Source organism: Sphingomonas sp. SKA58, from assembly GCF_000153545.1.
In the GTDB taxonomy this organism is placed as follows: domain Bacteria; phylum Pseudomonadota; class Alphaproteobacteria; order Sphingomonadales; family Sphingomonadaceae; genus Sphingobium; species Sphingobium soli.
This window is the reverse complement of sequence record NZ_AAQG01000020.1, coordinates 1-57,671: the sequence shown is the minus strand read 5'-3', so window position 1 is coordinate 57,671 and position 57,671 is coordinate 1. Positions and strand designations below refer to the sequence as shown.

The 57,671-nt window shown below is 60.4% G+C and carries 57 protein-coding genes; 30 read left to right on the top strand and 27 right to left on the bottom strand.

Features of this window, described 5'->3' with window-relative positions:
- Positions 1–694: 694 nt before the first annotated feature.
- On the top strand, positions 695–886 hold the full coding sequence (locus SKA58_RS00280; protein WP_009820324.1) for a hypothetical protein: 192 nt from the start codon (positions 695–697) through the stop codon (positions 884–886).
- A 245-nt stretch (positions 887–1,131) separates the two neighbouring features.
- Here the strand turns inward: SKA58_RS00280 and SKA58_RS00275 are convergent, their stop codons facing one another.
- A complete protein-coding gene (locus SKA58_RS00275; protein ID WP_198005913.1) occupies positions 1,132–1,533 on the bottom strand; it encodes a hypothetical protein in 402 nt (133 codons plus the stop codon).
- An 846-nt stretch (positions 1,534–2,379) separates the two neighbouring features.
- Between SKA58_RS00275 and SKA58_RS00265 the strand changes: the two genes are divergently transcribed.
- Entirely contained in the window at positions 2,380–3,339 is a 960-nt protein-coding gene (locus tag SKA58_RS00265; protein ID WP_037541916.1) for a DUF2493 domain-containing protein, read from the top strand.
- Positions 3,340–6,349: 3,010 nt separating this feature from the next.
- On the opposite strand, the gene SKA58_RS00260 is transcribed toward SKA58_RS00265, so the two are convergent.
- Complete coding sequence (locus SKA58_RS00260; protein WP_009820320.1) at positions 6,350–6,568, bottom strand: hypothetical protein; 219 nt, start codon at positions 6,566–6,568, stop codon at positions 6,350–6,352.
- A 497-nt stretch (positions 6,569–7,065) separates the two neighbouring features.
- Between SKA58_RS00260 and SKA58_RS00255 the strand changes: the two genes are divergently transcribed.
- The 21 genes from SKA58_RS00255 to SKA58_RS19715 all read left to right on the top strand — a co-directional run bounded on the left by SKA58_RS00255 (position 7,066) and on the right by SKA58_RS19715 (position 24,009).
- Positions 7,066–7,653, top strand: a complete 588-nt coding sequence (locus SKA58_RS00255) for a hypothetical protein (RefSeq protein ID WP_009820319.1) — start codon at positions 7,066–7,068, stop codon at positions 7,651–7,653.
- 3 nt (positions 7,654–7,656) lie between these two features.
- Positions 7,657–9,945, top strand: a complete 2,289-nt coding sequence (locus tag SKA58_RS00250) for a type IV secretion system DNA-binding domain-containing protein (RefSeq protein ID WP_009820318.1) — start codon at positions 7,657–7,659, stop codon at positions 9,943–9,945.
- A gap of 3 nt (positions 9,946–9,948) precedes the next feature.
- Positions 9,949–13,176 carry a MobF family relaxase gene (gene mobF / locus SKA58_RS00245; RefSeq protein WP_009820317.1) on the top strand — a complete coding sequence of 1,076 codons (3,228 nt, stop codon included), beginning with the start codon at positions 9,949–9,951 and terminating at the stop codon, positions 13,174–13,176.
- A 2-nt stretch (positions 13,177–13,178) separates the two neighbouring features.
- On the top strand, positions 13,179–13,691 hold the full coding sequence (locus SKA58_RS00240; RefSeq protein WP_009820316.1) for a DUF2726 domain-containing protein: 513 nt from the start codon (positions 13,179–13,181) through the stop codon (positions 13,689–13,691).
- Positions 13,688–13,882 (top strand): hypothetical protein, encoded by a 195-nt coding sequence (locus SKA58_RS19725; protein WP_156784113.1) that lies wholly within the window; start codon positions 13,688–13,690, stop codon positions 13,880–13,882. Before SKA58_RS00240 ends, SKA58_RS19725 begins: the two co-directional genes overlap by 4 nt.
- Positions 13,883–13,899: 17 nt before the next feature.
- Positions 13,900–14,478, top strand: coding sequence for a hypothetical protein (locus SKA58_RS00235; RefSeq protein ID WP_009820315.1), 579 nt, complete (start codon positions 13,900–13,902; stop codon positions 14,476–14,478).
- Between the two features lie 54 nt (positions 14,479–14,532).
- Positions 14,533–14,808, top strand: coding sequence for a hypothetical protein (locus tag SKA58_RS00230; protein WP_009820314.1), 276 nt, complete (start codon positions 14,533–14,535; stop codon positions 14,806–14,808).
- A complete protein-coding gene (locus SKA58_RS00225) occupies positions 14,805–15,026 on the top strand; it encodes a hypothetical protein (protein ID WP_009820313.1) in 222 nt (73 codons plus the stop codon). The genes SKA58_RS00230 and SKA58_RS00225 overlap by 4 nt, the downstream gene beginning before the upstream one ends.
- Positions 15,027–15,076: 50 nt before the next feature.
- Positions 15,077–15,475: a hypothetical protein gene (locus SKA58_RS00220; RefSeq protein WP_009820312.1), complete on the top strand. Its 399-nt coding sequence runs from the start codon at positions 15,077–15,079 to the stop codon at positions 15,473–15,475.
- 73 nt (positions 15,476–15,548) lie between these two features.
- The gene (locus tag SKA58_RS00215; protein ID WP_009820311.1) at positions 15,549–15,863 is read left to right on the top strand and encodes a hypothetical protein; all 315 of its coding nucleotides are present in this window, start codon (positions 15,549–15,551) and stop codon (positions 15,861–15,863) included.
- Between the two features lie 13 nt (positions 15,864–15,876).
- Entirely contained in the window at positions 15,877–16,641 is a 765-nt protein-coding gene (locus tag SKA58_RS00210; RefSeq protein ID WP_156784112.1) for a hypothetical protein, read from the top strand.
- A gap of 522 nt (positions 16,642–17,163) precedes the next feature.
- On the top strand, positions 17,164–17,910 hold the full coding sequence (locus SKA58_RS00205) for a CPBP family intramembrane glutamic endopeptidase (protein WP_009820309.1): 747 nt from the start codon (positions 17,164–17,166) through the stop codon (positions 17,908–17,910).
- A gap of 560 nt (positions 17,911–18,470) precedes the next feature.
- Positions 18,471–18,701 carry a hypothetical protein gene (locus SKA58_RS00195; protein WP_009820307.1) on the top strand — a complete coding sequence of 77 codons (231 nt, stop codon included), beginning with the start codon at positions 18,471–18,473 and terminating at the stop codon, positions 18,699–18,701.
- Positions 18,702–18,844: 143 nt separating this feature from the next.
- Positions 18,845–19,387: a hypothetical protein gene (locus SKA58_RS00190; protein ID WP_009820306.1), complete on the top strand. Its 543-nt coding sequence runs from the start codon at positions 18,845–18,847 to the stop codon at positions 19,385–19,387.
- Positions 19,388–19,400: 13 nt separating this feature from the next.
- Entirely contained in the window at positions 19,401–19,688 is a 288-nt protein-coding gene (locus tag SKA58_RS00185) for a hypothetical protein (RefSeq protein ID WP_156784111.1), read from the top strand.
- Between the two features lie 1,258 nt (positions 19,689–20,946).
- On the top strand, positions 20,947–21,195 hold the full coding sequence (locus SKA58_RS00175) for an AbrB/MazE/SpoVT family DNA-binding domain-containing protein (protein ID WP_037541911.1): 249 nt from the start codon (positions 20,947–20,949) through the stop codon (positions 21,193–21,195).
- Positions 21,188–21,580, top strand: coding sequence for a PIN domain-containing protein (locus SKA58_RS00170; RefSeq protein ID WP_037541891.1), 393 nt, complete (start codon positions 21,188–21,190; stop codon positions 21,578–21,580). The genes SKA58_RS00175 and SKA58_RS00170 overlap by 8 nt, the downstream gene beginning before the upstream one ends.
- Before the next feature lie 32 nt (positions 21,581–21,612).
- Entirely contained in the window at positions 21,613–22,344 is a 732-nt protein-coding gene (locus tag SKA58_RS00165) for a hypothetical protein (RefSeq protein WP_009820302.1), read from the top strand.
- Between the two features lie 48 nt (positions 22,345–22,392).
- Positions 22,393–22,698: a hypothetical protein gene (locus SKA58_RS00160; protein ID WP_037541890.1), complete on the top strand. Its 306-nt coding sequence runs from the start codon at positions 22,393–22,395 to the stop codon at positions 22,696–22,698.
- Between the two features lie 9 nt (positions 22,699–22,707).
- Positions 22,708–23,715 (top strand): site-specific integrase, encoded by a 1,008-nt coding sequence (locus SKA58_RS00155; protein WP_009820300.1) that lies wholly within the window; start codon positions 22,708–22,710, stop codon positions 23,713–23,715.
- A gap of 138 nt (positions 23,716–23,853) precedes the next feature.
- The gene (locus SKA58_RS19715; RefSeq protein ID WP_009820299.1) at positions 23,854–24,009 is read left to right on the top strand and encodes a hypothetical protein; all 156 of its coding nucleotides are present in this window, start codon (positions 23,854–23,856) and stop codon (positions 24,007–24,009) included.
- Positions 24,010–24,042: 33 nt separating this feature from the next.
- Here the strand turns inward: SKA58_RS19715 and SKA58_RS00150 are convergent, their stop codons facing one another.
- The 20 genes from SKA58_RS00150 to SKA58_RS00060 form a co-directional block, all read right to left on the bottom strand.
- Complete coding sequence (locus tag SKA58_RS00150) at positions 24,043–27,318, bottom strand: conjugal transfer protein TraG N-terminal domain-containing protein (protein ID WP_009820298.1); 3,276 nt, start codon at positions 27,316–27,318, stop codon at positions 24,043–24,045.
- A 26-nt stretch (positions 27,319–27,344) separates the two neighbouring features.
- Positions 27,345–28,811, bottom strand: coding sequence for a conjugal transfer protein TraH (locus SKA58_RS00145; RefSeq protein ID WP_083784831.1), 1,467 nt, complete (start codon positions 28,809–28,811; stop codon positions 27,345–27,347).
- Positions 28,811–29,632 carry a conjugal transfer protein TraF gene (gene traF, locus SKA58_RS00140; RefSeq protein ID WP_009820296.1) on the bottom strand — a complete coding sequence of 274 codons (822 nt, stop codon included), beginning with the start codon at positions 29,630–29,632 and terminating at the stop codon, positions 28,811–28,813. Before traF ends, SKA58_RS00145 begins: the two co-directional genes overlap by 1 nt.
- Positions 29,629–29,997, bottom strand: coding sequence for a hypothetical protein (locus SKA58_RS00135; protein WP_009820295.1), 369 nt, complete (start codon positions 29,995–29,997; stop codon positions 29,629–29,631). The genes traF and SKA58_RS00135 overlap by 4 nt, the downstream gene beginning before the upstream one ends.
- A gap of 2 nt (positions 29,998–29,999) precedes the next feature.
- On the bottom strand, positions 30,000–32,021 hold the full coding sequence (locus tag SKA58_RS19070; RefSeq protein WP_232209339.1) for a conjugal transfer protein TraN: 2,022 nt from the start codon (positions 32,019–32,021) through the stop codon (positions 30,000–30,002).
- 59 nt (positions 32,022–32,080) lie between these two features.
- On the bottom strand, positions 32,081–32,830 hold the full coding sequence (gene trbC / locus SKA58_RS00125; RefSeq protein ID WP_009820293.1) for a type-F conjugative transfer system pilin assembly protein TrbC: 750 nt from the start codon (positions 32,828–32,830) through the stop codon (positions 32,081–32,083).
- A 10-nt stretch (positions 32,831–32,840) separates the two neighbouring features.
- Positions 32,841–33,857, bottom strand: coding sequence for a conjugal transfer pilus assembly protein TraU (gene traU, locus SKA58_RS00120; protein ID WP_442852449.1), 1,017 nt, complete (start codon positions 33,855–33,857; stop codon positions 32,841–32,843).
- Entirely contained in the window at positions 33,844–34,191 is a 348-nt protein-coding gene (locus tag SKA58_RS00115; RefSeq protein ID WP_009820291.1) for a hypothetical protein, read from the bottom strand. Before SKA58_RS00115 ends, traU begins: the two co-directional genes overlap by 14 nt.
- Entirely contained in the window at positions 34,191–34,829 is a 639-nt protein-coding gene (gene traW / locus SKA58_RS00110) for a type-F conjugative transfer system protein TraW (protein WP_009820290.1), read from the bottom strand. Before traW ends, SKA58_RS00115 begins: the two co-directional genes overlap by 1 nt.
- Entirely contained in the window at positions 34,826–35,377 is a 552-nt protein-coding gene (locus SKA58_RS00105) for a S26 family signal peptidase (protein ID WP_009820289.1), read from the bottom strand. Before SKA58_RS00105 ends, traW begins: the two co-directional genes overlap by 4 nt.
- The gene (locus SKA58_RS00100; RefSeq protein ID WP_156784107.1) at positions 35,377–35,814 is read right to left on the bottom strand and encodes a TrbI F-type domain-containing protein; all 438 of its coding nucleotides are present in this window, start codon (positions 35,812–35,814) and stop codon (positions 35,377–35,379) included. Before SKA58_RS00100 ends, SKA58_RS00105 begins: the two co-directional genes overlap by 1 nt.
- A gap of 14 nt (positions 35,815–35,828) precedes the next feature.
- The gene (traC, locus tag SKA58_RS00095) at positions 35,829–38,417 is read right to left on the bottom strand and encodes a type IV secretion system protein TraC (protein WP_009820287.1); all 2,589 of its coding nucleotides are present in this window, start codon (positions 38,415–38,417) and stop codon (positions 35,829–35,831) included.
- 3 nt (positions 38,418–38,420) lie between these two features.
- Positions 38,421–39,173, bottom strand: coding sequence for a hypothetical protein (locus tag SKA58_RS19065; protein WP_009820286.1), 753 nt, complete (start codon positions 39,171–39,173; stop codon positions 38,421–38,423).
- The gene (locus SKA58_RS00085) at positions 39,170–40,003 is read right to left on the bottom strand and encodes a DsbC family protein (RefSeq protein ID WP_009820285.1); all 834 of its coding nucleotides are present in this window, start codon (positions 40,001–40,003) and stop codon (positions 39,170–39,172) included. Before SKA58_RS00085 ends, SKA58_RS19065 begins: the two co-directional genes overlap by 4 nt.
- A gap of 11 nt (positions 40,004–40,014) precedes the next feature.
- The gene (locus tag SKA58_RS00080; RefSeq protein ID WP_009820284.1) at positions 40,015–41,445 is read right to left on the bottom strand and encodes a TraB/VirB10 family protein; all 1,431 of its coding nucleotides are present in this window, start codon (positions 41,443–41,445) and stop codon (positions 40,015–40,017) included.
- Positions 41,445–42,278 carry a type-F conjugative transfer system secretin TraK gene (locus tag SKA58_RS00075; RefSeq protein ID WP_009820283.1) on the bottom strand — a complete coding sequence of 278 codons (834 nt, stop codon included), beginning with the start codon at positions 42,276–42,278 and terminating at the stop codon, positions 41,445–41,447. The genes SKA58_RS00080 and SKA58_RS00075 overlap by 1 nt, the downstream gene beginning before the upstream one ends.
- Entirely contained in the window at positions 42,275–42,844 is a 570-nt protein-coding gene (locus SKA58_RS00070) for a TraE/TraK family type IV conjugative transfer system protein (RefSeq protein ID WP_009820282.1), read from the bottom strand. Before SKA58_RS00070 ends, SKA58_RS00075 begins: the two co-directional genes overlap by 4 nt.
- A 3-nt stretch (positions 42,845–42,847) precedes the next feature.
- A complete protein-coding gene (traL, locus tag SKA58_RS19255) occupies positions 42,848–43,132 on the bottom strand; it encodes a type IV conjugative transfer system protein TraL (RefSeq protein WP_009820281.1) in 285 nt (94 codons plus the stop codon).
- 95 nt (positions 43,133–43,227) lie between these two features.
- Positions 43,228–43,545, bottom strand: coding sequence for a hypothetical protein (locus SKA58_RS00065; protein ID WP_009820280.1), 318 nt, complete (start codon positions 43,543–43,545; stop codon positions 43,228–43,230).
- Between the two features lie 425 nt (positions 43,546–43,970).
- Positions 43,971–44,711, bottom strand: a complete 741-nt coding sequence (locus tag SKA58_RS00060; protein ID WP_037541888.1) for a hypothetical protein — start codon at positions 44,709–44,711, stop codon at positions 43,971–43,973.
- Between the two features lie 202 nt (positions 44,712–44,913).
- On the opposite strand from SKA58_RS00060, the gene SKA58_RS00055 reads away from it, so the two are divergent.
- Both SKA58_RS00055 and SKA58_RS00050 read left to right on the top strand, forming a co-directional pair.
- Positions 44,914–45,351: a hypothetical protein gene (locus tag SKA58_RS00055; RefSeq protein WP_009820278.1), complete on the top strand. Its 438-nt coding sequence runs from the start codon at positions 44,914–44,916 to the stop codon at positions 45,349–45,351.
- Positions 45,352–45,423: 72 nt separating this feature from the next.
- Positions 45,424–47,970, top strand: coding sequence for a TonB-dependent receptor (locus SKA58_RS00050; protein ID WP_037541886.1), 2,547 nt, complete (start codon positions 45,424–45,426; stop codon positions 47,968–47,970).
- Positions 47,971–48,038: 68 nt separating this feature from the next.
- Here the strand turns inward: SKA58_RS00050 and SKA58_RS00045 are convergent, their stop codons facing one another.
- Together SKA58_RS00045 and spt are read right to left on the bottom strand one after the other, a co-directional pair.
- On the bottom strand, positions 48,039–48,653 hold the full coding sequence (locus tag SKA58_RS00045; protein ID WP_009820276.1) for a GNAT family N-acetyltransferase: 615 nt from the start codon (positions 48,651–48,653) through the stop codon (positions 48,039–48,041).
- A gap of 28 nt (positions 48,654–48,681) precedes the next feature.
- Positions 48,682–49,878, bottom strand: coding sequence for a serine palmitoyltransferase (spt, locus tag SKA58_RS00040; protein WP_037541899.1), 1,197 nt, complete (start codon positions 49,876–49,878; stop codon positions 48,682–48,684).
- 477 nt (positions 49,879–50,355) lie between these two features.
- On the opposite strand from spt, the gene SKA58_RS00035 reads away from it, so the two are divergent.
- The gene (locus SKA58_RS00035; protein ID WP_156784105.1) at positions 50,356–50,829 is read left to right on the top strand and encodes a helix-turn-helix domain-containing protein; all 474 of its coding nucleotides are present in this window, start codon (positions 50,356–50,358) and stop codon (positions 50,827–50,829) included.
- A 524-nt stretch (positions 50,830–51,353) separates the two neighbouring features.
- Positions 51,354–52,742, top strand: a complete 1,389-nt coding sequence (locus SKA58_RS00030) for a helix-turn-helix domain-containing protein (RefSeq protein ID WP_009820273.1) — start codon at positions 51,354–51,356, stop codon at positions 52,740–52,742.
- A gap of 7 nt (positions 52,743–52,749) precedes the next feature.
- Here SKA58_RS00030 and SKA58_RS20165 read toward each other — a convergent pair whose 3' ends face one another.
- Both SKA58_RS20165 and SKA58_RS19060 read right to left on the bottom strand, forming a co-directional pair.
- Positions 52,750–53,211: a hypothetical protein gene (locus SKA58_RS20165; protein ID WP_232209338.1), complete on the bottom strand. Its 462-nt coding sequence runs from the start codon at positions 53,209–53,211 to the stop codon at positions 52,750–52,752.
- 35 nt (positions 53,212–53,246) lie between these two features.
- Positions 53,247–54,188: a lytic transglycosylase domain-containing protein gene (locus SKA58_RS19060; protein ID WP_009820271.1), complete on the bottom strand. Its 942-nt coding sequence runs from the start codon at positions 54,186–54,188 to the stop codon at positions 53,247–53,249.
- Between the two features lie 134 nt (positions 54,189–54,322).
- Between SKA58_RS19060 and SKA58_RS00015 the strand changes: the two genes are divergently transcribed.
- The 3 genes from SKA58_RS00015 (at position 54,323) to SKA58_RS19705 (ending at position 55,967) form a co-directional block, all read left to right on the top strand.
- Positions 54,323–54,601: a hypothetical protein gene (locus SKA58_RS00015; protein WP_009820270.1), complete on the top strand. Its 279-nt coding sequence runs from the start codon at positions 54,323–54,325 to the stop codon at positions 54,599–54,601.
- A gap of 296 nt (positions 54,602–54,897) precedes the next feature.
- Positions 54,898–55,584: a ParA family protein gene (locus tag SKA58_RS00010; RefSeq protein WP_009820269.1), complete on the top strand. Its 687-nt coding sequence runs from the start codon at positions 54,898–54,900 to the stop codon at positions 55,582–55,584.
- A complete protein-coding gene (locus SKA58_RS19705; protein WP_156784104.1) occupies positions 55,581–55,967 on the top strand; it encodes a hypothetical protein in 387 nt (128 codons plus the stop codon). Before SKA58_RS00010 ends, SKA58_RS19705 begins: the two co-directional genes overlap by 4 nt.
- 25 nt (positions 55,968–55,992) lie before the next feature.
- Here the strand turns inward: SKA58_RS19705 and SKA58_RS00005 are convergent, their stop codons facing one another.
- The gene (locus tag SKA58_RS00005) at positions 55,993–57,114 is read right to left on the bottom strand and encodes a replication initiator protein A (RefSeq protein ID WP_009820267.1); all 1,122 of its coding nucleotides are present in this window, start codon (positions 57,112–57,114) and stop codon (positions 55,993–55,995) included.
- Positions 57,115–57,671 lie beyond the last annotated feature (557 nt).

The window sequence follows — 57,671 nt, the reverse complement described above, 5'->3', positions numbered from 1 at the left end:
TTAGATATCCGACCCACGACGTCCTCCACTCGCTCATGCTTGAACTTACAAACGACCAATTCCGTGAGCTTAGAATGCCAACAATATACAGTTTGGTCCACAAGACGATGGCGCCTGCCCGGCTTCCGATGGAACCCGGGCACCGTGCTCTACTCGCTAAGGCCGGACGCGCCCCTCTCGGGACGCCTGCGGCCCAAGCTCACGGAACCCCGTCAAAGCCGGGTTTCCGCCCATTCGGGTGACGATCACCCGCTTCGCTTGGCGCATCGAACCGGCAACCCGGCCCATGCTCGCACGCTAGGGGTTCGTCCTGCGTCCGAACGCCCTGGCGCGCTGCGCCACCGTCTTGCGACGGCTCAGGGATCGTCTCTCGCGCAACCATGACCCGGGCCTGGCGCGGTCTTTCTCGCAGCTGCGCTGCCCGAAAGACCGCGCCCTGTGCGACGATCGCGCAGTCCCTCGACAGGCTCGGACGCGATCGAGCAAGCCCCTTCCTTCCCTCTCTCTCTGAGCACCCATGCTGTCATGCCGATGCTTCAGGCCTCAAGCATCGCCGGTCCCCCCATTTTGCCGCACACGGCAAAACGGCTCCCCCGGCGCCCGCAGGCGGCCGCACACGGCCGTGCTTGACCCCCTCGCGCGACATGACCCGACCTCCCGGTCATCACGATGATGACCACCCACGGAGGATCTTATGTCGAATACCGATTTCAACCACGACGAAATGCTGACTGTCGCGCACACCAAGGACCCGGAAGTCACCAAGGTCCATGCCGTCAATATCGCCGGCATACGCTTGTCCGGCCCGCGCTACCTAAAGCTGGATTGCGAAGACGCCGGCGGCAACCGCTACCAGCTCGAGATCGTCGAAGACGGCTTCATCTGACACCGGGGGCTTCGGCCCCCTTTTTTGTTCGCACAACACCTAAGACCCGCGCGCCAATGCCTCGCCCTGGCGGCTTTGCCGCTATGGGCTTCGGCGCGCGCTCGCGTGGCCATCAAGCGGCCTCAACCGGCCGCTGCCGGTCCGCGTCGTCGCGGACCAGCTCGCGCGGCGACGCTCCCTTGTCCTCGCTGTCGCACATCCGTGCGCCTGCGCCTCGGACTGCGCTCGACGCCGACGCGCCGGGTTTACGCGCCGACCTTCTCCAAAAGATATGACGTACCCGGGCAGGCTTTCAGGCGCGCCAGTTCGATATACGCAGTCCGCTGGCGCCTTCTTTGCGCGTCATCGATGACGGCAAGCATATCCGCGCCCAGTCCATCGCGCTTCGTTGTATCGTGCTTGGCGCCGATCGCCTCACCGACGGTCATGTCCTGCTCCGCGCTCCATTCCTCGGCCTTGGCCCACAAAGCCTCCGGGATCTTGTGCAGCAGAATCAGCTCCAGATCTTCCCGGCTGTCGCACGCGAGAAGCGCATCATGAGCCAGCAAATTGCTCAAAACCTCATCAACCTGCCCATCCATTCGAATTCCTCTCGTTCCACGCGCCCGGTTCCAGGCGAAGTATGTTCCTCGCAATTTCATGCCCAATTCTCACCCTCTCGTCCATCTTGATCACAACACCGGATGGATGCCTCGCGATAATCTCGTTCATCCGGCGACAAAATCGGCACAAGACGATCACCGGGCAGCCGACAAAGGATGGACGCTGTCGTGCAGGTTGCGCGAATTGCTGGCCCTGAATTCATGATGATCGAAGTTGAGGATCAGCAGCATGGCGTCTGCCCGTCTTCCGGTGGAAGCCGGGCACCGCGCTCTATTCGCTAAGGCTGGATGCGCCCCTCACGGGACGCCTGCAGCCTAAGCTCACGGAACCCCGTCTGCGCCGGGTTTCCGCCCATTCGGGTAACGATCGGCTGACGTATTCCCGAAGTGGCGTAGAGGGCCTTCAGCCCCCATGCCGACTTCGGACGCCTCCGGCACATGCTCGGCACCTCCGGGTTCGTCCTTCGTCCGAACGCCATCGGCACCTGCGCCAAATGCCTCTTGCGACCCGAAAGGCGGGGGCCTGCGCGCTGCTTTCTAGCGGTCCTGCGGCCCGTGCGAAAGACTGCGCGCCTGTGCGCGATCGTGCCTGTCCCGAGACAAGCTCGGGGCACGATCGGCAGGCCCCCTAATCTCTCTCTCTCTCTCTGAAGTCCAATGATGAAAAGACGGTCAGGAGCGGCGTCAAGGATGCGCGGTCCCCCCCCTTTTCACGACCAGTCGCTTCGCTTTGTGGCCGAGAAAAGCGGCTCCCCCGCGCCCCGCAAAGCGGCGTTAACCGGGGTCCGTCCGCTGCGCTCCCGGCTTCCCGGTCAACGTCCCTGACCCCACTGTGCCCGCTTTCCTCAAGGACTTCGTCATCGAGTGGATGACAACCTGGAGGATTACATCATGACCACTTCGCACAACAACTTCGCCGATTTCGCCGCTTTCTACGCAGCCGAAACCAAGGCTCCGGACTTCGACGCTGCCTTCTCCGAGCAGAACAGCACCTCGCAGCTCTCGGTCTTCGATGAACCCACCGATGCCGCCATGCCCGACCCGCAGCAGGCTCAGGCTGCAATGGAGATGATGCTCTCCACGGTCTTCGACCTGTTCCGCGACACCCGGATGGAAGAGTTCGCCCAGGACATCGCATGGGGCATCGTCAACAGCTTCCACGTCACCGCAGGCCGGATCGCCAAGCGCGAAGACGACGCGGCCAAGAAGCTCGGCGACATGGTCCGCACCTATGACCCCTCCGAGATCTACGCCACCGAACTCGAGGAAACGCAGCTGATCTGCCAGAGCCTCATGGATTGCCGCGAGGCGATGGAGGCCATGCGCGACTACGCCGGCGAGGTCTACCGCGTCGAGACGGGCCGCCCCTTCAGCACCATCAAAGGCTCCAAGGTCAGCAACGGAACGACCGCCAGCCAGATCGACGGGCGCGACTTCCTCGCCGCACGCGCTGCCAAGCGCCGCGAAGAATTTGCCCCGACCGGCCCCGTGGTGATCTTCTCGGGCGGCGACCAGTGGCACGACCACGAACTACTCTGGGATGCCCTGGACAACGCCCACGCCCGCATCCCGAACATGATCCTCGCCACCACCGCACAGCACAAGGGTTGCGACCAGATCGCCCACGCCTGGGCCGCCTCGCGCGGGATCAAGACGGTGCGCTTCACCCTCAACCGCGGCCTCGGCAAGCGCGCCGGGTTCGTGCGCAACGAGCAGCTGATCAACCTCAAGCCGGTCCACGCGGTCATCTGCGAAGGCTCCGGCCTGCAGTCGAACCTGCTCACCCGGGTCCGCGAAGCTGGCGTCCCCTACAACGCCTTCGCCCTGCGCCACCAGCGGGCGGCTGCATGACGCAGCCACGGAGGGCGCCGCTCTGGCGGCGTCCTCCTTCTTTTTCCTTTTCTCGCGTCTCAGGTGGCACGCGGCGTAGAGGGTGCCCACAGGCACCCCCATGCCGCGCACCATCACAGCGAAGCCCCAACCGTCATTTCCGCCCACCCCGGCATAGCAGACCCTCGTGCCGCTCGGTGCATTCGCACCTTTGCGCACATCGTTCGGCTCGCCTGACGTCGGCTCCTGCGGACAGGTCGGAGGCGTGCCGAAAGGGCAGTGGCCGGCGCGGCAGTCCCTTGCTCGCTGGCGGCCCATTGGCCGCTTCGCATCGCGCGGTCTGCCTTGCCGGATCACGGCCTCGCCCGCAGTGGCTTGCAGCGGTTCGCCGTCGCGAACCAGCTGCTTCGCCCGGGCTCGCCTGCGTGGCATCAAGCGGCAACGGGGCGGCTCTCGCGGCACCATCAGAATGACCCACCCCGGCATAGCCGACCCTCGTGCCGCTCGGTGCGTTCGCACCTTTGCGCACATCGTTCGGCTCGCCTGACGTCGGCTCGTGCGGACAAGTCGGAGGCGTGCCGAAAGGGCAGTGGCCGGCGCGGCAGTCCCTTGCCCGCTGGCGGCCCACTGGCCGCTTCGCATCGCGCGGTCTGCCTTGCCGGATCACGGCCTCGCCCGCAGTGGCTTGCAGCGGTTCGCCGTCGCGAACCAGCTGCTTCGCCCGGGCTCGCCTGCGTGGCATCAAGCGGCAACGGGGCGGCTCTCGCGGCACCATCAGAATGACCCACCCCGGCATAGCCGACCCTCGTGCCGCTCGGTGCGTTCGCACCTTTGCGCACATCGTTCGGCTCGCCTGACGTCGGCTCCTGCGGACAGGTCGGAGGCGTGCCGAAAGGGCAGTGGCCGGCGCGGCAGTCCCTTGCTCGCTGGCGGCCCATTGGCCGCTTCGCATCGCGCGGTCTGCCTTGCCGGATCATGGCCTCGCCCGCAGTGGCTTGCAGCGGTTCGCCGTCGCGAACCAGCTGCTTCGCCCGGGCTCGCCTGCGTGGCATCAAGCCGCAACGGGGCGGCTCTCGCGGCACGATCGGCACCGCCCACCCCGGCATAGCAGACCCTCGTGCCGCTCGGTGCATTCGCACCTTTGCGCACATCGTTCGGCTCGCCTGACGTCGGCTCCTGCGGACAGGTCAGAGGCGTGCCGAAAGGGCAGTGGCCGGCGCGGCAGTCCCTTGCTCGCTGGCGGCCCATTGGCCGCTTCGCATCGCGCGGTCTGCCTTGCCGGATCATGGCCTCGCCCGCAGTGGCTTGCAGCGGTTCGCCGTCGCGAACCAGCTGCTTCGCCCGGGCTCGCCTGCGTGGCATCAAGCCGCAACGGGGCGGCTCTCGCGGCACCATCAGAATGACCCACCCCGGCATAGCAGACCCTCGTGCCGCTCGGTGCATTCGCACCTTTGCGCACATCGTTCGGCTCGCCTGACGTCGGCTCCTGCGGACAGGTCGGAGGCGTGCCGAAAGGGCAGTGGCCGGCGCGGCAGTCCCTTGCTCGCTGGCGGCCCATTGGCCGCTTCGCATCGCGCGGTCTGCCTTGCCGGATCACGGCCTCGCCCGCAGTGGCTTGCAGCGGTTCGCCGTCGCGAACCAGCTGCTTCGCCCGGGCTCGCCTGCGTGGCATCAAGCGGCAACGGGGCGGCTCTCGCGGCACCATCAGAATGACCCACCCCGGCATAGCCGACCCTCGTGCCGCTCGGTGCGTTCGCACCTTTGCGCACATCGTTCGGCTCGCCTGACGTCGGCTCGTGCGGACAAGTCGGAGGCGTGCCGAAAGGGCAGTGGCCGGCGCGGCAGTCCCTTGCCCGCTGGCGGCCCACTGGCCGCTTCGCATCGCGCGGTCTGCCTTGCCGGATCACGGCCTCGCCCGCAGTGGCTTGCAGCGGTTCGCCGTCGCGAACCAGCTGCTTCGCCCGGGCTCGCCTGCGTGGCATCAAGCGGCAACGGGGCGGCTCTCGCGGCACCATCAGAATGACCCAACCCGGCATAGCCGACCCTCATGCCGCTCGGTGCGTTCGCACCTTTGCGCACATCGTTCGGCTCGCCTGACGACGGCCCCTGCGGACAGGTCGACGGCTTGCCGAGAGGGCAGTGGCCGGCGCGGCAGTCCCTTGCTCGCTGGCGGCCCGTTGGCCGCTTCGCATCGCGCGGTCTGCCTTGCCGGATCACGGCCTCGCCCGCAGTGGCTTGCAGCGGTTCGCCGTCGCGAACCAGCTGCTTCGCCCGGGCTCGCCTGCGTGGCATCAAGCGGCAACGGGGCGGCTCTCGCGGCACCATCAGAATGACCCACCCCGGCATAGCCGACCCTCGTGCCGCTCGGTGCGTTCGCACCTTTGCGCACATCGTTCGGCTCGCCTGACGTCGGCTCCTGCGGACAGGTCGGAGGCGTGCCGAAAGGGCAGTGGCCGGCGCGGCAGTCCCTTGCTCGCTGGCGGCCCATTGGCCGCTTCGCATCGCGCGGTCTGCCTTGCCGGATCATGGCCTCGCCCGCAGTGGCTTGCAGCGGTTCGCCGTCGCGAACCAGCTGCTTCGCCCGGGCTCGCCTGCGTGGCATCAAGCCGCAACGGGGCGGCTCTCGCGGCACGATCGGCACCGCCAAACCCGGCATAGCCGACCCTCGTGCCGCTCGGTGCATTCGCACCTTTGCGCACATCGTTCGGCTCGCCTGACGACGGCCCCTGCGGACAGGTCGACGGCGTGCCGACGGGATAACTGCAGGATCGTTCATCCTCACACTCGTTCGCTTCGAACATCGATTGACCGGCTCCGCTTCGGTCCGGCCTCGACTGCCCTCGACCACGACCAGGCAACGCCGGTCGGATCGCATCCGGCTCGCTCGCTGGGCAGTCGTCCATGCGGACGATCATGCCGCAGCTTCGCCTTGCCGGGATGCGCTCACACTGACTGCAACGGAAGCGTCAGAGTCGCCTCGCTGTCGGGTCGCTGAACGCGACCACGCCCGCGCCTCGGCGTCTTGATCAAACTACTGAAGCCGCTCAATCGCCTGCTCCAAGCCGATCTCCTTTGCGCGCCCCACGAGTGACGCGAGCTTGTCGGCGGGAAGACCCTTCAAGGCCGCCTGAAGCTCCTTCGCTCGAGCCTCGGCAATGGCCGCTTCCGTTGCTTTCACCTCCGCCTTCAAAGCCACCAAACGCTCTTCGAGCGCGGCGATCGATCCGCGAGCTTTACGTGTCATTTCCATATCCTCATTTCAAGGTTTTCCGACGCGACAGGAAATCGTCTCATTTGCCACTTCGTGTCAATCACGATCAATCTCCAGCGCGCCCCTTTACGCGCAGACGGTGACCACCCACTGGACGACTTGAGCGGCTCCCTATGGCCGCCGGAAATGATGAAGCGTTCGCCATTAGGCTCGAACCATCCCCCGGAATGGACGCCGCGCGTCAGCGTGGCGGGAACGGTTCAGTCTCTCGCTTTAGGCGAACGATCTAGCTCTACTTGGGGCAGCATACCTTACGCCACTACGTTGCGTGAAGAATGGTGAAAAACCAACCGTTTAGAACGCCTAGACCCACCCCGTCCGCGTAGCCGCCCGCTACGCCCTTGTTTTTACGGCCTTTTTCCGGCGCCCCAAACGACCCTCGAAGGGCAACACCGTTCGGTTGCAAACCGTCGAAAACCGCCCTAAAATACACGCTCCGATATCCATGCCAGCACCCGTCGCCAAACGGGACTGCCATGAAAAAGACACACCAGGTCAACCTGCGGTTCGACGACTCTCAACGAGAGTTTCTCGACCAGCTACTGATCTCTCCCAATGACAGCCACGGTGCGATTGTGCGCCGTCTTTTGTGTCTTCTGCAGCTGTCGCCGGAGTTGCGTCGCCTTTTCGAGCGCTTCCAAGCGAACGAATTTGATCCGATCAACAGCACTCCTACACGCGCACAAATCGCACAAATCAACGAATCCATACCGGCCGTGCGCAACATCGCGAGCACCGTAGAAGCACTCATAGCGAACCTGTCCGCAACCCGCTTATCCCCCGAGCCGTCTCCGAACGACGTGCCCCCAAATGACAATACCGGCAACGCCAAGATACTTCGCCGGATGCACGCGATCCTCGAATACCTGAACACCGCCACAGCGCTGGATCTCTCGGACGCTCCTAAGGAGAAGTCCGACGCGGTACTTCAGGCCACAAAGAACCGCTTGAGAGCCTTTTACGCACCTCCGCAACCAACACCCAGGCAATCCTCCATACCGGCTCAAACAGGCAAGGTAGCCGCCGAACCCGGCCGAGCCTCAACCAGCTCGAAAGGGGTCTAAGCGATGTCCAACGATATCCGCACCAACCGTGAACACATCCAGGTCAAGCACGCCTCTCAGCGCGGAAAAGTGCAGCGCAATGCCAACGACTTTACCCGCGGTTCGCAGCTGTTCGTTCACGAGCTTCAGATGTTCGGCGAAGGGCTCAAGGTGCCCTTCTACATCATCCTCTCCATCTTCGCGCTGTCAGCCGTCACAGCGTTAATGATCTGGTACTCCCACAAGGAGTTCTACCTCGCCTTCATGCGCGTCTACTCGGCGCTCTGGAGCTATTTCGAGTTCGACCCAGAGAAGCCCGTGGAGCTCCATCTGCTCAATGGCAAAATTGGGCATACGACGATGCAGTACGTCTCGCTGGTTCCAGAGGTTCGGCAATCGTGGAACCGACTCCTGAACGTACTTTTCAGCAGCTTCATGTTCTCCGTAATGATCGGCTACCCGGCCTCGATATGGTTCGTCCAGCATTCCAAGAAGCGCGGGAACGAGATCCTTCAGGATCACCACGAACGAGGCGCCCTGCTGGTCGACCAAACGATCCTCGACACCAACGTGCGATCCTATAACTCGCGGCAAGCATTCGTCGAATGGGAGCGCGAAGACCCGGCAAACCGTACAGCTGCAAAGTGGGCAAAGATGAGCAACCGGGAGCGCCATCAAGAGGGTGTTCATTTTCCCTATCTGCTCGCCGGCCTGCCGTATCCGTACAAGACCGAAATGGCTCACACCATGTTCATCGGTTCGACCGGTTCGGGCAAAACCGTCCAGATGCTCACAATGATCGAGCAGAGCAAAAAGCGCGGCAACAAGGCCGTCGTGTTTGACCTTACCGGCCAGTATGTCGAGCGCTTCTACAACCCCGAAACTGACATCATCCTCAACCCATTCGATGTGCGCTGCCCGTCCTGGACAATCTTCAACGACTGTCCCGGCTATGTGGAAATGACAGCAGCAGCCAACGCGCTCGTGCCCTCAGATGGTGGCACAGGGGAGCCGTTCTGGGTTCAAGCTGCACGGACCCTTTTTGTCGAAATGTGTGAGAAGCTCCGCTCTGAAGGACGCACGACCAATCGCGACATCGCCCGACGGCTGATGACGGCAGATCTGAAAACAATTCACGAATCACTTCGCAACACAATCGCATCGCCGATCACCTCGACGGAAGCCGCCCGAATGGCGGAATCGATTCGCTCGACGTTCGTAACCAATGCGCAGGCGCTCCGATTCCTGCCCGACGCAGGGAAACGGTTTTCGATCACCGAATGGCTCGCCTCTGACGTCCCGGGATCAACCCTCTTCATCAGTTCCACCTACAGCGATCTACAGCTTACGAGGCAGCTGCTGACCCTTTGGCTGGACATCGCCGTGCAGCGGCTCCTGATCATGCCTCGCACCCGACAATTGCGCAGCTGGTTCTTCTTCGACGAAATCCATGCTCTGCACCGTCTGCCGGCGATCGAGAACGGGCTCCAAACGGCCCGCGGCTATGGAGGCGCGTTTGTTCTCGGCTTGCACAGCTTCGACAAACTGGCGGAGACCTATGGCGAGAAATCAGCCAACACACTGGCCGCCCTCGCGCGCACAAAGCTGATCCTCACGACTGCCGACACAACGACCGCAGAAACGTGCTCGGCCTTCATCGGCTCGCGCGAGGTCCGACAGATGGACGAAGGCTACTCCTACGGCATCAGCAAGATGCGCGACGGATCGACCGTAACGCCCACCACGAAGGTCGAACCTCTCGTTCTCCCTGACGACCTGATGAACCTCCCTTCGCTATCCGGGTATGTCAAATTTGCCGAAGGCTTCCCGGCAGCTCGGATCAGCTACCCCTTCAAGGACTGGCCCGTTCAAGCGCCCGGTTTCCTCCGTCGCCAGAACATTCGGCCAATCGAAGCGATGTACGAGTTGGGCCGCACCGAGCAAACTGCCAACAGCTTCGGAACACCCCCCGACGCCAACGCGGAAGGTGGCCTCACATCCAAGCCGGACCAACTCATCGGCGTTCCGACTGACGCCCTCGACATAATGGGCGGCGACGACAACATGCCGCTGTTCGAGGAATACGAGCGGCAACAGCGTGAGGCACCAGTCGAGCAGATGCGCGGCAACGCCGAAGAGCGTCGCACCGACCCTGAGACAACCCTAGAACAACAACAGTCTGACTCCAGTCGCGACCACGCGAACCAGACAGATTTCGCGCGCGACCGGACCTCCAGCGAACGAGCACAGCTCCTCGAGGCACAAATCTCAGCGGCCGAAGAAGCGACGCGCGAAGATGGGATCGAGATGTAAGCCATGCTCACCGTCTCGGCCATTCGCTCGTCCAGCGGCGCATCAAGCTACTTCGCAGCTGACAATTACTATTCGCAGCCGGACACGTCGATTTCGAACCAATGGCACGGCGCCGGCGCCGAGCGCCTGGGTCTCGAAGGCGAAGTAGCGCCCGACGCGCTTGAGGCCATTTTCGACGGAATCAATCCCGGAACAGGTGACCGTATCACCCCAGAGAACACGGTTCGCAAAGGGGTCGATCTCACCTTCAACGCCCCCAAAGGCGTATCGCTCCTCGCTCTTGAAGGCGGTGATGCCCGTCTGCTCAAAGCGCAGGAAACCGCGGTCATGCGGACAATGGCCTACATCGAGAAATACTTCGCTCAAGCGCGTGTTATGAAGGATGGCGTCCGCCAGGTCGTCAACACGAAGAACCTGACCTACGCGGCGTTCACCCACGACACCAACCGCAATCAGGAAGAACACCTCCACACACACGTTACAATCGCCAACATGACGCAGATGCCTGACGGCAGCTGGAAGGCCCTCCACAACGACGCGATCTGGAAAAACAACACCCTGTTCGGTTCGCGATACAATGCCGAACTGAACCAACTCGTGCGCGACCTGGGCTACCAGACCCACGCCACGGGAAACTATGCGCAATTCGATATCACCGGAATCCCCCAAAACATCACAGAACTGAACAGCACCCGCGCAGGCGAAATTATGGCGCGCTCTGCAGAATTGGGGATCAAAGACAGGGCAGGGCGCGGCATCGTGATCCTCGACACCCGCAACCCCAAGGAGCCAATCTCCGACCGAGGTGCATGGCTGCAAGCCGCATACGAGAAGAACCTTGCAGCGGGTTTTGATGTGCGCGCTTTTGCCGAGAGCGCCCGTGAGGCTTCACAGGAACGCTCTACAATCCTCGACCGCGTGGTCGACATGGCACACCGTCTTGGCGAACGCCTCGGTCCAAACGTCGACCTCAGCGACCCCCGAATGTCACACTCGATCTCCGACCGGCTGTTCATGCCTATCGAAAAGCTGCGCACCGAGTGGGCGGTTGCATCAGCGATCAACAAACTCTCCGAACGTGAAGCGGTGTTCACACAGTCCGACGTCATCAAGACGGCCCTCGGCTTCCGGGAGCCCGGCGTCACGCCAGAACGTGTCGATCAGCGCCTTGCGGAACTCCACGAGCAGAAGCTTGTCCTCCACAACGAACGCGACGATCCCAACCACCCTTCGACACAGATCACCACGCCGGAATCCCTGCTGCGGGAGCAGCAGGTCATCGCAGGATTCATGCGCGGAAGGGGGGAGGGGGAGGCCAGCCTGTCGCCTGCGGAGGCGCAGGAGCGCCTTCTCGACCGTCAGGCCCAGCAGGCAGGGGTGGCGGGGGGAATCGTGCTCAACGCCGGCCAGATGGTCGCTGCGCGGCACGCTCTGTCGAGCCCTGACCGGTTTGTCGCCGTCCAGGGCGACGCCGGCACTGGCAAGTCGACGATGGTCCAGGCCGTATCCGAAGTTCAGCAGATGGTGGCGGCCAGCCTCCCGGACACCAACAAGACCGTCGTCGGCCTCGCCTCCTACAACGCGATGGTCAAGGATCTCGGGGAATCGGCCAAGATCGAAAGCCATACGATCCAGTCTTTCCTCCACGCCTACGAGAACATCGCCCGTTACGGCAGCGAAGACCGGCAGGCCGAAGCCCGCGTCGAACTGGCGGACAAGATCTTCATCGTCGACGAAAGCTCGGTCGTCGGCACCCGGGCCATGCACGGCCTGGTCACGATCGCCGAGAAACTCGGGATCGAGAAGATGGTCTTCATGGGGGACCGCTACCAGCTGGCCGCGATCGCGCAGGGCAAGCTGTTCGCGGTCGGCCAGGACTCGGCGCTCGACACTCGCCGCATGTCGGAGAACATCCGCCAGGCCGGCAACCCGGCGCTGGTGGAGGTTGCAGCTCTCGCGCGTGAAGGCGAGTTCTCGCAAGCCTTCGACCTGCTCGGCGCCAACTTCCGCGAAGACAAGGACTTCGTTGCCCGCGGCGTCGAGCACTACCTCTCGATGCCCGCTGCGGATCGCCTCCAGACCATGCTGATCGTGCCGGGCCGCGCGCTGAAGGACGAGGTCAACATCACCGCCCAGCAGCTGCTCCGCGCAGAAGGCGCACTCACCGGACCAGAACGACAGGTCTCCGTCCTTGAGCAGATCTCCAAGACCCGTGAGGATCTGCGCTACACCAGCTCCTATCGTGAGGGCATGGTGTTCGAGAACGCTCGCGACAACGCAGGGACCGGGCTGCCGGCAGGTTCCTATGATGTGGCCGACGTCTCCAAGACCGAAGTGACCCTCGTCGACCGCAGCGACGGCACGATCCACACCATCAACCCACGCGGTTTCAGCACCAACGATGATCGGTTTCAGGCCGGGCTCTACATCGCCAAGGAGATCTCGATCCACGAGGGCGAGAAGATCCGCTGGACCAACAACGACCACAAGGAAGGGCTTTTCCGCTCGACCGAAGCCACGATCACGAAACTCGACGGAGACGTGATGACGGTCAATCACAAGGTCGACGGGGTGGACGTCGAAAAGTCCATCGACCTGACACAGGACAAGATGGGCGAGTATTTCGATCTCGCCTACGCAATCAACGCTGACCAGGCGCAGGGCGCAACCGCGACCAACGTGATTGCCCTCATGACTGCTGAAATCCGCGCGCTCGCCTCGCGCGCGAACGCCTACGTCATGATGACCCGCGAGAAGGACAATCTCTGGATCTACACCGACGATCGCGATCGCCTCGAGAAGACCCTTGAAGCGAGCCAGCCTGAGAAAACCTCCTCGGTCGAATTGATGAATGGCGGCCCGCTCGATCGAACCGCGGCCGAAGAACTGCGGCAATCCCTCGACGATGCGAAGCTCGAAGAGATCGACCGATCCCTCAAGGAGCTGGAGCCAACGCCGCCTCCCACTCCCAACCCCGGCGACGGGAAGACCCCGGAGGATCGCGAACTCACACAACCCAGAGATCAGCGCGAGGTGGCCTCAAGCGACAGGCCGGCACCCGCTGACGAACCGCGCGCGCCCGAGCGCGGGGACACCACGGCGCCGGCGCGTGAACCCGCCGCGTCCCCCGATCCAACCCCGACCGATGCCTTCGATATCGGCCACAACGACCCCTTCATCAAAGAAGTGCTGCGCAACATGCCCGAGCGCACGCGAGACATGGAGATCTAACCGTGTCCATCCCCGCACCCCTTCACAGCGTCATTCCGATCCTTCTCATCCTGATCGGCGTCTACCTTGTGAAGCTGGTCTTGACGGGTGGGAATACCGCCCTGTGGAACCCTCAGGTCCGAGCCAAGCCGATCATGACCGCGGCCGAGCTGAAGACGCTCGCCTATCTACGCTCCGCGCTTCCCGATGCCCACATCCTCGCCCAGGTCTCGATGGGCGCTCTGCTCGCGCCGGCGCGCGGCCTCAACCGCTCGCAGGCCCAGAGCTGGCGAAACCGCTACAACCAGAAGATCGTCGATTTCGTCGCGATCAACCCCCGAACCGGAGCCGTGCTCGCGCTCATCGAACTCGATGACCGCTTCCACTCGGCCCGGCGCGACATCCAACGCGACCGCGTCACGCAGGCCGCTGGCTATCGCACCATCAGATTGGCCGCCGACAGATACCCGACGGCCATTTCCGTGAGGGAAGCGGTTCACGCAGCCCTTCAACCTGCAAGCAAGGAGGCACGATGAGCTTTCAGTGGGACGATGTCGGGACGTTTCCCGACGAACAAGCTGCCCAGACCTGGGCGCGAAACAACGGAATTGCCACGCAGGACTTCATGACCAGTCCTTCTGGCAAAGGCGTGCGAGCCTCAATTCGCAGATCAACCAGCCAACCCGCCTTCGATCACGATTCAGCAAATCGTCGCGACGGCTTCTGACAAGGAAAGGATACCAAATGACCATGCGTTTTCTACCAATTGCGGCGATAGCCGCGCTCACGCTCGGCACCGCGCCAGCCTTCGCCCAGACTTCGGCACCCGCGCAGTCGCAGCCACCCGCATCATCGGCCGATCCGCTCGAGCAGCGAGTGATCGAAAACCTTCGCGCGCATCTCGGTAAAGAGCCGCCGCAGGCGATGATCGACCGTCTCATGCAGCAGATCCGCAATGCACCCGGACAGGCGGCCGCAAATCGCGCCAAAGCGGAAAAGCAAGCACAGGAGATGCAGGCACCCCCGGCAGACCTCAGCAAACGACCGATCGGCGCGCTCGATTCCGGTGGCAGTAGCTTCAAGTCGGGCGAGCCGGTGACCCAGCTCGCCGACGCCACTCCGGCTCGACACTGGCAGCAAGTTGTCGATGAAATGGAACGCGCTTCCAAGAAGCACACTCGCCCGCGCGGGAAAACCAACCTCGACTGCGACAAGCAGGCTCGCCGGTCCACGCCCCCTGCGCAAGGCGCCCTCTGCGACCCCAGAGAGCACCGTAAGCGCCAGGCCGCCACCAAGTGCGTCGACTGCCCCGAGAAAGCGTGAACGCCTTCCTGCGGGCCGGGAGCGGGATCTCCCGGCCCAGTAAGGAGAACAACCATGTCGAGACACATCTATTCCGCCGGCGACATCTCCATCATCGTCATCGGATGGGACGAACCCCTGCAGACCTTCTACCTGCAATTTGATGAGGGGGCGGAGCAGCCGTCGCTATGGGAAGGCACGCGGGAGCGACAGCACCCGAGCCCCGACCGCCTGGTGACGATCGCCAACCAGCTCTCGATCCGTTTCGGGCTTGCCGTACAGATGGCCGAACCCGTTCAGACGTTGCTCGCGGATCGACGGACGGAATCGACGAAAGCCCTCAGCGAGTGACCATCATGCGCTTCACCGGCTACCTTCGCCGCAATGCCGCTCGCCTGCAGATCTGGCACGACGAGATCGGGCCCTACAATTTGATCACCGAGGATTTCGGGGGCAGGCTCGAGGCGATGATCGGCAAGCGCATCCTGGTCGACGGGGAACAGGTCGATCCGGTGACGATCCGCGCCCACTATCTCGGCCTTGTCTCGGAGGCGGCGTCAGCCCGATGAAACAGCCCCACCATTTCGATTGCCCCTACTGCGAGCAGCCACTGGTCGCCATGACCGAACGCTGGGGCTTCCAGCAGTGCCCGCGATGCCGAAGGCCGATCGTCCAGTTCTACGCCCGCTGGCGCGAGAACACGCGCCGCGTCTATCTCGACGTCCTCAACGCGGGCTACGCCATCCAGGCCGTTGCCGGCGCGATCTACCTCACGGGCGCGATCGCAACCGGAGGCCATTTCGGCTCCATCGAAGCCTTCCTGTTTCTCATGCTCTGCTCGACGGGGGGGCTGTTCCTCGCCGATGCTCTGTGGGGCATCCGCACGCGCGTCATCCGCTTTTATCGCAGGACCTATTTCGGCCGAACCGCCGACTATCTCTCGACGGCACTCGGAATGCTCGGCGCCACGGCACTGATCATCGTCGTCCTTTTCGTTCTCGACCAGCTGCGCGCCTGACCATGTGCGTGCGTCTCCTTCATTCTGGGAACCCGTCCCCGCAACGCCGCAAGCAGCGGCCACGAGCCTTCCGATGACCGACACCTCTTTCCCGGAGATCCTGCGCAACGACGCGCTCGAATGGATCCAGCGCAACGGCAAGCTCCCGAAGCTTTCATCGGCCGAAGGTCGGCAACTGCTTGGATGGTGGCGCTCGGCCGAGCCAATCGACCGGTCTTTCCGGATGAGGCTCTATGAGATCGCGCGCTCCTACAACATTTCGCTCACGCGTTTGAACAAAGTAGACCGCGTCTACACCCCTCCGCGCCAGCTGGACCTGTTCAAGCGCGAGGAATCAGCGCCGCAGCTGATCTCCGGCGCTCCTGCGCCACAAAACAGCACCGGATGATTCAATACCGCGTGTGAACGCGTCCTATTCACTTACTGCTCACATACACAATGCAGACTGCTCTTTAGACACCTTCGCATCGGGAGATATTATGAAACGCTCACTCTACATTATGACCGCCGCCGTTTCGGCTTTGGCGATGGCTGCGCCGGCAAGCGCGCGCGATAGCGCCCGCGTCAACGAATTCTACCACATCTTTGACATTCAGACCTCGGCTACCAAGTCGCAGGTCATCAAGGCCACGCTCGACGGCATGGTCAACAACATCGCCGATTCTGAGACCATCACACCGATTGTCCTAGATCAGCCGCCCGAGCAACCGCGCCGCTTCACGCTCTCCAACCCTTTTGAAAACTCGCCAATGGCGGGCATGATGGCGATGGTGCCCGCAGCGCAGCTGGCGCAATTCAAGGTCGCCAAATGCGATGGGGCCATCTGGATCGCCAACGCCAACCGGAAGGTCCACGGCAGCCAAAACCTACGTCTGACCCTCTGCCTGTTTCCCTATTCTAAGGGCTATCAGATGGACGTGTACGGCATCGACAGCACGGCGCGGGGAGGAGCGCTCAGCGACATGATCGGCCGCGCCATCGGCAACGCGATCGTCGGTGACCCATCGAAGTGGACCAACAAGACCGTGGTGGACATCATCCGTTCAATCCGCACGCGCGCAGCGGCCAGGATCACCTATGTCGAGGGTCAGCCGGCCTTCGAGGGGACGCCCTGGGAAGATCAGTCCTACGCCCTCCCGACCAACGAAAAGACCGTCAAGGATTGAGGGAGGCCGGGCCATGTCAGCGTTAGTCGAAAAACTCCCGTCACGACCTGCCCCCCGGGCTGTGAGCCCCGCTGGGATCGCGATCCTGGCGGGGGCCACAGCGTTTGCACTATCGGCCGAAAGCGGATCCGGTCGGCCGCTGCCGGCCACATATCAGGCGACCTGTGCGCCTACAGACGGACCGGCCTTCCAGATCGCGATACCTCTGGCCGCGGAGCCCTCCACACTGCACATTCGGGTTGATCAGCCGCTTGAGCAAAGTCGAGGAACCTGGACGATCGGCGCTGGGCCGCACCGCGCTGACGTGACGCTCTGCTCAACAAAGCCCCGGGCACTATGCACCAATGCGACGTCCGGCACCTTCACGATTTCGCTACCGAAGGATGGCCAATTTGGCGGAACCGTCGAGGCGACATTTGTCAGGCCGGGCCCTCAAAAACACACGGTAAGGCTGCGTTACTCGGCACCCGAACAGCCCCTCCCTTATCCGCCAATGTTCTGCGGATGAGCGGATCAGGCCCGATGGAAACGAAACAGCAATTCACCCCGCGCGCAACCGAGTCAGCAACCCACCTCGAGGCGCGTAAACGCGCTCCGGGTGCCCCATCCGTCTGGCTTGTCCTGGGCTTGCTCGCGCTTCACCAGCTCGCCCTGACTCTAGTTCACTACGGCCTGATGCCGGTCATGGGGGTGACCCCGGGCACAAGCCTCGCGGTCTCGTCGACGATTATCGTATCCTCAATGATCATGCTCGGCGTGATCGGAATCGACCTTCGGAAGCCGGGTCGCGGGCAAGCAACCCTGCTCACCCTCCCGGCGTTGAATGCCGGCACGCTGATCACGATGGTCGCAGGCCTTTTGATCGCGCAAATCCCATTAGGCATACTTGCACTCAAGGGGGCTACCGTGTGGCAGAGCGGCGCCGTGAGCCATCTCGCAGTCGGCCGGGCTCTAGCGGGCACCGGCTACACGCTGAGCAGCGTCGTCCTCCTGATAGCGACGGTCGTCATCGCGCCCTTCACTGAAGAGGTGCTTTATCGAGGCTACCTGCTCGGAGCCCTAATCGGCCGTATTCCGCACCTCCTATGCGCCCTGATCTCGGCTGCCCTGTTTGTGTCTCTGCACTTCGAACCGGCAAACCTGATCGCATCTCTATGCCTTGGCCTTGGCGCGGCCGTGTGCGCTTTGCGAACGCGTTCCGTCCTCCCTGGACTGGCCATCCACATCGCCAGCAACGCCTTCGGAATGTGGTATGCGACTCTCGGCTAGGCGAATGCTGATGCTCCTGAGCCTCAAAGAACGGTTGAGCCGCATCCTTACAAGGGGAGCCTCGCTGACCTGTGCGAACTTTCGCTCTGCGCCCAGACAGGGGCAGCTCGCCCGCACCCAACTGACTGCGGATCGCGCAGGGCAGGACTCCCCCGGGCCGGCAATATTGCAAACCCCGATACAGGTCCTCTCAGGCGCGGGCATCGCCATCTGGCAGCTACCCTATGGCGCCGTCGCCATACGGCCGACAATGGCGTGTTCCCAAAACCACCGCCGCCTGCTGGCCAACCTCATCAGCGGGCGAGGGCAGTGGAATGTTCGCTTGGAACTATGGGCCGTCGATCAAACCGCCGCGCCGAAGCTCATCGCTCGCATGGCCGAGCTCGTAGTGGAGGAACATCATGGGGCTGGCTGACCGGGACTACATGCGCGAACGGGCCCGCGCACGCGTGCGCCAATCCACAACACGGTGATCACCGGTCTCACCATGAAGGGCCAAGGCGTAAAGTGCTTAAAGGGGAGGGGGATTTCAGAGATCGTCATCTGAAAGGGGAAGATCGATGAGTCCGAAAACCGAGAAAGAATGGGCCAGCTATTTCAGCGCCATGAACGATCACGACTTGAATAGCGCCTGGTGCACTTGGGGCCGGACGCCCTGCGAGGAAGAACTGCCGGAAAGAGATGCCCCGGCGTTCCTGGCCGTCAACCAGGAGTTATACGCCAGAGGCCTGCCGCCTTACGACTGTCCGACCGACGACCCAGCTGCCACCAGAGGCCGTGGTTATACCTAATGGAGGCGAGTTCATCGTTCACGATGATGATGCGGGCCTCGTTAACGGCCCTTGCCGAACAACCTTTAGAGAAGAGGTTTCTAAGATGACCGGCATCGATCTGCAGGCGCGATCTAGTGTACCTGGTGCGGAGGACTAATCGAATGTCAGTTGATTACAGCACCCGACTGGTCAGCTTGAGTTGGCACTTCCTTTCGCCGGAGGAATGCCAGGCACGGGCACGGGCCGACATCAATCCGGATTTTCGCTTTTGTGATCTGCGGGCCGAGGCGAACGACGGCTATTATTTCGAGCCCGACAAAGACCATTTCAACGAATTGCTTGGCCCTGATCGGACCCTGTTAGATTGTCTGCAAATTGACCTTCTCCGCCCGACCTACGACTACCTTGACCTGAAATACAACAGCCTGCTCCACCTGCTTTTCGGCATCGAACGCGTGCTTGTCGATAGATTGAGCAGTCGTGGAATCGAAGCTCAATGGTCGATGATCTATACTACGACCGAAAACGACAGCCCCGTCAGCGCATACCGACGGACCATTGTTTTCCCGAATTGCGAGTTTGACGGGTCTCCAATCCGAAACAGCCCGCGGCCGGCGGATCTCCCACTAGACTTGATAGCAGAGCTCGAGAACGACCTTGAAACATACTTCCGTTCAAACATGGACCGGGACCATTATGCCTGAAAGGAAATGCGACATGAAAGACGCGCTCGACCGCATTATTGACCGTCTCACGGCCCAAGGCTTCACAGTCGAGGAAGATGGCCTTGTCGCATCAACGTACCATCGGTGGTTCGTGACGTTTCCGTCTGAAGAGACCTGCTTTTCGCTTCTCATCGAGGAAGATCCCAACGGACATCCGCGTTTCTGGACACAATGTCCGACCACCGGGAGCACAGAGTACATAACTCCGCTGTTCATCAAGATTGGCGATATTCGAGATGAAATCGTTGGTCAGAGCATCGCCAGAGCAAGGCTGGCCTGAACGCAGGGCGACCCTGCTCCCACCCCCATCAACGGTCCCTTCGGACCTTTTCGATGCGCTCCGCGATCAATGGCAGGAAGTTTATCCGCTCAGGACTCACTACGAAATTCACCTTTGTTGGAAGCGCGTTGACGGGCAGATGATAATCGGCGAGAATTAATCCGTCGATCCGGCGACTCCCAATCGCCATTTACCGAGGTCAGTCTGTGGGCCCGCGCGCTGGAAGTAAGGCGCGATTTCCTCATTGAGCTGCACTTAAGCCACCCCTGGTGAGGCTTGGCGCAGTCGGCGCGTGGAGATCGCAATGTCGCGAAAACATGTGGCATCAGGCAACCGCCCAATTTCTGAACAGAAACAAGACCGCAAAAGGCAAGCGTTGCTAAGGCGGCTGTGGTCGAAATACAGCAACGATGGAAGTTCAATTCCAACTGACCCACAACGCCATCGGAAATAGCCACCTTTGTTGGAACTGGTTCTCACGACGATCCTCAGCGGCACGGCCGCGGGTCGGCGGATCCCCCCTGCCCTAACGCGGCAGCGCGTGGCGCCGACCGGGGCGTCGTGCGACGCCCCTTTCCTCGAAGGGGAAGAGCCCTCGCCAAATAATTCGTTAGGGTCAACCCGTCGGCCGACCGGCTCACAGTCGCCGTTCACCTAGGCCAATCTGTGAACCAGCACGCTGGAACACGACGCGACTTCCTCAATGAAGATCCGTCGTCTTCTTCTTGACGCGATGGATCTGCGTTTTCGTGTCGGGGAGACCCCCGCCGTCGTTGACAAGGACGGGTTTAATCCACCTGATCTCGCGACGTTCGCGACCAGGGCCAAGTGCCACCGCACGGAAGTGCCCACGACGCCAATGCGTCGCCAATTTGCGGCCGGTAGTGCCGCTGTCGTGGGACGACGCAATGTTCAGTTTGATATGGCTAACCGGAATGATCGAAAGTCGTGTGAGCTCTGAGGCTGCATTCTGACGCTGCCTAGTCCTAAACGTACTCTAAGCCTCAGATGGGCAGTTCTTCCGCTCGGGTCGCAAACCAATCGGCTGCGGCCGACGTCTGCTTGGCGAAGCTGTTATCACCAATCTAGGTTGACCACGAGAATGCCGCCCATTCCGATTTCACTCACTTATGTCCGATAAATGTGATTCTCGGACATAAGTGGGGGACCGGAATCGGACTGCGTTTTTGGTTTGATCTGGCGATTTGTGCACGATCGATGTATGAAGCGCTTCGTACAAGGAGCGAGCTTTTCCGTCATGGCAATCCACAGCGTCAAACTCACCGCCGATGGTCGCATCCAGCTTCCGGCCCAATTGCGGCGCGAGATGGGTCTCAACATCGGCGATACGCTTAATCTCGAACTGCAGGACGGATGCCTTTCGGTGCGCAAGCCATCCAAGACGCTTGAACGCATCCGCTCCAGATTGGCCCCGTACCTCGACCCGGGCACGCCTCTGGTGGATGATCTCGTGTCGTTGGACGCGGAGGGCGCGGCGCATGGCTAATGGTCTATTGGACACCTCGGCCGTCCTAGCCTTCGTCCTAGGTGAACCGCATGACGTTGACGAGGACCAGGTGCTCGCCGGCGCCGCGATCTGCAGCACGTCGCTCACCGAGTTGATCGCGGTACTCACCCTGCGCGAGATCCCGCCGGAAATCATCAAAGCGACAATCGAGGATTTCGGGTTGCGCGTGTTGCCCTTCACCGAAACCGCGGCCGAGATCGCCGGCACGCTTCTCCCCGAAGCCCGCCATCTCGGAATGACGCTTGCCGACTGTGCAAGCATCGCCACTGCCATCGAGAAGGGCCTGGTTGTCTGGACCGCCAATCCGCGCTGGACGCAGCTGCGCGCCGACGGCGCCACCATCGAACCGATCCGCAAATCATGACCTCCGCGCCTTCGTCCTCCCATGGCTACGAGATGTCGCCACACGTGTCGAAGCTGCTCGACGCTGGCGACGAGCAACGCGCCGTCAAGGCCCTGATCGCCGACATCTTCACGCAGCGGCTACGCAGCCACCACCGGGCCGCCATGGAAACCGGCCCCTTCAGCGACAACCTCGAGCAGTTTGTCCAACGCGCGCCGGCGATTATAGAGGTCGCCGCGCTCTCCACACCCGGAACCGCCTTTTCGATCGAGAAGATCCAGACCATTACCGACGACCTGGTTACTCTCGACACCCACATATTCGGCGATCGCTACAGCCTGACACCCCTCATTTCCGCGCTCGAACAAGCCGAGACGGCGCCACCCACACTCGACGAGACCGAAACCGAAGTCTCCGACACTTCCCCGGATTGGAGCTTCTACGAATGGGGAGGCGGCCGCGAAGTCTGCGTCACCTATCAGGCGCTGATTGAACAACGCATCGAGCAATGGGACGCGCTCATTCGCAAGATCACAATCTTCCCCCTGCTCATTGTCTTGCCGCTGGGGTTCGCCGCCCCGTACCTCGAGCCGACGATCGGATTGGGTTCCGCCATCTACCTGCTGATCCTGCTGCCAATCCTCGCCATCGGGCTCATCATGGCTACCGGAATGGGCCTGCCGCTGCGCTGGATGCCGGAACCCGTCCTCAGACGCTGGTTCGGCCCGCTGCCGGCAGAGGCGGTCCAGTTTCGCGATTTTCTTCTCCAAAAGATGCACGGCTGACGGAGTTAGAAGCACACCATGAAAGCGTCAGCTAGAGGATACCGGGTAATGGCGAAAACCAACAAGACACTGATCGAGGCAGCCGTTCTAGGAGCGCCTGCTACAGTTCTTGCGCTCAGAGGCATCGACGCTTTCACGACCCAGGATTCTTGGGATGCACCCAAGTATGGCCGCCCTATCCACTATCTGGGGCACGCGGCGCAACTACAGGGTATCGGCTATCTCTCCCTGGCGATCATGCTGGTCGGCGCGTGGATCTGCTTTTCCCTCAAGAAGACCAGCATCGGAGCGGCTCTAATGGTTTCGTCCTTCATTGCCTCCGCGCTCTCGTTCGCTACCCTTCTGACCACGTAAGCACGCAGTATGGCAAGTGACCTCAACCTCCCCGCCACCTCCTTCGACGCGCCGCTTTCGGCCGAAATGCTCGCCGAAATCGAGGCCGCACGCGAAACGCTCGCCGCCGCAAAAGCCCCCTCGACCCGACGCGCCTATAGCTCGGATTGGAATCGGTTCTGCGCCTTCTGTGACGACCGAAACTTCGAAGCCCTTCCTGCGCACCCCGACGTCGTCGCCCTGTTCATCCACGTTGAGGCCAACGCCGGAACCTCGCCGATCACGCTCGGCCGACGGGTCGCCGCGATCAATCACCACCACCAGGACGCAGGGCTAATCGCCCCCGTTGCGCGCGATACGGGTGGCGTGGTCTCGGCCATGCTCGCCGGCGCGCGCCGACGATACGCTCGCCCGCCGACCAAGAAGGCGCCTGCAGACGCTGATGCCGTCAAGCAGATGCTCGCAACGATAGAGGGCACCGGGACCAGGCCCGCGCGCGATCGCGCGCTGCTGGCGCTCGGAATGGCAGGCGCTTTCCGACGCTCCGAGCTGGTCGACCTGCAGCTGCGAGACATAGCCTTCGCACCGAAGGGCCTGACCGTGACGATCCGACGCTCGAAGCGCGACCAGGAGCAGAAAGGCACCCAGATTGCCATACCACAAGGGCGAGCAATCCGGCCTGTAACGCTCCTCAAACACTGGTTGCACCACCTCGATCTTGCCGATCCGTTGGCAGGCGACGAGACCGGCTCCGCACCGCTATTCCGACGCCTTACGCGTTCCAACGCCATTACCGCCTCCCCAATCACCGACAAGACCATCGTCCGCCTCATCAAGAGCGCGGCTTCAGCTGCTGGCCTCAAAGGCGACTATTCCGGACATTCACTGCGCTCGGGCTTCCTAACGGAGGCGGCTGCAAACCGGGCGAACGTCTTCAAGATGCAGCAGCACTCTCGTCACAAGTCGATAGAGACGGTGGCAGGTTATGTCCGCTCAATCGAGATCCACGACGATCACGCCGGTGACGACTTCCTTTAGCCGGATGAGCACTTCGGTGAAAAGCCAAGACTTGCTCGATGAGAATACAACCCACTCAACCGTCTGAGCACCAAGGCAGGGCGGGTTGATTATTTGCTCCTTCTCCACTATAGAACATCCGGAGAACGGAGATGTGCCATGAACGACGAAGGCTGGAGGATCGCGTACAACGACGAGAATTACGTCGTCGTCAACCGTTCTGACGGTTCGTCACCGGCGTGGCTGGTGCTGCCGATCGTTCTGACGATCATCTTTGGCCCACTCATCATGGATGCCGTGCGGCTCCTTTTCTGAACCGCACGGCGTCGACCATCTAGTGGTCCAATCTCACAGTATCAGGTGGAGGTGATTGTCGTGGTGCTGCGGAGCGCCCGGCCTATCGCCACGCTGAGCCAGACCTTCCCTGATCAGCTCCGGATCGTTGAACAGCACACGAGCCTGCGGATTCCTTTCGCGCATCATCTGGATCCACTCGCGCGTCGCGTTGCGATCGTAGTCCGGCGAACGCCAATTGACGGGTTCATTCTGCCCGTCTCGCCGGAATGGCCTGATGTCCACATTTCGACCGGTCTCGTGCGTTTCATGCCCTGGCATGTCGCCCCCGCCCGCCCTGCTGATATCGCCAATGTTGACGGGCGCGCCGCCCCGCGCGACCCACGCACGCGAGGACGCCTCAAGTTCGCCTATCATTCCCGCAGTCGCAAACTGATGTGCCGCGTTTGAGTAGCTGCGAAAGCCCTCCCCCGACCGTGGCAAAACAACATCAACAGGTCCCGATAGCGGAGCACCCGGAACACCATGCGGCGCATCAGCCACGCCATGCGGCAGAGCTTCAGGACGAGTTGGCGCACCGATGTGATTGCGCGGAATCGCTTCGGCCGGTTGCCCGATCGATCCGCGCATCTGCTGGATCTCTGAATCCATTGAGCTCGCGATCCGATCATAGTCATATTCGCCGTTCGCCTTCCGGAACGGATTTTCGAACTGGGTCGAAAGAGATCCGCGATCGGCCAACAAACCCATCGCAATGTCATTGATTTCCTTATCACGCACCTGACGCGCCTGCCCCGACAGATTGGGCTCACGAATATCAGGTAGCCACGGTTGATGCTCTCGCCGCTCCATATATTCCTGGGCGATATGAGACGTAAGATCGTCGCTGAAGTTGGTCCGCTCTTCCTGGCCCATACCTCTCAACTGGGAGACACGCGCCTCGAGATCACGCGAATGGGCGTACTGGCGCATCATTGCCAGCTCGTCGGATGTGTACCTTTCGTTGGTGTTCGACTGCCCCTGTTCGACCTGCGACCTCGCAAACCGCGTCCGGCTGTCACTCGTCCCCTCAGTCCGGTTGTGATCCTCCTTGTAAGGCGTCGTTGTATCGCCTTCACGGAAATCCTGACTGTTGCGCATCTCATTCGACACAACATCCGAATTCGTGGTCCTGTTACCGGAAGAATCGGTTTCAGAAGTCCCCCGAGTGCCAGTGCGATGAACATCACCATAGATATCCGCACTCGCTCGTCCGCCCACAGCCTCAAAGAGGGCGCCGGCAATGCCGCCGCGGCCCTTTGGCGCCCCCTTGGCAGTCTTCCCTGCTGCCGGCTTCCCGCCGCCACTCTCACCACCACCAAGGCCAATACCTATCGACCCCCTCATACCTGCCGTATCACTGTAGGTCGTCGAGGAATTCGCCGATTGCTCGTTCCCAACGAACTCGCTCTGGTCCGAACGCTTGGAGTGCGTGCCGGAGATGTCCTGCGAGTTTCCTCTCGTGGTCTGACTTGAATAGCCACTTCCCGTGGAATCGGACTGTGACCTGGTCCTGTCCGTCGAGGCTGTTTGACCCGACACGATCGTTGACGACTGGCTATTGGATGACCCGGCCCTATCGCCAGAGGCGTGCCGCGAGCTCCATTGGCTAAGCGCAGATTGGCGTTCACTCGCAGCCTGCGAGGACATGACCTCCATCTTCTCGAACGCGTTGAAGCCTGACGAGAACGAAATCGGCAGCCTGGTCAGGCGCTCGCTCGAGTCATACGCCGTCGCTGATGACCCGCCCCCACTGAAATCGATTTGCCGTAGGCCGGCACCATCGCGATAAGACGCCCTCGTCTCCCCGAAGTCGTAATTCGGCGCCATCTGCCATTGCGACGATTGGACGTTGTTCGCGCTGAAGTTGGAGAAGCTGCGGTTGCCGTAGGCATAGTTGCCGGTAGTCCGTTCCGAGGCCGCGTCCTCTGCTGCACGCTGGGCCGGCGCGAGCATCGACATAGCCTGACCGGATATCGCCATCGCCCCGCGCGCCATGCCGGCAGCAATGAAAGGAATCGACATCATCAAGAACCCCGCCAAGTTGGCGAGATCCATATTGACTGACTTGATCGCATGGACGGTGGCAGGGGTCATCCCGCCCGGTGCCGTGCCTTGCAAGTCGACGCCGAGCTTGGTTTGCACCACCATGTGGAGGACCGCATAAAGCGGCCCCCATGCGGACAGGTAGAAGAAGCCGGTGATGTAGCCTTTAAGCGTCTGCACGCCGGTCCCGGGGAAAAGGAACAGCGGGAAAATCACCGGAAACATCGCGTAGAACACGATATTCAGGATGATGTTCAGCATCGGAACCCATGTCATCGCCTGCGATGTGATGGCCGTATACGTATTGGACGCCTGGACATCGGCCCGCTCTGCCGCCAACGCATCGAGCTCGGGGTTCCCGAACGAGTTGAGCGCACGACTGAAACTGTCGACCATCGCTTTCTGGCGCAGAATGACAGGCGCGGTCGAGCCGGATGTTCCGAACACAGCATCGTGCAGGGCCGGCAGATCCGCCTCCAGTTTGGCCTTCGCAGCGGCCTCGGTCAGCTTCGGGAAAATCCGCTTCCCAGCGGTCTTCTCCGCTTCATCCATGTCGCCGGCGATCTGATTGACGATCCCGGTATAAGCATCGGCACAACGGCGAATGTCCTGCACGACCGCGCCAGTTCCATCATGGTACATGAACTTCGTCGCACGGGCGCTGGACCCGGGGCCCATGTCGGTCAAGACATCGGTGCTCTTGATCAAAACCTTGGCGCGTTCCGGGTGAAGCAGGATATCGTAGAACAAGCACTGCTTGTTATACTCCTCCAGGTTCCCGTAGATGATGGGATCTGCGAACTCATAATCGTAGACATGATCGAGCAGCCGAGACCCGTAAATCATGCCGTTGCTCGACAGGTTGAGCGACGCGGGCATCGCGAACAACGTCTCCGCGGTGCGCGTCATCCAATCACCAGCTGTGCTCGAGATCGAGGCGAACGCGGCCAGTCCAATCGGGACGTTGTCGATCGTACCTCCGGCTGCGGCATCGGTGCGATCGGTTACCTTGACGGTCGTAGTCGGGACCAGGAGAACCATGTAGAGGAGCGTGGCCGTGATGAACCAATTCCAGAGCACCTTCCAGTCAAGGTGCATAGCCATGGTAATCAACGCATAGATCAAGCCCAGAACCATCACGACCGACAGGAGTGAACGAAAGCCCCCTCCCCCGGACCATACGGCGACCGCATTGAAGACCGTCATCAGGTAGTCTGCACCACCGATCGTGAACACTTCCCACATAAATGCCTCGCAACCTGCAGACTAGGTCAGTTACCCGACGCCTTGTTTTGACTCCGGCTGAAGCCGAGCGCCGCGGTAAGCTGCGGAGCAAGATTGTTCCGCAGCTGCTTCTCCAGCATCTGCGTTCGCTCGACGATCGATTGTGTCGTCTGAAAGCGCTGAGACACAGTCGCCCGCAGCTCGCCCACTGCCGTATTCACTGTCGACAGGTTCGAGCGCCAGGTCGTGAAAGCCGGCGAAATCGGGGCATTGTTCTCGCGCATATCCTTCTGGACGTTCTGCACCATCGTCTCGACCATCGAGAGAACGACATCGACCGCGACGACCTCCGACAGAGTCTGAATCTCGCTCTGACTGAGGCCGACGGAGGACGTCGCCGTGACTGTCACGACCTTGTAAAGGGGCACGCTTGTCATCCCGAGCAACGCCACTTCATCGTTCGACAAGGCTGTGTCGGTGAGTACCTTATCGCGCATCGAGATGATCATCGCCTGGATCTTCGGCCGCAGCGCCTGGGCCTGATCGACAGGAACAGCCTGCTGCGAAACGTCCAGACATCCATCCGGCGTGTAGTCGTTGCACTTGAGCATCTTGCTACCAGAGACCGCATCGCCGTCCAACATCGTCTTGATGGCGGTCAGGTCAGGTGCAATCACTCGCGTAGAGCCCTCGCCTTCATCGCCGGCGCCCTTACCCTTGAACACCACGGTGCCGAGCAGAGTCATCATGAACTCGGCAAATTCGTGGTTCGGCGCGACCGAAGCGTCCTTCCCCTTGTAGATCGCCCACCAAGTATAATTGCGCGGAAGAAGGGCGTTTTCGCCCTCCTTGTTCGGGTCCGCGTTATCCTGAATGACCGACGCCGCCTTGTTCTCGTTGCCACAACCAGAACGCGCCTTGGCGAAGTCCGTAAAGATGCCCTTGTCGTTGCCCAGGGTCTCGCAAATATATTCCTTGTGCGAAGTCAGCATCGAGGCCGTCGTTCCGACCAGCGCCTTAGCCGCGTTGCAGCTCGAAATATTGGTCGTATTCACCTTGTTGGCGATGTCTTGCATGGTGTCCATCACCTTGCCGATCTGCTGGCTGATAGCGTCGATCGCCAATTTGAAGGCAAACCCGATGGCGTTGTTCGCCGTCGCTTTCAGAAACGCGACCAACTGATCAGAATTGATGAACGAAAAACCACCGGTGAAAATATCGATGCCGCCACACCCTGCCGATACCTTCGGAAGGCTGATCGAGATCGGCGTGATGTCCTGCTGAGGCGCCCGGGTGTAGAGACCACCCCCGGTATAATAACCAGCGGACTGACCCTGATACGCGCCGGGACCGGTCACGTTGGCACCACCCCCCAAACCGGAGAAGAAGTTGTTCATCTCGGACTGCACACCAGCGGTTGCCGGGACTGACGAACTCGTCGCCAGCATCACACACGCTACCATCGCTATGACCCGGCGCGAGCGGCGCCTCCTGCCATCGTGTTCCTCTGCCATCAGAAATAGCTCCCCGGTTCGACTTGCGTGAGCTGGAAGATCCGCTCTTCGATTTCGTCGGCGGCCATGACTCCATAGCCGATGGGGATCGGCCGCTTCGTCACGCTGTCGAAAAGTACAAGCGCCGGCACGTTCCTGCCGACCAGGCCCATGAGCTCATACTGGCCATTATCGACCACGAAATTGGGAAACGCAGGGGTCCCGCCTCCGTCCATCGAGACAGCCATCACCGGGAACCCGTGCGCGTTTGAAAGGGACTTCAGAACGGGAGAGAAAGCTTCGCACGCCGCACAGTCGCTCGAGAAGAAGTAAAAGATGCCGTACCGCTGCGCCAGCGAGTCAAGCGTCTGACGCTGCGCATCGGCCCTCACGAGGCTCCACGTCCGCTTGCCCAGCGTGCTAACGGGGCGCTGAAGCGTGTAATCGAGATTTGGCGTCTGCCAGATCGTGCGCTGCCACTGATCGGCAAACGTCGACGCGCGATCAAGCTGCTGCCGCTGGAACCCGATGTATTCCGCGATGTGGATCGGCGTCGGATACATGATCGCGAGCGCTTTGCGCTCCTCGAGCTCCTTCTGCACGGCCTGCAGTTCCGCCAGCGCGGTCGGACCCGTTGGCTGCTTTGCCATCCCGGGAGCCTGTTGAGCTACCGGTGAAGCTTCAGCCTTCGGCCGATCACAATAGAACCACGTCCCAAGCTTGCGCTCGCCGCAGTAGAACTCATCCGCGCGAGATCCCTCGTCGGCCGCGGCCGCCCCGGCGATCGGAACGGCCAGCAGCGACACAAGACTCGCAACGATTACAGACTTCCTGCCCTTCATGTTGCGCCTCCGTCACTCGTATTGAACACCTTGGAATAGATCGCAGCGTCGATCAGGTTTGCCCCGTTATCGAGCAACCGCACGACGAAGCCGAACGCGGCACCCAACGCCTGACGACCCGCCTCTGTGATCGAAAGAAGCCCCTCTTGCGTCATGAGCAGCCACCCCGACCGGGACATTCGCTCCATCGACAGGGTGATGGCTCCCGCTGGGACGTCGTTTCGACGTAGCTCGGCCACACGGCGAAGCGCGGTCTCCTTGCAAACCACGTTCCCATTCACGACCCCCGAAAGGATTGCGAGGTCCACGATCCCCATGCCCAGAACGTGATGCTGGACCCCAAAATTAACGACCTCCGCCGCCATCGTCAGTTCGCTCCATGATCGCTGTAATACTTGGAGATGCGGGCCTGAATATCCTGCATCGTCTGCACCTCATCGGGCAGCTTCGCGGCATCGACGAAGTCTTTGTAGACTTCGGTGAAGTCCATTTTCGAGAGATCGAGTTGCTGGAACTCGTAGATGCTGAATCCGCCGCATTGCGGGCTCTTGGGCGTCCCGAACGTCTTACCAAGCTGCGCACGCCCCTGCTCCTGGATCACCCGAGTCAGCTTGCTCTCAAAGCAGCAATAGGTCGTGCGACGCGTGGTGCAGACAAACAGCACCTTCTGCGAACAGTAGGTCCCGATCATGTGGCAAAGCCCCATGCGGTCCTTCACGTCCAGCGTCTTTTCCTCGGTGGAGCACAGAAACGTCGTCAGGAACGGCGTCGCCAGTGCGGCGATCGCTGCAGGACCACTCGCCAGCGCAGCGGCGCCCGTAGCTGTGGAGAGAAGGCCAGATGTCTTCCCGGCGCAGCAATTGACCAAACCGAAGATCGGCTTGTGACACCCGGTGGCCGTTCCTGAAAACAGTGTCAGGCTGTTCTCATCCCACTCATCCTTGGCTTGGCCAAGGGCGTGCATGGCAACGAGCGCATCCTTGAACTCGGTGCTCGCCTCCCGCTCGACCTGCTGACAATCCCCGTTGATGCAGTAGACGTCGTTGCTGCAAATATATTGAGGCGCTGCGGTTTGGCCCGAGTTCGGCACCTCGCACTTGAACACCCGGTTTTTGACGGTGCACTGGTCATCAAGGCACTCCTCATGATCAAACGAGCAGGTCTGTTTTCCTTCGACTGCAGCGCAATCCGACTGCCCTCCGACGACGGTCTGGCACGAGTAGGTCTTGGTTTTCTCCCAGCAGGGTAGCGTGACCGAGATCCCGTCGATAACCTTGGTCTGCGTCCCGCCAGTGCAAGTCTCGCCCTGATAAGTGCAATCCGACCCCGCGGAGCACGCACCGGCCTGCCACTGCTGCGTGAAATACTCCGGGGGGCTAGTTGCGACGGGTGGCGCGCTGCCGGTGTCAGCCGTGCAGGTATAGTACTTCTGGGTCACCCACTGCTTGCAGGCATTGATATAATAGGAAAAGCCAAACTGGTAGTCGGTCACCAACTCGCTGTCCCAGCTCGCACATACCTGCGTTTCGGTGACGGAGGCCGGCTTCCCCGTCTGGGCGCAATAAGGCGAGCCCTGGTACGTATCGCAGGTTGGAAACGTCACGGTGACGTTGCCGAAGTCAAAGTAATGAACGCCGTCCCCTAGCAAATACTGGGCTTGCTGACCCGAGTTGGCCCCGGAATCTGCGCAATTGTATGTCTTGTTGATCACTTCCAACGCGCCAGGCGGGGGCGGAATAACCTCCGTCCCGATAAAGAATGAAGTGGGTTCTGTGTGGGTGCTGGAGCACGTATAATAGTTCAGTTGGATGTTGTAGCCGGTAAGGTCAAACGAATTAGTGAGATGGCACGTCCCGTCCTGCGCTAGGGGTGTGCAGTTGTCGAAGCCCGTGTAGAGGGACTTCGCGCATAGATACTTATTGCCGAGGGTGTTGGCGTGGGTGAGCACCAGTTGAGAGGTGCAGGTCGTATCCACGTCCTTGACCGCCGAGCCGGTGTTGCACGTCTCGTAATAGTAGTCTGGCGTTCCGCCCGTGGTGGGCAAAGGCTGACACTGCGATGCCGTCGACGTGGTCGACAGGCCGGTCCCGGTGTACGAGTTGGGATCATCCTCGATCGCCTTGGCGCTGCTCACATCGATCATCTTGGGATCAAAATACGGCCTGTTCGGATTCTTGACCACCTTGGCTGCATCGCTTGTCGAAGCGGTAGAACTTCCCGCCGAGATCAACGCATCGGGATCGTTCTGGTAGGCACTCTCTGGCAAGCTGGTCCCGGCGTAGTACGGAACGACCGAAGGCGCCCCAGTTTGCGTGGTGACGGTCACTGCTCCGTCGCGCGCCGCCTTGGCCAGGTCCGTCGCAGCTGCCTTTGCGTCATCGCGCGACATCTGCGCGCTTGCCGGCGATGCAGAAACGCCTAGCGCCACGAGAAAGGCGACCCAGCCCCTCACTGCAAATGCTTCGCGTTCAGGTTAGACAGAGCAACCTGAGCAGTGCGAGCACCCGGGCCCTTCTCCTCGACGAACCGCTCCAGCGCGAACCGCACCGTCACGTTTCCAGCCATACGATCCGACGGCGGAGGCGTGCTGACACAATCCAGTTGATCGCAGGGTTCAAAATCCGACCCTGCGACGACGAACGTCGGCGCGACCTGGACGTTGAAGGCGCGGAATAAGCGCGGGTCAACCATGATCCGGACGTTGGTGTCGTCCTTGCTCACGACCTCATGCAGTTTTGCCATGAACTGCTTTGCCGAATTCCCGGGAAACCCGCGAAACACAACAACGCCGCCAGCGGCCGCCGTATGGTTGATCAGCGGCTTCAAGGACTCTGCGGGCATTGATGTGCTGGCGAAGACCATGAACATGGGGGCGCCTCCCTGCCCGCCCTTCAGGATCTCCGACGCCCCAGAGACGAGCTCATCGAAATCGATCGCGCCCGAGGGGTCTCCCGCTGCACCCTTGAGGCGGGGATCGGATATCCGCGTCATTGCGTGCTGAGCGATCTGCTCGGCTTGGTCCTTCATCTCTTGATCGCGACGCTTCACATCGTTGACGAAGTCCTGAAGATCACTGCCTTGCGTCTCAGCCTTCTTCAGAAGGCCTGTAATATCGATGCCATCCACGCTCTGCGCTGCGACACCCGTGGCAATGCCGAGGGCGCCCAGAAGCCCGAACTTGAGAACTGATCGAACCATTGGAACCCTCCTAAAGTACGCAGCAGTTGCGCTTACGCCACAACAAGTACCCAACGTCTTCACCAACAACCGGGTAGAGATTTCCAGCCTTCGGCAGCAGAGTGCTTCCACCAATCGGCATACAGGACCCTTTGCCCGACACCATCGGCGACGGGTTAATCGCCTGGAGGCGGTATTGCGATTTCTTGAGGATCGGCATCAGGTACTTGTGACACAGACCTTGAGAGCCCATCGTCCCCCATGCCAATCCTTCCCGGTGCATCTTGTAGATCATGCGCTCGGCCGCCAGACGGGCGGACTGCACAGCCGCGCCGCTCGCCGCGATGTTCCCGTTCATCGGATACATCGACCCTTGGCACCCGCTGCACCAGAACAGATAGTCGAACGGCAGACCCACCGTGGACGTCACACAGTCGGCCGCACACGCGGCGACCGCAATTGGGTTTGCGAAAAGCGCGACCTCGGGATTGATGATGGTCGTGAGGACGTCATCGTCCCACAGAGGATCGATTTCCGTCATGTAGGCGACGTCGAAACTAGACTGCTCGAAGCAGAGGAAGTCGGTCAGGATCTCCATCCAATAGAGCAACGGGTAGATGTAGTAATGGACATCGTATTTGGCGGTCGATTGCTGCCCTTGCGCACCGTAACCCGCGCCGTGGTAGTACCCCTTGCCTTTGATGATCCCACTGCCCAGGGACAGGCCCCCGAGATTGGGAAAGCAGTACGGTTTTGTTGTCACATCAAGCAACCTGACAGGCTCCCAAAATCCCGCCGCAATTCCAATGCGGGGAATAGGAGAGCCGCACAGGCAGATCGGCGACGCGGGGTTTGGCGTATCGGGCCGGGATGATGGCCAGATGTCCAGAAAGCCGATGGAGAGCGGGAACATGCACCCCCAGCAGACATCGGTGATGGGGTTGGGAAAATGTCCGGTGCACGTCGAGGGTGCCCCAGCGTGAGCCGGCAGAGGCTTGCTGATCGCCAAAGCGAAGAGAACGACGAGGAGGAGCTCACGCAGCTTCACTGTGATTGCCCTCCTCTCGAGCGCAGAGCTCGTCACGATCCTCGCGGTCGCGTCGGCAGAGCTCATCGAGGTATGCATCGTCGGCCGCGTTCTTGCGCCTCGCCCAAATCGCGCCCTCAAGCACGACGAAGACAAGAAAACCGACGATCAGAAGTGCCTCGACCTTCACGACCGGACCACGGCTTGCCAGGACCGCGAGACATAACCACGCCAGAACCACGCTGGCGGCGATCAGGCGATGCCGCTGCGCCTTCAACTGCGGTGTTTCCGGCGCAGCCATCGGCACCGGGATCGCGTTGTCGACCTGCTTCCAGAGCTTGTCCAACACGGCCATCAGCTCGCCCCCTTCACTTCGCGCACAAGTAACTTGTCGCCTTCCTGCTTGACCACGGCCGGCACGTTTTCGATGCCGAACTTGTGCGTAAGGTAGCCGTTCTGGTCGAAGTAGATCCGCCGATCAGATGCCTTCATCAGATCGATCGGCGCGCCCTTGACCAGGATGATCTTGGTCTGGACCTCGCTGCCTTGATCCAAGGCCCATTGGAAATCCTTGGCGTTATCGCCATCGATGAAGATCAGCTTTTGACGCAGATTGACGAGACCAAGAGGGTTCACGCGCTGACCCGCATGGGCGAACACATTGCCCTTCTGATCAGCGATGTCCTTGTCGACGACGATCGAGGGGTCGTAGAACCAGCTGCGCTCGTCCTGTGTTCTCCCGAGACCACCCACTGGATTGGGGCGACGAGCCTTTTCCGCCGCATGGGCGGCCAGGTCGCGGTTGATCTTGTCCATCTGCCCGGATTCCTGCATCCGGTGCAGTTTCGCGGAGATCACCGCGAACAGATCCTGCTCCACAAGCGGGAACGTCGCCCCCATGACCCCCAAGTCCTTCGCCAGCGCCGGCGCGTGGCCAGAGAACGCGAAGGCGAGTCCCGCCGCCCCGAAGAAGGTCAACAGTTCCTGCCTCATAGGATTGGTTCTCCGGTTCCCATCACGCGATCGGCACACACGAAGCCGATTTGGGCGTAGCGGCTGTCGAGGCCGTCCTTGTGGTGCGAGCCGGCATAGAAGCACCCCTTGGGAATGCGCCCGACAGGGCCTTCGAAGAGCGGCAGCCCCTTCCGGGTCAGCGGCTTCATCGTCGCCACCAGCTCGCCGTTGATGAAGACCGAGCGCCCGACGTGCGAAACGAGGTCTCCTTCCGTTCCAAGCACGAGCTTGCCAAACGCAGGGGGATGCTCGCCAAAGTGAACCCTGACGACCTCCGACTTTGGAGGATCGAACATGACGAACTGGCCCTTCTTGGGAAGCACTCCGACGTTCACGAAGAAGGCGTAGTTCGGCAAGGAGTCGGAAGCGTTGATCACGATGGCGTGGTGCCGGCCCCACTCCCTGAGTGACGGAAGGCTGATGACGAAGAATGCCAGCCCCAGGCACATCGCCCAGCGCTTGGCCAAGGCTCCGCGCCACCATGGCGTTGCGCGGGCGTCGGGAATGATCTCCGCCAGCGAAGACATCACTGCGCGCCTTGGAAGAACTTGTTCATCTCGGCAGGCACATTCGGCTGCACCGCGGCGGCCTTCGGTTCGGGCACCTTCTGATAGACGGCCTGGCGGACCTGCGCGGTGATATCAGGCACCTCGCTCGAACCAACCAACGCCTCGTTGACCAGGATGATGCGGCCCCCGGCGCTTGCTTCACGCACGGACTGGTCGACGGCCTGCATAAACTTCTGGGTCTCGGCCGTGATCTGTTCGGGAGGCGTTGCCGTCCTCGCCTGCTTCATCACGTATTCCGAGACGAGGCCCTGCAACTGCACCTTAGCAAAACGGTCGTTGAAGTTGGTCGGCGTCAGCACCTTCACGGACACCCATACGGCCCACAGGAGCACGACGGCGATGGACAGGGTCCAAGCTGCCAGCGTCTTGTTGTCCATGTTGCGAATGGTCTTCATCTTGAATCCTTCCTTCACTCGGCGGCCGCGAGGATTTCCCCGCCGAACTTTGCGTTTTCGGGGAAAGCGACCGTCTCGATCGCATCGGCCATCGACATACCTTGGCGATGGAGCGCCTCGATTTCGGCGAAGACCTTCGGACTCGACGAGAAGAGGGCTGACGAGAACTTGTCGAGAACGAGGCGGGCCACGAACTCGGTATCGGGTCCGCGCACGAAGACATCCGAATAGTCGGTTCCTTGTCGCTTCAGAGACCGGATAAGAGCGTTGGTGAACTCGTTCAGCTCAAAGCGGCCCATGCGAGAAAGCTCGCCGATTGTTTCGGGCTTTTGCGCCAACACGACCGACCAGTCCGAATTTTCGAGCGCTGCACGCGAGCCGTCGCTCTTATAATAGTCGTTGATCGACTGGGTCGCGGTGATGAGAGAGCCATAATACTTACGACAAGTGCGCGCATAGATCTCGACGAACTGCGCCATCGAGCCACCTTTCAGCAGCTGCCACGCCTCGTCGATGAACAAGGCCTTCGGAATCGTGCGGTCGGATTTGCGCATGTACTGCGAGGCAAGGAACATGATCGAGGTCAGAACCGCTGAACGCAGATCCTCGCGGCTTGCGAGATCCGAAAGCTCGAACACCGTGAACGGGTTCGTCAGGTCGATGATGCTGTCCCCGATGAAGAAGCGGCCATAGGTGCCCGAGGAGGAGAACTGATTGAGCGAAGTGGCGATCTGCTGGCCCACAGGATCGTCGTCATTGACAAGAGCCGTGATCACCGCGTCGATGGTTCCGTTCGACCCCATGTCGTTCCAAACCTGGTTGACTGCCCGGTCGATGATCCCCTTCTCGAAGTCACTCAAACGCTGCTCGTGCCGCGCCATCTGCCCGATGATCGACATAAGCATCGCCAGGCAGTCCACATGATAATCTTCGTCGGTCGCGGCCAAGTCGGCGTCGATCATGCGGAAAGGGTTGACGCTGAGGCCGCTGGAGAGCGTGAACTCGATGAACCTACCGCCGAGCGCCTTACAGGTATGTTCGAACGAGCGCCCGTCATCGATGATGATTGCATGGGCGCCGGACCCCACGAGCGAGACGCACAATTCCTGCAGGAAGACGGATTTGCCGGACCCCGACTTGCCGAAGATCGCGGTGTTGTGGTTGCCCTCGTTGTTCTGGAATGGCGACCAGTAGGCCGGTTGCCCCCTGCGACCGACAAGCATCATGTGCGGCAGATTACCACCCAGGAATTCACCGTGCATCGGTGCAAATGCCGCGGCGTTGGTCGTGACCATCGTTCGCTGCATCTTCATACGCGACAGCATGTCGCCCAACCCCGACGAGATGTTCATCGGGAACATCGAGCAATAGCTCATGATGTTGATGTGAAGCTGATCCGACAGATCCCAGCCTGCGGCCTTGTAGACCGCCTTGACCGTCCGCAGGTTCTCTTCTGCGCTGTCGCGAGGGGATATCACGTTGATGTTGTAGAAACCCTGGACAAGCCGATGCCCAACACGAACCAACGACGCCACGTTCTCCCATTCGGCCGCCTGACGGCTAAGGTGGGGAATCAGACTCACGGCCTTACCTTCGGCCAGCTGCTTGGAGCGAACGTGCTTCAAGCCGGCCCGAGTTGCGGACTCGGTGTCATCAAGGACGCGTCCTTGGAACACCATCGCAACAGGGCACCCGAAGTTCAGCTTCGGATTGAAGATCGATCCGATCAGCTGCTGACCGTCCCAGGCCGCGAAACGCTCGGGATAGTTCTTCACCACCAGCGCTCGAACATCGAACGAAGATGGCGTGAAAATGCCGAGTTCGGGCACGCCGTCATGCAGCGTCCGGCCTGTCATACGAAGGGACTGGCTTCGTGTGAGGATGCGATCTCGCTCGATGGCGATCTCAAAGTCGGGACGGATGCACTGCACGTTGATCGGATCAAGATCGCTGTAGTGCAGAGCGTCGTCTCCGGTGCCCGTCGAGGGCGTTGTGAGCTCGTCACAGAACTGCATCAACTCGATAGGAGTGAAGGTCCGTGTCGGCGTGCCAATGGCCGAGAAGTGGGCGATCAGACTCTCGCGGATCGTCAAAAGGTCGCGCTTGTTGACCCTCGATCCCTGCCTCACGCTGACCGAAAACACCGTCCGGAAGTTGCGCGTAACGAACGGGCCATCACCCGCCATCGACTTCCACGCACCGCGCGCGAGGTGACCCGCACGATAATTAGCGATCTTCGCGAAAACATCGCCCGCCAGGTATCTCGGGTAACACCACTCCTGGACAACCTTGCTGATCCGAGGAGAGGCATAGGACACGACGTGGAAGTCGCACCCCGGCATCAGGATGTCCGAAAATATCTGGTTGAGGCTTGTATGAACTCGTTCGTCGGCGCCGGTCAGCGGCGCTATCTCTAGAACGAAGCCAACAGATGCGTCGTTGTAGAACAGCTCGGTGTCCCGATCATACGACCGGTACGGCAGATACCCTGAGAACTTCTCCACGTCGGGCATAGGAAGACTGACGCTGGCAAGCTCTTCCCCGCCGAAAAGATTGAACAACAGCTTCTCTGTAGAACGCCGCAACTGCGCCAGGCGGTTCATAGGTTATTCTCCCGGCGAAAAGGTGGTGGCGCGGATGTCCTGCTTGGTGGGCGAAGTGGCAGAGCGAGCCGGCGTTGGAGCGGGCTTCGGGGCCATCCCTATCTGCTGCTCCACCTGCTTCCGGATTGACGCGATAGGATCAGCGGCAGGCGTTGCTACGGTAGCCGTCGGAACCGGTCCTGGAGGGGTGGCGGCGTTGACAGCTAGGCCGGTAATCTGGCTGCGTGCAGGAGCAGCCTCGGCAACATCTTCAAGCGCCTGTCGTGGCGGATTGCGCATCGAAAGGTCACTCGCCGCAGCCGGCGAGATCCCGCGTGCGACGGCCGCCCGGTCATATTCAGCAACAGCGACGAGGGCCCGCACGGCAGTCCGCTCATGCAACCTGCCCCACCGATCCACATACTCGGGGAAGACGATGCGGATTTCACGGGTTGCCGACGGCGGGACACCGTCAGCCGACGCCGAGATTAATGCAGGCTCGCCACTTGGCCGATAGTAAGGGCCTGCCGGCTGCGTTTGCGTTTCCTGCGCAGTGCCGTCGATCTTGGCGAGCGCCTGGTCGTCGATCAGGGTCGCCGGCGCACAGACGCCGGTCCCCGCACGACACTGGAAGGACCCGCGGACATTACCGCCCAGTGTCGTGCAGCCGTTGAGGATCGCAAGCCCAGCGAGGCCGGCTGCACCGACCACAGCGAAACTGCGGCGCTTCTTCTGACCGACGATGATGAAATTGGGTTTATAGCCGCGTCCCATCATGCACCTCCGTTCAGCCACTGCTCGAGGGTCTGGCGGTCGCGGTAACCCATGCTGACGGCACCATCTGCGCGGACGACCACCGGCGTTCCCGTGAAACCATGCTGAGTGGCGAACCTCTCGTTCTCGTTGAGACCTGAGGTGTCACAGCCGGCGTGGGCCGGGAGCTCCTCGCCCGCGTAAGCGGCTCTCATCGCCTTGCGCCGATCGTTGGAGCAGATGACGGCCTCGCTCAGCATCCTTGTGCCAAGGACGGAGATAGGCCGCTCAATGACCCTGACGTTCATCGCCTCGAGGTTGCGGACCAAGAGCTTGCAGTAGCCGCACCGGAAGTCGGTGAAGATGGTAACTTCACGATTGCCGGAACCCCACCGGATAGCGCCCTTTTCCGAAAGGTGGCTGACATCGACCCGCGTGGACCGAGCCGCAGGCGCACTCGCCTGCCGCTCGACGCCCCGCGCTGCGGGAGGCGCGGACGGCGTATCCCCTTCATCACTTGACGCGCGCGCAGCACCGCCCAGGAGCGCGGACGGATTGAGCTCGAGGAGCTTCGCCGCGGTAAGGTCGCGCCGCTCCTGCAGGTCATAGACCCGACCGACGATCAGATAACGACCGTTCGAATCGGTATAGAAGACCGAGTTGCCTGCGACGACCTCGCAGAAGGAGCCAAGCGCGTCGCAGTCGACGCTGGTGATCTCCGTCTTCGGCATCCGTTCCTTGAGCTTCTGCATCACTGCGTCTTTCGACAGCAACTGGGCGAACGCGATGGTCCCCCAAGCAGCCACCGCCACGACGCCGGCGCCGGCGAGCAATCCTCTGGCTTTAATCAGCATCGCACATTCCCTCAGTTCCGGATGAAAACGCCGTCGAGAAACACGATCTCGACATCGATGCCGGTCGGCATCTCGATGACAGGCTGATACTGCTCGGCCCGCTCGATCAGGTAGTTCGAGACCATGTCGCCCGACTTCGCGACGCCCTCGCCAAGACCGCCCTCGACGATCTCACCGGGGCTAAGCTTCTGACGCGATCCATTGACCGAGACAGACGTCGAACCAGCCAGCAAAGAGTTAGAATTTGCCGAAAAGCCTCGGCCGAACCCGCCAATCATCCCGGCCAGGAATGCTTGCGTCGCAAGACTGCCCTCACGGCTCACAACGCGGCCACGGACGCCGGTCTTACCCCCAAAGGATATGAAGCCCTTCACTTCGCTCACGGCATAACGGCCACCCGGTTGCGGGCACGTCATCCGTTGAAGCTTGACGTATACTTTTTCCGACGACAGTTCGCCGATCGCTGCCCCGTTGACCAGACAGCCCTGGATGTTCGTTCTCAGGAGCTTACCGTCCGCGTAAACAGACCGCGCCGGACCTGTGATGCGCAAAACGACCGGAAGCGGATCGGTCTGCGACTTTACCCCTGCCACAGCGTCCACTCCAACTATCACTCGAGCAGCGGCGATGCTGTTTGGCGGCAGATAATTCGCGCTGTCGCTGTAGACGGTCTTCCCCGGCTCGACGGGCGTAGCATTGGGCAGAGTCTTCCCGTCGGTGAAGGAAATCATCTTGATCTCATTGCTGCGAACCGCCGCCATTGCCGCAGCTGCCTGGGGACCTGCACCTGGCCCCGGAGCACCCGCCGCAGGCTTGTATATCGGATTGCTCGGCGAGTACGCCGGCATCGCGGGCTGCACAGGCCCCGCTTTCGCTGCTTCCAGCGCAGCGCGAAGGCGCTGGTTCTCCTGCTCGTAGGCGTTGAAGACCTGCTTTCCGTCGCTCTCCATCGCCGTCTTGTCGGTCTGGGTTTTCGCCAGTTGTTCCTTCAGCGCCTTGAGTTCCTGCTCCTGCTGCGTAAGCGAATTCAGGCGGCCGTTCAGCTGCTGCTGGTCGACCTCGGCACGAGCCATCCACTCCTTCTGAGCGTTCGCCGGGTCCACGGCGTCGGTCATGGTGATCGCGACCTTCTTGTCGCCGCCGACCTTCTTGTCGCCTTGGAGGGAGTCGCCAGCGATGTACCAGAGACCCGCGCCGAGAAAGACTGCTGCCCCGCACATGATCGCGAGGCGCTGCTTCATCAGTGTCTTGTTGTTGTTGCCGGCGAGAGCTCCATCGAATTCCGGCGCATCGAAAAAGTCATCCTTCCCCGTTCCGCGTTCGACGCGTCCCTTCCCTTCGTTGAAATGGGTCTGTTCCTGGCCGTGGTCGGCCGCAGCAGCACCGCCCGCAGAGGATGCACCTTGCGTCGGACCAGTACCCTTCTGTTCATTCTCACTCATCACTTGTGCCCTCCGACCGGCGAGACAATGAAGGCTGTGGTCTTCTGACCGGGCTCAAGGCGGGCAGACGTCACGCTGACGGCAAGCGCGTCTTCCGACGCCACGGTGTCGTCAGTGACGTCCACCGCCTTGCGTGACACGTTCTCGATCAGGAGCTGCTTACCGCGAAGCTCTAGCCCAACGTACTCGGACACCAGCTGGACCTTCAGGCTTCCGACCTGAACAGGAGCACGATCCTGCGATCGGATCTCAAAGCCGGGCAGCGCGTCCTGACGATACATGGCCTGGATCAGCTCGATCGAGCGATCCTTATCCGAAAGCCCAGCGACCTGTTCGCTCTGACCGGCCTTCTCCATGTCGACGTTCGCGACGAAGATCTGCTCCGCGCCCTGGCTCTGGACGTTGCAGCTGAACTTGTAGACGTAGCCTTTGACCGTGGTTCCGAAGAACGACAGCGCCTTGCGTGGATATCCCTCCGGGACTGACAGATAGATGTCGCCGCGCAGCGGTTCGAATACGACCGAAAAGTCTTCATTTTCGCTGGCCGCTGCGACCTTCGAGACATTCGCGAACTTGTCGGCCTTCAGGCTGATCCGCGTCAGATCCTTGGAGGATGCGACGCACTCGACCGTGCCGTTGTCCGAGACGAGCAGATTCTGATCTGCCAATGCCGGTGACGCGGTCATACCCAGGCCAACCAAGCCCACTACGGCAGCGATGCCGTGGGCCCCGCGCCAACGCCGCAAAACGCAAGCGAGACCCACCAGCGAACCGCCGACGAGCCCTGCGATGTTAAACTCTCCGGCGACCACGCCGGTGCCGATCCCGCTCATTGCTGCGCACCCTCCTCAGCTTTGACAATCTGTCCGAAGGCAACCAGCTTCAGGGACATGCCGTGGTTCACCCAAGCGAACCGGAACCGGCGAAACTCCGCGCCGACTTCCTTCGAACCGATGACCGTGTGCACGTGGCCCGAGACGGTCGATTCTAGTGTTTCGGGATCGACGTGCATGTCTGTCATGGTGAAATACTGGGAGAGCGTGGTCCCGCGCTGGGCCTTGACCACCTTCTCCAACTCTGTGTTGATTGCTCCGTAGGCGCTCGGATCGGCCATCTTCAGAATGGACTGGCGCCAATAATCCAGATTGTCCGGCGAACGATTGAGAACGAGCAACGCCATGTCGCGCGTGACTGCCTCGAGATACTCTGGGCTCACTTCACGCGAGGAGATCCTCACCTGCTTCTCGATCACAGGTGACAGGATAATCTCCTGTTCCTTCCCCGAATTGACAAAGACGGAAACCAGCAGGCCGACCCCGAGCAGGCCGCCCACAACCATTGCCGTATTGCGCTGGATCAGAAGGCGCTTGGACCGCTGTTGAACACGACTGACGTCCATCGTTCACCCCACCATGTTTCTTACGTGCGAGGGGGGAAGCCCACGGACGCCAAAAAATCGCGAGGGGAGAAGCCAGTACCCTTTGTGAATTACCCAGCTCATGCCGCGCCCGGCCTTGAGTTTCCGATATCCATACCAACACCCGCAGGCTCCAAAGAGTCCGAACAAGATGTGTTGACTAAGGATGCCCCAGACGAAGGGCAGAAGCATGATCAGGAATTCATCAAGGGTCCAAAACCCGATTAGAACGGGGTCATCGAGATGTTTTGGAATGCTATATTCGTCCAACTTCCCGCCCTCTTAACGCGATGTTAGTCTTCATCACGGTAGAGCTGTCACCACTCCCGCCAAGGAACAGCGACAGCCCTCCGCGACCCGACGGCTCAGACCGTCGCGGTAACAGTCGAGGTGACGATCGGAATGCCGGTGCCGGCGCCCACGCCGACGCCGACCGGGATCGCGACCTGGCCCAGGCTGAAGCGACCCGAGGCAAGACCCACCACGCCGCCGGCGAGCGAAAGCACGGTGATGATCTTGCCGCCCGAACCTTCGAGGAAGTCCGTGAACTTGGTCAGCGCGGTGTTGAACGTCGCATCCGTGCCGGCCATGGCCAGTTCGGCGCCGCCGACGACCATCACGGCAGCGGCCGCGATGACCGGGGCGTTCGCGACCAGCTTTTGCTTGATCGAAGCAAGCTTCATGCTCTTCTCCTTGAGTGTGAACGACGCGAATTGCGCCTTACTCAGGGAACGAAGAATTGGACTGCTTTTCAAGCGGTAGGAGTAGGGGATTTTTAACAATTCTCGTAGATTGGACTGGTTCTGTGACTTTGCGAACTCGTCTGAGATCGGCCCCAGTCTAATCCTTGAACTATACGGATCCGATTCCGGTCTTGCGACTATCGCGCGGCGGACTTGGTTGGTCGGATGGTGGACCCACGTCGGTCCGTTATCGGTCCATCCGTGACCGGTTTTGGATCGGGCCCGAGGCGAGCCCTAAATGCGACGGCCAACAGGCCAGATCAGCTGACCCCGAAACCCGCAAAACGAGAATGCCACGGTGAAACGCCCTAACCCGAGCTAAGCTCCGCCTCCCAGCGACACAGGGTCGCCAGCTGACCGATAACTCAGACCAAGCGATCCACGAAAACGTGCGGCCATTCGGCTCCTACGCGTTGCCTGACCTTCGCAATGAACTGCGCAATGTTCTCGCTATCGATCAAAGACCGGATTTCATAGCCAGAGGGGTTGGCCTCACCCACAAGCGTGTAGTCAATCTTATCTCTACCAGAGCTCTCGGGCTGGCCCGAAATGTATATACCGATCAGCCTGCGATATTCCTGAAAGATGTAGGTAATCAACGCTGTTGCACCGCTGACACTCTGCTCTGCGATGTTGCGCTGAAGTTGAAAGTTTAGGCGGAACAGATCGCCCTGCGTCTGTTCGTCAATCGCCTCGGCTATCCACCTACTGTACCGGAGCTTATCGACCGTGAGCACATAATTCATCAGCTCGAAATTTCGAGCCGAGGCGAGTATCAGGATGTAATAATATTTCGCCGTAAAAATGTCATCCAGGGACAGCACTCCATACTCTTTGGACACAAGAGCACCCTGAAGGACCTCTTCCAGCATTTCGACGATGTCCGGGTTGATGGTTTCATCCCTCATGAACCCGATCATCGCATTCAGGGCTTCCCTGTAGCCGAAGTCGATAGATCGATAATGATTGGCGATCTCAACTTCGTCGACGCGCGTGATCGTATATCTGCCGCGCGAGGACTGAGACACATACCCTTCAGCCTCAAGGTGGTATATCGCCTTCACAATGTCGGGTTTTGAACCGAACCGCCGCTGCAATTCGCTCACATGCAATCTCGCCCCCGGCATCCATTCCCAATTCAGGATTGCACGACGACACTGGTGATAGATTGATGCTGCCTGGCTTACCTCGGACGGCCTCGCCAAATTACCGGAACTTGGCACTGACCCCCTGCCCTTTCAAACGCGACTCCGCTTAGCTAGGAACGCTGCTGAACCATATCGGGTCACTAGCAGCGGAAACGGCGGAATGTCCAGCAAAGGGGAAGAGTCAAGCCAGAAACGCCCGAAAAGGGGGCGGCCCGCGGCCGGCGGCCGCTCAACATTCGCGATCAAGCTCAGTGAGGCTGCATTCAACGCGGTCTTGGAGGCGCTTTTCACCTTGTCGAAGCTGCGGCGGCACTACTTAACCTATTCTGAAGCCGTCCGTCTCGCGCTGCCAATCGTCTCAGAAATGCGGAAGACGGGACTCGTCGAGCTTTACAGAACAATCGCAGCCAGGCGACCTGCCTACACTAATGGCCTCCACGATCCGATTACATTCACAGTCAACCTAAATTCGACAGATCGTGAAGGTATAAGCAACATTTCCGACAAGCTGTACGAGTTAACCGAAGCCAGGATGACACACAGCGAAGTGATTGTCTTTATCCTATTGTCGATCCCTCTACTCCTCGATAACGACTGACGTAGCCAAAATGGACTACCCGGCGGACAGCGAAGCGTCCGCCGACCAACGAAGGCAGAAGAGGATAGAATCGTGAATCGCTATGCACCGTTGTGCGCCGCTGCGCTTGCCCTCTCCTCACCATCTGTGGCGGAGGCTGCTGCGAACGGAGATGCACCGGATCTTGCAGAAGGAACGGCCGAGGACATCGTCGTCACGGCCAACAAGCGACCAGAACGCAGCGCGGCCGTCCCGGCGACGATCGCTTCCGTTTCTGAAGACATATTGCGCCAAGCTCATGTGCGCGATCTCTTCGACATCACGAACCTGGTGCCCTCCTTCAGGGTCGAACAGCAACAGTCATCCGCACAGACCAATTTCCTGATCCGGGGCTTCGGAAATGGCGATAACAACGTGGGCATCGAGCCCTCAGTGGGTGTCTTCGTCGACGGTGTTTACCGATCGCGGTCAGCTGCACAGATTTCCGACCTTGTCGACGTTGCGCAGGTCGACGTAATCGCCGGGCCCCAAACGACTCTTTTCGGCAAGAACGCATCTGCAGGCGTGATCTCGATCAGGACGAACGAACCTGCGTTCACGCTCGGCGGCAACGTGGAGGCCAGCTACGGAAACCGTAATGCGGTAATGCTGAAAGGTGCCGTCACCGGACCCCTGAGCGAAACCGTGGCCGTTCGGTTGTCTGGCAGCTATGACCGTGATGATGGTTACGCCCACAACCTAACTACTGGACGATCGGTGAATGACCGCAACCGCTGGTCCGCAAAAGGGCAAGTCTTGTGGGTGCCTGCTCCCGACTTCCGGGTTCGCATCATCGCAGACGCCGACCGCATCAAGGAGTCCTGCTGCGCGGTGGTGAACCTTCAACGGTCGGGAGCGAACGACCTCATCGATGCAATCGGTGGTGCTGTGAACACCGAAGCACAGGCGCTCTCAGATCGATTCTACAGCAACTTCGATCCAACGAACGACATCAAGACGCATGGAGTGTCGGTACAGCTCGACTATCAGACCGGGCCATTCCACATCACGTCAATCAGCGCATGGCGAGCCATCCAGAGTGACAGCAACCAGGATGCGGACTTCACGGGCGCTGACCTCCTCACTGAATATAGCCAGCGCCAGCGTATCCGGACTCTGACACAGGAGCTCCGTGTAAGCACCGACTTCCAGGGGCCGTTCAACTTCCTTGCTGGCGCCTACATCTTCAACGAGCGTATCCGGCAATCAAATGTGATGGCTTGGGGTACGCAGATGCGCCCCTATGCCGATGGACTCATCCAAGGCTTATCTTCACAACTTGGTGTACCGACCTCACTCGCAGAGGTTGAGGGCGCGATCTCGGCCTTGTCCGGAACGGACCTGACCGGCCAGTTCTTCGGAGAGGGACAGGCCCAACTGCAGCGGTACGGATTGCAAAACGACTCCTATTCTGGCTTCATCCAAGCAAATTTCAAGGCGACCAACCACCTGACAATAACAGGCGGTCTCAACGTCACGAGGGACACTAAACACTACCGTGTCCAGATCAGCTCGACCGATGTCTTTTCGAGCCTAGATCTGCCGGCCATCGCCAACGGCGCAATCAACGCCGGTTTCCCGGAGGACGTTGGCCTTGGACTGGTTGCGCTGGCACCTCTCCAGCTACTGCCGTCAACGCCGGAGGTCCCGAACGCGGTGGAAAACGGCCGCACGGCAAATACTCACCTGACCTGGACAGCCCGTGCTGCGTACCAATTCACGTCGGCCCTCACCGGTTACGTCAATGCCAGTACGGGTTTCAAACCCAGCTCGATCAACCTCTCACGTGACAGCCGGCCCTCGCTTGCCGATGCGCCTGCCCTGGTCGCAGCCAACCTAGCCCCACCAGCGACGATAGCCGTCGCCGGCATCCCGATCTCAACATCTGCATACGGCAGCCGATACAGCGCCCCTGAAACGTCCACCCTCTACGAAATCGGACTGAAAGGCCGCTGGAGGAATGCCGCGCTCAACGTGTCCTTGTTCAAAGAGACGGTACGGGACTTTCAGACCGTGATTTTTACGGGCACCGGCTTCTTTTTGCAAAACGCCGGAAAGCAGAGCAACTGGGGTATCGAAGGCGATATCACGCTTCGCCCCCTTCCGCATATGACCGTCTCAGGCGCGCTGGCCTGGTACAATCCGAAATACGATCACTTTCCTGATTCGTCAGTCGGAGATCTAACCGGGACCAAACCTGCCAACATCGCGCCTTTAAGCCTCACCATCGCGGGCGAGTACGAGCATCCCCTCTCGAACGGCAATGCGCTCAAGCTGCGCACCTCATGGCACCACGAAGGACGAACCAGGATCATGGACGGCCTCCCCGCAGAGACGCTGCGCGACCCGATCACCCAGTCCGTCATCAGTTACGAACCGGCCATTGCGGCTGCGCAAGCATACGCTCGCAAAGTAGACCAAATTGACGCCGCGCTATCGTTCATCGCTCGATCGCGGATCGAGATCTCGGCATGGGTGCGAAACCTTACAAATTCGCGCCACCTAATCGGTGTGATCGACTCCCCTGCCCAGCCCGGCTCGATCTCAGGATATTTCAATCGCCCGCGGACCTTTGGGGCCTCCGTCGCGCTCCGCTGGTAATAGCAGGGGCGGGCGCCAAGGTGCCCGCCCCTGTTCTTCATCCCGCCGCGATCATGCGAGCGCACTCATCAGGGGCGATATACCATCACCCGGATGTGTTCGCCCTGGCCAAAGCGGTAACGCTTCTCAACCTCAAATTCACGCCGGCGATACATCTGCTCGTTCCGCGCAGTGGCCGTTTCCAAGTACGCTGGAAGCCCTAGTTCGCGGCAACGCGCCAGGCCTTGCGCCAACACACCTGTTCCGAATCCTTTGCCCTGAAACTTCCGGCGACAAGCCAGAAACCGAAGATAGGCGACGTCCTTCGTTCCGGTTCTCATCATAACGTCGGACTTAGCCGACCTCACGATCTTGTCTGCCGTCGAGGCATTGTTGAGACGTAAGAAGCCCGCGAAGTTGACGGCTCGTGCAAGTTTTTCGGAGTCCGAATAGACCGGTTTCAGAGGATCCACGTGGGCCCAGCGGACCCACAAAGCCACAGCCTCGCAATTCTGGCTAACCTCAAACCATTGCGCCTGCCGGGGCTCACCTGCGACCATGAAGGCAAAAAAGTCTCGCAGCCCATCCCGAGCTCGGGCCCCTCCCCTGACGAACCATGTCAGGAACGGGTCTTCGCTGAACGCATCCGTAAGCGTTTCCAATATGGCCGGGAGGTCTTCCTCGCGTGCATCACGAAACTCCACAAAACCTCCCGACCCATATCCGGCAAACTCAGGCCTCGATCGCAGCCTTTGCCGCCGCGAAACGATCGAGAACGATCTCGACCTGCTCGGAGGTATGTTCGGCGCACAAGGAACACCGAAGCAAGGTCATTCCTTCCGGAGTAGCCGGCGGGCGAGCAAGATTGACGTAGATTCCCGCGTCAAGGAGGGCTTCCCACAGACGCACCCCATGCTCCATGTCTCGCATGACCAGAGCGACGATAGCCGACTCAGGCTTGTCCGTTGCCAGTTCAAACCCGCGCGCGCGAAGTCCCTCGTGCAGCTTGATGGAATTCTGCCAGAGCCGTTCGCGCTTCTCCCCGGCCTTCATTAGCTGCCGAATGCTCGCCGCAGCCGTCGCGACGACACTCGGGGGCAGGCTGGCGGTGAAGATGTATGGCCGGCAGACCTGACGCATAATGTCGAAATGCTCATGGTTCGAGACGCAGAACCCGCCAACGGTTCCGACAGATTTCGAAAACGTGCCGATAATGAAATCGACTTGATCGATCACGCCCTGGTCCTCTGCGACCCCACGCCCATTTGGCCCAATGAAGCCCATCGAATGAGCCTCGTCGACCAGGACCATCGCTCCATATTCCTTCGCGAGAGGAACCATCTCCCTGAGATGCCCAACATCCCCGAACATGGAATAAACGCCTTCAAGAACGACCAGCTTGCCCGCGTCTTTCGGAAGGCGCTTCAACCGCGCCTCGAGCGCACCGATATCATTGTGCTTGAAATTGACGGCCTCGCCTCTCGACATCTTGCACCCATCCCAGATGCTCGCATGGCTGTCGCGATCGAGAAGAATATACTCATCCTTATCCACGAGCGTGCTGATGATACCCAAGTTCGCCTGATACCCAGTCGAAAAAACCATTGCGCCCTTCATGTCGTAGAACTCGCGCAAAGCGTTCTCCGCATCGACGTGACCGGCATAGGTGCCATTGAGGAGCCGACTTCCAGTGGTTCCCGAACCAAACTCATCAAACGCCCGCTTCCCAGCTTCCAAAACGGCCGGATCAAAGGTCATTCCCATGTAATTGTAGGTGCCGAGCAAAATTGTATGCTGACCGTCACAGATGGCTTCTGTGGGGGAAAGCACTTCCTCCATTACCAACCCGAAAGGATCGTGTTCGACGGCTTCGGCTAGAGCCACGCGCTGTTCATAAATACCGTCGAACTTCGACATCAAGTCGGTCATCTGGACCATGCTATAGAACTCCAAAACTCTCTATTCACACGCAAGCACCCGTTCGCCTGCGAGCGACCATTGCAGGGTCGATAGCTCAACAGCCCCCCTTTAGACAAGGAATCACGCGCAGCGGAGGCCGTGACAGGGCCAGAATACGTACCCGGAACACCCCTTAGTTTGCGCGATTCTGGCATTTTCGCCGGATTTCCGCGGGTGTTCCGCCTACGTTCCGGGCAGAGTCCCCATATTCTGGGTACTTAGGTGCCGATCGCCTGGCCACGGTTTATAAGCACTGCTTAAATGACGGTGTTTTCGAAAAACTCCGGAATGGCGGTTTTCCGCCATTCTCGATTTTTCGAGAACGCAAAAACGTGCTCTCCCTTGACGCCGCTACGCGATGCCACTAGCCTTGTGTTACTCGGCGCTTAACGGTTTTTCGTGCCGCCGCTGCCGCTAAACAAGCTTGCGCGGGACAGGGAGGACGTCATGACGAATGACATATTCGACAAATCAAACGTCATAGAGCTCACGTCCGACGAGGGCTTCCTCACCATCTGCCGCCAGCGCATCGAGGAAGGTCGCCTTCAGAAGGCAGACATCGCCAAGAAAATGGGCGTCAGCCTCCTCGTGCTGAACCGTATCCTGCGGGGCGGCCGCAAGCTCACCGAAACTGAGAAGCGCGCACTCTGCGAAACCATCGGCCTCGATCCGTTTCACGTGACTGTTGTGCTTGGCCTCTTCAAGCAGCCCGATTTCTGGGACATCCCTGAGGTCGTCTCAATGTCCAATCTGATGTCCATCATGGTCGAATGCACGCGGCAACGCATCAGTGCCCGCACCAACGACGTCTACCTCCCGCTGGATCCCTGCCAGTTGAACAAATTCGCGGAACACATTGTCGACCGCGTCAACCTCACGCTCCAACGGCAACACCAGCGCCCGATCTGCGAAATTGGCTGACTTGACGGATGATAGACCAGGTCGGACCGCGCAACACGCTTCATAGTCGCACCCACGACACCCAGATTCCGATTCACGCCAAAGGCCCGGAGGACTCCGCGGCCTTTTTGCCATGCGTGGCAGCAAGAGCACCTGTCAGCGGCCTTGGGCCCAAACGTCACGATGTTATCTGCAGCCCCGTCATAGCAACCTCGTTTCCGAGCCCGGCAAAGGGCCGGGCCGTTTCCGGCCAACAAAGGATTGCTATGCAAACAAAAAAGCCCGCTCACTAGGAGCGGACCCTTCTGGTGTTCCTACCGCTTGGCGGCGGTAAGATCGGTAGCCTTTCACCGAGATTAGGAACCTCCCGCACCACAGTCAATAAAAATGCCGATTTCGGCATTGGCTTTATGCGTCTCCGAAACGCTCCCGACACCAGAGCAAGACAAAGAAAAAGCCCCGTTGGCGCGGGGCTTCCTCAGGACTGCGATGTTGTGATCTAGCTCCCACTTCATGGCAGTTCGAGGCAGCCTGGTCAACCGGAAATGCGCTTTCCGGAACGCCGGCTGCTGTCTCTCGAAGAGATCGGCACCATGGAAAACAGAAGTCCACGAGAACACGATTCAGGCCGTTCGATCGGCGACATCCTCGCCCATCAACCCCCCCTCCCCTTCCTCACGCCGCACATGCTAACGGAACGGATTTCCAGTCCCGCTGAAGCGGCGCAATGGTCCGCCTTGATTGCGACGACCATGAGCTCCGGGCCGAGACCGAGAGACGCCTACTCGCGGGTAATGGCAAGCCTCCACTACCTGGCGCGCCATGGAACGTGCCTTCATCCCCTCAGCCCAACCCGCTGGCGCAGACTCGAGGGCTTAGCCGCGCTGTGCGGGCATAGGGGCGACTGGCAGTCCAGGTCCGGACCAGTGATCGGCGCTTCCAATGCCACCCTCGAAACACACTTGGGGATCACGAACGTCAGGCGAGAACTCCGCGATCTGGCAGCGTGGGGCCTAATCATCCCGCACCAGCTTAAGGGAAACGGCCACCGCTATTACGGTAGACGACACCTCGATGGCATGGTCGACGCGTCAGGATGGGCCCTCGCGCCCCTTGTCGTCCTAGTTGAAGAACTGGAGGATCTCGTCGAGCGCGACAAACAGCTGCGCCTCCTCTTCGTTACCCTTCCCAAGCAAATCACCGCGGTACTGCGATCGGCGCGGAACCTAATTCCGGAGGAGGCCCCGGACGCGCTGGCCGAACATCGTACAAAGATTGCGGAGTTGGCGGCGATGCGCGACAGCGCAAGAGGTCACTCGGTCGAGGCGCTGCGATCGGCGCTCGCGGAAGCAACGAACCTTCTCTTCGAAATTCAGTCCACACTAGCCGCCCTAGACACTGACCTTGTCGCGAAATTGTCCAGTAAAGTGGACGCGCCTGACCACCCCACATACAACGAAACGAAACCCGAATCTGTTCGTAACGGCTCGGCAGAAGGACGTAGCGGAAATGGGGGTGACCCACTCCCAGCATCGCGCAGGGTCGAACCTAGCAGCCTCAATGATGAAACAGACCGCTTCGGCATCCAGCGCAGCGGGTTCGAATGGACAGAGGCGGAGACGCTTTTCCCGGCGATCGCGGGTTTGACACAGATCGCGAGATCTCCCACGGCGGATGACATAGCCCTTCTCGGCAACATCCTGCAGATCAATCCTCAGCTATGCTGGCGAGCCACACGAATACTCGGCGCGCCAGCGACAGCACTATGCCTGATGATAACCGCGCAGCATCTCGCTGACGGGCACATCATCAAGACCCCAGCGGCCTACTTCAATGGGCTCGTCAGCAGAGCCCGCGCCGACGATCTTAATCTCGGCCACACGATTTTCGGACGACGACAGGCCGGCCCCCGACCCAAAGGGGCAACAAACTGATGCAAAATCACCAGTGTCTCCTCGCGCCCCACCGCAAAACCAGATCCATTTCCTCTGGAGTAAGATCATGGATCGTAAGGACGAGACAGTCGCGCCGCGGCCAAGTCATGGCCCAAGACCTGACCCCGCGAGCCATTGTCGGATCACGAAAAAGCATAAACAGCTGTCGCCGTGCGGCACTTTGCCAGACAACCACGTCATCAGGGGCTAACCACAACCCTGGCGCGAGCCGACCAAAATGAAGCCGTCCACCGTCAACAATCTCGACCCGGGGCTTGCCCGCTGCACGCAGATGCACGCCAAGATGGAACAGATACCACGCAAGAAGCATCCAGCAGCTCACGCAAAACGAGCCCATCGCAAAGCCGGCACCCCAGCCAAGCCACCCAAGTCGCGCGAAGAAGAACACGCCCAAAACGCAACCGCACGCCGCGCCAAGAGCAAGCAGCGCCAGGACCAGCTCATGCACGCCAGAAGTGAACTTCCTCGAGGGCTGCAAGGCAATCATTCCGTGAACTTCAGGATCGACGCCTTGCGCGCAAACGACAAATTGGCCGCGAGCGGAGCCGGTGTGGCACTTGCCAGCTGAATGATTGGCGGCCGAGGACCGGAAACGAGCGCAGTCACATTTCGCGCGATCTCTCGGACATAGTTTCTGGTTTCGGCAAACGGAGGGATCCCGCCATACTGCTCGATGCGGCCAGGTCCGGCATTGTATGCAGCCAAGGCCAGCGTCGGATCGCCGAACTTGCCTAAATGAGAGGCGAGATACCTTGCCCCTCCCCTCAAGTTCGCGGCGGCATCGAACGGGTTCATGACCCCCAGCTGGCGAGCCGTCCCTGGCATCAGTTGGGTCAGACCCATCGCGCCGGCACGCGAAATCGCAAACGGATTGTAGCGCGACTCCTGGATTATCATCGCGTCGAACAACCTGACCGGCACACCCGCCTCACATGCGGCAACAGCCATCAAGGGGTAATAGCGCGCGCGACGCATCTCGGTATCGGCCGGAAGGAACCCCGTCGGTCGATACGGCACCTGGCAGTTGCCGACTTCGAATGTTGCGGGCATTGCGATCGGAACCGCTGGACCGATAAAAGGCTGTCCGAACGAGGCGAAAACCCCCCTCCCCGACTTCAGCCACTGCGGCGCAACCCGAAAGATCCTTGATGGTTCGAATGCGGGCGCGGCCGCGGGAGCAACGGCCGGCTCTGGCTCTATTTTCCCCGCTGGATCGGAAGTCTTGGATGGCGCCACCACCCCGTTCATTGCCGCGATCATATCGATCTCAACGCCGGTCGGGCGCTCGGACAATGAACCAATCTGCTGGACCAGAAAGTCGCTAGGTGGAGCAGCGCCAAACGACACTGTCCTTGCCTGTTGCGCAGACGCGCCCATGGGAGCGGCCAAAGCCGCAGCTAAAAAGATGGATTTCCAGTGCGTCATCGCTCACTCTAGGTTGAGCGAGTGCCTGGTATGGATATCGGAGTGCCCATTTAGCCTCCGGTTGGAGCCGAGGTCAATCTCTAAGCGTTGTCTGGAATAACCCGAAATTAACTCCACCTGTTCATTATGCTGCCGTGATCAAACAAGATGCCTTGAATGCCTGGATCGACCTCTACACCGCCACTGGCGTATGCTGCGCCCTGTGCGTCGTCCTCGCGATCGTGGCCCTGATGGGAGATCTCTACACGCGCTCCTGGGTGCCCCCGAACTCGACCACTCAGGACCGCTTGTTGCTCATCCCGCGAATTTGGCTGAGGTTCCAGGTCCGCTACCTTTCGGGTACGCCGGTGATCCTCCTGATCATCTCCCTCTATGTTCACCACCTAGGCGCCGCACGCCTGCTGGACGTTTGATCCACAACGAAACGACGAACTCCGCCTCCCATCGTTTGCACATGCTGACATATGTATGCGGCTGTTTGCTTAAGCCTACACTTTGAATACGCAACGTCTACATAGAGCGTGCGCCAACGCCGCGCAGGCGCACCGCTTGCGCACCGCTTGCGGGACGTAGGCGCATAGCTGTCGCTCCGCTTTCGCGGCGTTGACACTGCTCACCACCTACGGTAACGCAACGGAACGTCAGCGTTGAGGCTCCGCTTTGAAGGCGCCAGCGCATCGCAATCGCTACAGCTACGGTGGGTGGTCAAATGGCAGTTATAGTGTTCGCCAATCCCAAAGGTGGGTCGGGTAAAACCACGTCGGCGCTGATCCTGGCATCAGAGCTGGCCCATCAAGGCGTAAACGTCGGGATCATAGACGCTGACCCGCTGCGCTGGATCACGGACTGGGCATCCATTCGGCCGCTCAAAGACATCACCATTTACTCCGAAGTAACGGAGACAAATATCGTCGACATGATCGACCAATGCTCCGAGGCGCACGACATCGTTATCGTCGACAACGAGGGTACTGCGAGCCAACTTGGGGCATACGCGATCGGCATGGCCGACCTCGTAATACTCCCCCTCCAGGGATCTTCGATGGATGCTCGCGGCGGTGCGGCAATCACATCGATCATTCGATCACAAGAACGAGTGCTGCGGCGCCCGGTTCACAATCGGGTCCTGCTGACCAGGACGAGCGCGGCCGTGGCCTCACGATCCTTGCGAAACGTGCAGGAGCAACTCGCAAACGCCGGGATCAAGGTGTTCGCGACTTCGATCGTCGAGCGGGCAGCATATCGCGATATCCTGGACTATGGCGGCACGCTGCGGGATCTTGATCCTAAAGAGGTTAGCAACATCGCCAAAGCCGTCGATAACGCAGAGCGGTTCACCAACGAAGTGCTCGAAACTCTCCGCGAAATTTCAACGGCTCAAGAGGTGGCAGCATGAGCGGTCGGCGCACAATTCCTTTTGGAGCAGACCACAATGTTGGTCTGGCTTCGGCAAAGCGTTCCCCCGAGGAACTGGCCCTGCGCCGGGAGGCCGCTGAAACGTCCGCAAGAGAACAAGGCTTCATCAGCAGGGAAGGGGGCCCGGCACCAGCACCACAAACCGCGCCCGCGCCGGCAGCTGCTTCCACGGCGCCCACACCAGACCGGCGCAAGCGAACGAACCGGAATAAGGCGTTCAGCACGCGCGTGACTCCCGACCACTTCGACAGGTTCTATGCCATCGTTGATCGATACGATCCGCGCCCCGTCGTTGGGGAGGTATTCGAGAAGGCTATCGAGGCGCTCGAGAAGGCACTCGAGCGCGGCGAAATCAGCTTTTAGGGCAGGGGCGCCCGCGCCGGGTGGCCTATTTTGGCGCACCATTGCGGGCAAAATGCTTCCTGCAAAAACCGAGAAACGCCGCATCTGGATTCCGCGGGGGTTCTGACACGCCTTGATCCATCCAGCTGCGCCACATCTGTTCTAGATAATATTTGTCCCACCCTGGCGCTGCCTCGCGCACTTCGTCGTAGGTCCCCGGCTTCAGCTTGATAGACGAGACGTCGAACTGGAGCACAGGAGCAGGGACAGGAGCAGGGACGGGGGAAGGGGACGCCGGAGGCAAGGATTCGACTTCCGTCTTCCTCCTCGTAAACTCGACGATCTCATCATCCCCGAGCCGGATCCCGTAATCGGGAATATGCGCATGGGCCGCATCATCGTCTGCGATCGCCTTGACCAAGCGCTTGAATTCGCGAGGCGTGGATCTCGAACCACAGCGATCCTTCAGCTTCTCAAGACCAATGCGAAAGGTCTTCTTCTCCCCGCACATCTTGCGTGCGATGTCGTAAAGGCGACGCTCGAGCGGCTTCCGCAACCGAAAATACTCGGGATTGTAGGTCAGGACCTGAAAGGATTCGATGGTCCTGAACGACCAGTCGGACAAGGTGACCTCGACCTCTTTCATCCGCCCGTCGCGCGTTTCCGAAACGACCTTGGCCTTGTCTATCAGCCCGAACACCTCGAAGGTCTCTTCACCGCCCGTTTTCACGTTCGTTGAGATCGTTGTTCCGCGCAAACGCTCGAGCGCCTGCTTCAAGCCGGTATAGCCCTCTCCAGACGACACCCGGTTGCTGAACCGGAGCAGATCATGAGCGACGAACCTGATTGTCTTGGCGATCGGCTTATCCGCGTTCTTGGCGGCGACCAGCTGGCTCATGACATAGATCAGAATATCGCGGTCATAGACGGTTGCGAGGCCCTTGGCTGACGGAGTGATCTCCACAAAATGACCATCGGGAAAATCGAACCGGCGGATCTCGCGGTCAGGCTTCGTGGACAACGAGAAGACGGGAAACTCCATGGACGCCATGTCACCCTTGGGCAAACCGTCAAACACGTCCGCAACGAACAACTCGTTGCCGTGGCGATCAGGAAGGCGCGGGGAGCGCCCTGAAGCCTCGCCCGCCTGGGTCTCGCTCTTCGTCATTTCACCCACGGTCCAATCCTTTCGTCATTTCACCCACGGGCTCGCGGAATCGTCATATCACCCACAGCCGTCCGTCGGCGCCCAGACTTCGTCATTTCACCCACACCTTGAGCGGTCTTCGACATATCACCCACACTCGCCCGGTTTCGTCATTTCACACACGCTCTGCGGTAGGCTTCGACATATCACCCACAGCCGGGACTTCGACATATCACCCACAAGCCGGGTGAGTTCGTCATTTCACCCACACCGAGGCTCGATTCGACATATCACACACAGCAATGCAGGTATTTCGTCATTTCACCCACAACTGGGATGTTTCGACATATCACCCACGGGCTGTGCGAATCGTCATATCACCCACGGGCTGTGCGAATCGTCATATCACCCACGGGCTGTGCGAATCGTCATATCACCCACGCCCCGCCTGATCTTCGTCATTTCACCCTCGGGCACAAGCCCGATCGTCATTTCACCCACATTCGTTCGACATATCACCCACAAACCGATCGTCATTTCACACACGCGAATTCGACATATCACCCACAAGAGGGCTC

Bases quoted from the DNA above. Each gene is read 5' to 3' on its own strand.
- SKA58_RS00035 (WP_156784105.1), top strand. From the start codon at position 50,356: ATGACGAATGACATATTCGACAAATCAAACGTCATAGAGCTCACGTCC.
- spt (WP_037541899.1), bottom strand. From the start codon at position 49,878: ATGACCGACTTGATGTCGAAGTTCGACGGTATTTATGAACAGCGCGTG.
- SKA58_RS00105 (WP_009820289.1), bottom strand. From the start codon at position 35,377: ATGTCTTCGCTGGCGGAGATCATTCCCGACGCCCGCGCAACGCCATGG.
- SKA58_RS00030 (WP_009820273.1), top strand. From the start codon at position 51,354: ATGCGCTTTCCGGAACGCCGGCTGCTGTCTCTCGAAGAGATCGGCACC.
- SKA58_RS19725 (WP_156784113.1), top strand. From the start codon at position 13,688: ATGAGCTTTCAGTGGGACGATGTCGGGACGTTTCCCGACGAACAAGCT.
- SKA58_RS19060 (WP_009820271.1), bottom strand. From the start codon at position 54,188: ATGACGCACTGGAAATCCATCTTTTTAGCTGCGGCTTTGGCCGCTCCC.
- SKA58_RS00255 (WP_009820319.1), top strand. From the start codon at position 7,066: ATGAAAAAGACACACCAGGTCAACCTGCGGTTCGACGACTCTCAACGA.
- SKA58_RS00175 (WP_037541911.1), top strand. From the start codon at position 20,947: ATGGCAATCCACAGCGTCAAACTCACCGCCGATGGTCGCATCCAGCTT.
- SKA58_RS00235 (WP_009820315.1), top strand. From the start codon at position 13,900: ATGACCATGCGTTTTCTACCAATTGCGGCGATAGCCGCGCTCACGCTC.
- trbC (WP_009820293.1), bottom strand. From the start codon at position 32,830: ATGGTTCGATCAGTTCTCAAGTTCGGGCTTCTGGGCGCCCTCGGCATT.
- SKA58_RS00115 (WP_009820291.1), bottom strand. From the start codon at position 34,191: ATGGCCGTGTTGGACAAGCTCTGGAAGCAGGTCGACAACGCGATCCCG.
- SKA58_RS00005 (WP_009820267.1), bottom strand. From the start codon at position 57,114: ATGACGAAGAGCGAGACCCAGGCGGGCGAGGCTTCAGGGCGCTCCCCG.
- SKA58_RS00055 (WP_009820278.1), top strand. From the start codon at position 44,914: ATGTCCAGCAAAGGGGAAGAGTCAAGCCAGAAACGCCCGAAAAGGGGG.
- SKA58_RS00155 (WP_009820300.1), top strand. From the start codon at position 22,708: ATGGCAAGTGACCTCAACCTCCCCGCCACCTCCTTCGACGCGCCGCTT.
- SKA58_RS00080 (WP_009820284.1), bottom strand. From the start codon at position 41,445: ATGAGTGAGAATGAACAGAAGGGTACTGGTCCGACGCAAGGTGCATCC.
- SKA58_RS00230 (WP_009820314.1), top strand. From the start codon at position 14,533: ATGTCGAGACACATCTATTCCGCCGGCGACATCTCCATCATCGTCATC.
- mobF (WP_009820317.1), top strand. From the start codon at position 9,949: ATGCTCACCGTCTCGGCCATTCGCTCGTCCAGCGGCGCATCAAGCTAC.
- SKA58_RS00250 (WP_009820318.1), top strand. From the start codon at position 7,657: ATGTCCAACGATATCCGCACCAACCGTGAACACATCCAGGTCAAGCAC.
- SKA58_RS00260 (WP_009820320.1), bottom strand. From the start codon at position 6,568: ATGGAAATGACACGTAAAGCTCGCGGATCGATCGCCGCGCTCGAAGAG.
- SKA58_RS00135 (WP_009820295.1), bottom strand. From the start codon at position 29,997: ATGGCGGCGGAGGTCGTTAATTTTGGGGTCCAGCATCACGTTCTGGGC.
- SKA58_RS00145 (WP_083784831.1), bottom strand. From the start codon at position 28,811: ATGGCAGAGGAACACGATGGCAGGAGGCGCCGCTCGCGCCGGGTCATA.
- traF (WP_009820296.1), bottom strand. From the start codon at position 29,632: ATGAAGGGCAGGAAGTCTGTAATCGTTGCGAGTCTTGTGTCGCTGCTG.
- SKA58_RS00010 (WP_009820269.1), top strand. From the start codon at position 54,898: ATGGCAGTTATAGTGTTCGCCAATCCCAAAGGTGGGTCGGGTAAAACC.
- SKA58_RS00215 (WP_009820311.1), top strand. From the start codon at position 15,549: ATGACCGACACCTCTTTCCCGGAGATCCTGCGCAACGACGCGCTCGAA.
- SKA58_RS00220 (WP_009820312.1), top strand. From the start codon at position 15,077: ATGACCGAACGCTGGGGCTTCCAGCAGTGCCCGCGATGCCGAAGGCCG.
- SKA58_RS00165 (WP_009820302.1), top strand. From the start codon at position 21,613: ATGTCGCCACACGTGTCGAAGCTGCTCGACGCTGGCGACGAGCAACGC.
- SKA58_RS00085 (WP_009820285.1), bottom strand. From the start codon at position 40,003: ATGCTGATTAAAGCCAGAGGATTGCTCGCCGGCGCCGGCGTCGTGGCG.
- SKA58_RS00160 (WP_037541890.1), top strand. From the start codon at position 22,393: ATGGCGAAAACCAACAAGACACTGATCGAGGCAGCCGTTCTAGGAGCG.
- SKA58_RS00170 (WP_037541891.1), top strand. From the start codon at position 21,188: ATGGCTAATGGTCTATTGGACACCTCGGCCGTCCTAGCCTTCGTCCTA.
- SKA58_RS00150 (WP_009820298.1), bottom strand. From the start codon at position 27,318: ATGTGGGAAGTGTTCACGATCGGTGGTGCAGACTACCTGATGACGGTC.
- SKA58_RS00190 (WP_009820306.1), top strand. From the start codon at position 18,845: ATGTCAGTTGATTACAGCACCCGACTGGTCAGCTTGAGTTGGCACTTC.
- SKA58_RS00065 (WP_009820280.1), bottom strand. From the start codon at position 43,545: ATGAAGCTTGCTTCGATCAAGCAAAAGCTGGTCGCGAACGCCCCGGTC.
- SKA58_RS00205 (WP_009820309.1), top strand. From the start codon at position 17,164: ATGGAAACGAAACAGCAATTCACCCCGCGCGCAACCGAGTCAGCAACC.
- SKA58_RS00075 (WP_009820283.1), bottom strand. From the start codon at position 42,278: ATGAGCGGGATCGGCACCGGCGTGGTCGCCGGAGAGTTTAACATCGCA.
- SKA58_RS19715 (WP_009820299.1), top strand. From the start codon at position 23,854: ATGAACGACGAAGGCTGGAGGATCGCGTACAACGACGAGAATTACGTC.
- traW (WP_009820290.1), bottom strand. From the start codon at position 34,829: ATGAGGCAGGAACTGTTGACCTTCTTCGGGGCGGCGGGACTCGCCTTC.
- SKA58_RS19705 (WP_156784104.1), top strand. From the start codon at position 55,581: ATGAGCGGTCGGCGCACAATTCCTTTTGGAGCAGACCACAATGTTGGT.
- SKA58_RS00100 (WP_156784107.1), bottom strand. From the start codon at position 35,814: ATGAAGACCATTCGCAACATGGACAACAAGACGCTGGCAGCTTGGACC.
- SKA58_RS00070 (WP_009820282.1), bottom strand. From the start codon at position 42,844: ATGGACGTCAGTCGTGTTCAACAGCGGTCCAAGCGCCTTCTGATCCAG.
- SKA58_RS00265 (WP_037541916.1), top strand. From the start codon at position 2,380: ATGACCACTTCGCACAACAACTTCGCCGATTTCGCCGCTTTCTACGCA.
- SKA58_RS19070 (WP_232209339.1), bottom strand. From the start codon at position 32,021: ATGTCGCGCGATGACGCAAAGGCAGCTGCGACGGACCTGGCCAAGGCG.
- SKA58_RS00185 (WP_156784111.1), top strand. From the start codon at position 19,401: ATGAAAGACGCGCTCGACCGCATTATTGACCGTCTCACGGCCCAAGGC.
- SKA58_RS19065 (WP_009820286.1), bottom strand. From the start codon at position 39,173: ATGATGGGACGCGGCTATAAACCCAATTTCATCATCGTCGGTCAGAAG.
- SKA58_RS00280 (WP_009820324.1), top strand. From the start codon at position 695: ATGTCGAATACCGATTTCAACCACGACGAAATGCTGACTGTCGCGCAC.
- traC (WP_009820287.1), bottom strand. From the start codon at position 38,417: ATGAACCGCCTGGCGCAGTTGCGGCGTTCTACAGAGAAGCTGTTGTTC.
- SKA58_RS00195 (WP_009820307.1), top strand. From the start codon at position 18,471: ATGAGTCCGAAAACCGAGAAAGAATGGGCCAGCTATTTCAGCGCCATG.